This window comes from Streptomyces sp. NPDC056161 (assembly GCF_042268025.1).
Taxonomy (GTDB): Bacteria; Actinomycetota; Actinomycetes; order Streptomycetales; family Streptomycetaceae; genus Streptomyces.
This window is the reverse complement of the sequence record NZ_JBHJUV010000029.1, coordinates 1-57,671: the sequence shown is the minus strand read 5'-3', so window position 1 is coordinate 57,671 and position 57,671 is coordinate 1. Positions and strand designations below refer to the sequence as shown.

The following is a 57,671-nucleotide window of genomic DNA, read 5'->3' as shown; positions in this document are numbered from 1 at the left end:
GTTCAATCTCAGACTCTCGCTCCAGACTCAGCATTCGCCGCCGATCGCCGGATCGACCGGGCCCAGGCCCCAGCGCGTCGAAATGCTGGTTCAAGTCCAGCCCGCGTAGCTCGATACGCGGTGGTCCAAAGGCAGGACGCGACGACTTGACGACTGACCTGGGTCCTCAAGCGTGCCGGCGTGTGATCGTGGGCGGCATTCAAGGGCCCGGGGGCAGGCTACGCCCCCGGGCCCGCTCCCGTTCGGTTCCTCTTTCGCCCCTCGCCCGCATCCCTGACCGGTTCCTCGTCCAGTTCCTCTTTCGTCCCTCGCCCGTATCCCCGCCCGTATCCCCGCCCGGTTCCTCGTTTGGTACCTCGATTGGTTCCCCCTGCCCGTTCCCAGTACGGACCCTGGTCGCCGCCGACCGCCTCGACGCCCGCGGACAGCTCGCCATGCCCGGCCTGATCAACTGTCACACCCATACGCCGATGGTCGCCCTGCGCGGCATCGCCGAGGACCTGCCCACCGGCGAGTGGTTCAACGACGTCATCTGGCCGGTCGAGGCCAACCTCACCGAGAAGGACGTGCAACTGGGCGCGCTGCTCGCCTGCGCCGAGCTGATCCGCGGCGGCGTTCCCTGCTTCGCCGACCACTACTTCGCCATGGACACGGTCGCTTCTGTCGTCGCGCGGTGCGGGATCCGGGCCCATCTCGGCCAGGTGTACTTCTCCTCGCAGGGGACCTCAGGGACGTTCGGCGTCCCTGGAGTTCGCGCTGCGTCACCGGGGCGGGGCCGACGGCCGCATCACCACGGCTCTGGCCCCGCACGCGCCGTACACCGTCACGGAGGCGGACCTCGCCGCCACCGCCGACCTCGCCCGTGAACACGGCCTGCCCGTCCACATCCACGCGGCCGAGAACCGCGACCAGACCGATATCGGCCTGGCCCGGCACAGCGTGACCCCGATCGAGACGCTGCACCGGGCCGGACTCCTCGATACCGATCTGCTCATCGCTCACGGCACCGGCACCGGCATCGTCGACCGCGACCTGCCCCTGCTGGAACGGACCTCGGGCCGTACGGCGGTGGCGACCGCGCTCCGCGGCTACCTCAAGTTCGCCTGGCCCACCACCACTCCCGTCCGCGCCCTGCGCGACATCGGCGTCCCGGTCGGGCTCGCCACCGACGGCGCCGCCTCCAACAACTCCCTCGACGTCTGGGAGTCGATGGCCCTGACCTCGCTGATCCAGAAGTCCAGTACGGGCGATCCGCGGTGGCTGACGGCACGCCAGGCCCTGCATCACGCCACGCTGCAGAGCGCCCGGGCCGTCGGCCTGGGGGAGCGCGTCGGCAGCCTCGTGCCGGGCCGCCGGGCCGCCGGGCCGCCGGGCCGACCTCGTCGACCTCACCGGCCCGCACACCCAGCCCGTCCACGATCTCCCCGCCACGCTCGTGCACAGTGCACGCTCCTCCGACGTACGCACCACGATCGTCGACGGCCGGATCCTGATGCGCGACCGCGCGTTGTTGACCATCGACGTCGCCACGGTGGTGGAGGAGCTGACGGCTCGGCTGCCCGCGCTCATCGCCCGCAGCCACGGCCGCCGTGTCCAGAAGTACGACACCTGAGCACGCGGGGCACGCGCATCCGTAACCTCACGCACCCGCGCACCCGCGCACCCGCGCACCCGCGCACCCGCGCACCCGCGCACCCGCGCACCCGCGCACCCGCGCACCCGCGCACCCGCGCACCCACGCACCTGTGTACCCCTGTGCACCCACGCGTCCGCGCATCCGAGCGCTCGGGTGTCTGACCACCGGGTTCCACTGCCTAGGCTGGACCTCGTGGATCTCGCGGACGGCCTGCTCGACCATCCCTACGACGTGTACCGCCGGCTGCGCGACAGTGCGCCGGTCCACCGCATCACCGGCCCCGACGGCACCCCCGCCTGGCTCGTCACCCGCTATGACGACGTGCGGACCGCCCTCGCCGACCCCCGGCTCTCGCTCGACAAACAGCACGCCACAGCCGGCACCTACAAGGGTTTCTCCCTGCCGCCGGCGCTGGACGCCAATCTCCTCAACATGGATCCGCCCGACCACACACGCGTACGCCGACTGGTCGGCCGGGCCTTCACACCGCGCCGCGTCCAGCAGTTGCGCGCACCGATCCGGCGCACCGCCGACGCGTTGCTGGACGCGCTCGGCCCGCACGGCAGCACCGACCTCGTCGCCGCCTACGCGGCGCCCCTGCCGATCACCGTCATCTGCGATCTGCTCGGCATCCCCGACGAGCACCGGTTGGACTTCAGGGACTGGACCGACGTCCTCGTCGCGCCCGATCCGGCCCGGCCCCAGGCCGGCAAGGAGGCGGTGGTGGCGATGCTGGGGTACTTCACCCGGCTGCTCGGCGACAAACGCGCGGACCCGGGTGACGACCTGCTCTCCGACCTGATCGCCGTGCGTGAGGCGGGTGACCGGCTGAGCGAGGACGAGCTGATGTCCCTCGCCTTCCTCATCCTCTTCGCCGGATACGAGAACACGGTGCAGCTCATCGGCAACTCCGTGCTCGCCCTCCTCGCCCACCCCGCCCAACTCGCCGAACTGCGCCGGGATCCCGGCCGGCTGCCGAGCGCCGTCGAGGAGTTCGCCCGCTACGAGGGACCCGCCCTGTTCGCGATCCGCCGCTTCCCGGTCGAGGACGTGACGATCGCCGGAGTGACCGTGCCCGCGGGCGAGACGGTCTGGCTGTCGCTGGCCGCCGCCAACCGCGACCCCGCCCGTTTCCCGCACCCCGACCGCCTCGACCTCGGCCGTGACGCCACCGGTCACCTCGCCCTCGGTCAGGGCATCCACTACTGCATCGGCGCGCCGCTGGCTCGCGTGGAGACCGAGATCGCCCTGTCCGCGCTGCTGGAACGGTTCCCGGATCTCGCACTCGGCGACGGCGGGTTGCGCTGGCGCCGGTCGCTACGCGCGCGTGGCCTGGTCGCGCTCCCCGTGACCTACTGACCTCCCAGAAAACGGGCCGCGAATGACCTCCGGGAACGGGGGCCGCGAAAAAAATTTCCCACGCGGCGATGAGTTCCGCCCCGCCCGTCGGTCACCACTGGAAACGCAGCGTCGTGGCCGTCGTACAGGAGGGGTCCATGCGGTTACCGGAGGTCGTCTCGCGTGAGCAGTGGCGCGCGGCGCGGGCGGATCTGCTCGCCAAGGAGGAGGCGGTCACCCGCGCGCGTGACGTGCTCAACGCGGAGCGGCGCGCGCTGCCCGTGGTCGAGATCGACTCGGAGTACGTCTTCGAGGGCGGCGACGGCAAGGCGACGCTGCTCGACCTCTTCGAGGGACGGCTCCAGCTCATCGTGTACCACTTCATGTTCGCGCCCGAATGGGATGCGGGCTGCCCCAACTGCTCGGCGTTCCTCGACCAGGTCGGACACCTGGCGCACCTCCACGCGCGCAGGACGTCGTTCGCGGCCGTGTCCCGGGCACCGTTCACCCGGATCCTGCCGTTCAAGGCGCGGATGGGCTGGACGCTGCCCTGGCTCTCGTCGTACGACAACGACTTCAACCGTGATTTCGAGGTGACCCTGGAGCAGGAGGGCCGGCTCGTCGAACGGCCGGGGATCAGCTGCTTCCTGCGGGAGTACGACCGGGTCTTCCACACCTACTCGGCGTACGAGGACGGGCTGGACGGGCTGGGCTCCGTCCCCAGCCTGCTGGACCTGACGGCGCTCGGCCGCACGCCCGAGGGCAGTGACCGCGTCCGCTATCACGACGAGTACGACTACTGACCCGGGACGGCGGGCCACCGACCTGGGACGTGGGCTGCTGACCCGGGACAGGCGAGCGGGCTGCTGACCTCGGACAGGACCGTGGGTCACCGGCCCAGGTCACCGGCGCAGGTCACCGGGCCAGGTCACCGGGCCGCTGACTTGGGTCCGCGGACGGCGGGCTACTGACCCGGGACGGTGGGCGTGGGCAGCTTCGTGGTGAACTGCTCCGCCTGGAGTCCGTACAACTCGGCGTAGACCCCGCCGAGGGCGAGCAGTTCGTCCGGGGTGCCGGACTCCACGAGCCGGCCGTGTTCGAGGACGTGCACCAGGTCGGCGTGGCGCACCGACGCCAGCCGGTGGGTGATCAGGACGACGGTCTGGCCGCTGCCCGCCAGTGCCCGGATCTTCTCGAAGACCTCCAGTTCGGCGCGTGCGTCCAGGGCGGCCGTCGGTTCGTCCACGATCAGGATGCGTCCGCGCCGGTATGCCGCGCGGGCGATGCCGAGCCGCTGCCACTGACCGCCGGACAGTTCGTGCCCGCCGCTGAAGTTCCGGGCCAGCAGCGTGTCCAGGCCGTGCGGCAGATCCGCGACCACCTCCTCCGCGCCCGCCTCGGCGACCGAGGCGGCGAGCCGTTCCTCGGTCAGGGGCGCCGAGGAACGCCCGACGGCCACATTGACCCGGGCTGTGAACGGCCACCGCTTGAAGTCCTGCGCCACCATCGCGATCCGCTCGGCCAGGTCGTGCCGGTCGGCGGTCGCCGCGTCCACGCCGTCCCACAGGATCTGGCCCTTGTCCGGCTTGTACAGGCCCGCGAGCAGCTTGACCAGTGTCGTCTTGCCGGAGCCGTTCTCGCCGACCAGTGCCACGATCCTGCCGAGCGGCAGGGCGAGCGTGACGTCGTCGAGCGCGGGCCGGGCGGCGTCGCCGGGGTAGCTGAACGTGACGTTCTCGAACCGGACCTCCTTCGGGTCCTCGGGCAGCGGCCGGCCGCCGACCGGGATCGCCCGCTCGGCGGCCTCGACGTACAACCGTTGCAGATCGCCGACGAACAGGGCTTCCTCGTGCAGTTGGTTGATCTCCAGGACGAGGGTGTCGAGGCTCGCGGAGCCCGTGCGGATCGCGATCACCGCCGTGCCCGCCACGGACAGCGCCATCGCGCCGGTCAGCAGCAGCCCGCCCAGCGTCGCGTACGTCGCCACCGTCGCGAGGCCCGTCCAGGCCGCCGCGATCAGGCCGGTGCGGGCCGCCAGCCGGGCCAGCCGCTCCTGTTCCGCCTCCGCGGTCTCCGACATGTCCCTGAAGTGCCGCAGCAGGAACGGGCCGACGCCGTGCACACGGATCTCGGGGGCGGCCTCCGGCTCGGTGAGCAGATTGGCGATCAGATGTCCGGCACGGGCGTGCTGCACCCAGGTGTGGAAGGACTCGTAGCGGCGCCGGGCGTTGGTCAGCGCGCCCCACGCGCTGGGCAGGGTCATGGTGATCAGCAGCGGCAGCAGTGCCGGGTGCAGCACGGTCAGCACGCCGGCCGCGGCGACCAGCGAGATCGCCGCGTTCACCACCCGCGTCCCGTACATGATCATGCGGCGGGCGGACTGGGCGCCGTACTGCGCGGTGTCCAGCAGTTTGTGGAAGGCGTGGTCCTCGATGGCGGACAGTTCCACGGCCGCCGCCCGCTCCAGGTACAGCTCGGTCGCCACCCGTTCCACCTTGGGTTCCAGGCGGCCGGTCGCGTACGTCGACGCGGCCCGCAGCAGTGCGGCCACCAGCGTCACCGCCGCCATGGCGATCAGGGCCGGCAGGGCGCCGCGCAGCCGTTCCTCGATCGGGCCCGTGCCGATCAGCTGTCCCAGCACGCTGTTGACGGCCAGCAGGCTGACCGCCTGGGCCGCGCCCCGGCCCGTCTCGGCGGCGAGCACCGTCCGCGCGGCGCGCGGGTCGGCCCGCCTGGCCAGCCGGAAACTGGACGCCAGCATTCCGGGCAGCCGGGTCACCATCGCCCGGAAGTCCAGTTCCAGGAAGGCGTCCCGGTGCTGGTTCCATCCCATGTCGTAGCGCAGCGGCCCGCCGAACAGCAGCCGCTCCGAATCGGACACCTCCGGTGTGATCCGATCGCGCGTCTTTCCCACCACCGACCTCCCCCGGACATGGACGGACGGCCACTATCGCGGGACCGTCCGCCGCCGGGCAGAGCGCGAACAGGGAGACAGGGAGCACGCGGGCGTACGCTGCCGCGGGCACACCGTGGCCGCGGTCTCGGCGGGCCGGGGCGGGCGCGCGTCCGGCGGATCGTGGCGGCCTGCGTCCGGATCCGGGGCCCGACCGGCGGCCGCACGCCGAGCGGGCCGTGCCGCCGACGGCTACGCGCTGAGCCGGCGGGACCAGTCCGGGGTGGTTCCCGTGACCCGGCACAGGGCCAGGTAGAGCGGGATCGGCGGGGTGTACGGGACGGTGTCGTCCGGCCGGTGGATGAGGCGGGTGGTGGAGGGGAGGCGCGCGCCCGGCGCATAGTGCACGGGGGCCGGCCAGACCAGCGCGTAGTCGGAGTCCGACGGCACGATCCACCACCAGTGCGACCCGTCGGCGTACACGCAGCCCAGCCGCGGCAGCCGCGGGACGACGAGCGGCCCGAACCGGGCGGGCACCGCGACCGCGTCGCAGCCCAGGGGGGTCGTCATGCCCTCGGGCAGCACGAGCGGTCCGAGGGCACCGGCGGTACCCGGCGAACGCTGCTCACGTTGCAGGCGCACGAGGGTGTCGAGGCCGCGTACCGGACCGGGTTGGCCGCGCACCGGACCGGACTGGCCGCCTCCGTGACCGGATGAGCCGTTCACTTGACTGGACGAGCTGCTCACTTGACCGGACATGCCGTACGTCTGACCGGACAGACCGCGTACCTGACCGGGTTGGGGGACACCGCTCACCGCCATTCGCGCCTCACAGACTGCCGTGTCTCCGGCTCGGACGTCCTGTGGTACTGCTTGCGCACCCGCTCCTCCTCGCCGGGACCACGGGCGGTGCCCGGTTGCGGGCGGGCGCCCCAGCCCAGGTCGTTGCGCGGATCGTCCGCGTCGGGGGCGGTGTCGGCCTGGCGCGGCAGCTCGGCCCAGACCAGCAGGCCCGGCCCGTGCTCCTGGGCGCCCCAGGCCCGGCACATGGCGCCGACGAGAAGCAGTCCCCTCCCGTGCTCCTCCTCCGACCGCTGCGAGGACGGATGGGGCGTACCGGGCGCGCAGCCCTCGTCACGCACCGCTATGCGCAGCACGTCGTCGTGGTCGTGCAGCTCGCAGACCACCCGCCGGCTTGCCGTGTGCACGATCGCGTTGGTGACCAGCTCGGATATCACCAGGACTGCGGTGTCGCAGGTGTCCGCGCGCACCGACCAGCCGGACAGCCGGTCCCGTGTCAGGCGTCTCGCCTGGGCGGGGGAGCCCGGATGTGCGGCAAGCTCGAACCGGAACCGGCGCTCGGCAGCGGCCTGACCTGCGGCTGCTCCGGCGTCGGCGCTGAGACCCGGTCGGTCTGCGGCGGCCTCTGCTCCTAAGGGCACGGACGGAATCACGCTTGCCACTATCGCCCCGCTGTGAACACTTGGCAAGTGTCACTATGAAAATTGCAGAGTGCTGTATGACTCGGTCGAGGGCCGTGGCACACTGCTCGCAACAGCACGGCCGGCGGCGCCAGTTCGGATCATCGGCGATTCAGTGGAACACCGATCGCTTCTTCGAATGGCGCCGCAGGGCTGTCCGGATTCATGCGTGTGCAGACGTGGAGGTGGAACGTGAGCGAACCGCGGTCCGCGCCGACCGTGGGCCAGGTGGTTCTCGGCCGGCGCCTGCTGGACCTGCGGGAACGCGCTGGTCTCAAGCGCGAGGAGGCCGCTCACATTCTCCGGGTGGCCCCCGCCACCGTCCGTCGTATGGAGATGGCCGAAGTCGCCTTCAAGATCCCCTACCTCCAGTTCCTGCTGAAGGCGTACGGGGTCACCGACGGCGAGGCCGAGCAGTTCGTGCTGCTGGCCGAGGAGGCCAACAAGCCCGGCTGGTGGCAGCGGTTCCACGACATCCTGCCGGGCTGGTTCTCGATGCATGTCAGCCTCGAAGGCGCGGCCAGCCTGATCCGCTCGTACGAGCCGCACTTCGTGCCCGGCCTGCTGCAGACCGAGGACTACGCGCGCGGCGTCCTGGTGGCCGGAGCCATAGGGCAGGCCCAGCCCGAGGACATCGAAGGCCACGTCGCACTGCGGATGCGACGCCAGGACCTGCTCACCCGTACCGACGCGCCCCGTTTCTGGGCGGTGATGGACGAAACCGCGCTGGTCCGCCCGGTCGGTGGTCCCGAGGTGATGCGCGCGCAGATCGACAAGCTGCTTGAGGCCGCCGAACTGCCCAACGTGACTCTCCAGATCGCCCCGCATGCCAACGGCCCCCATCCGGGCACATTCGGGCCTTTCGTGCTGTTCCGATTCGCCGTGTCGGAATTGCCGGACATGGTTTACAGCGAGTACCTGACCGGCGCCGTCTACCTGGACGCGCGCTCGGAGGTGGCGACCCACCTTGAGGTCATGGACCGCATGGCGGCGCAGGCCGCCACGGCACATCGCACCAAGGAGATCCTCAGGGATCTTCGCAAGGAGTTGTAATGGAACGTATCAAGCCCCAGCCCAAGTCGTTGCTCTACGGGCAGCGGATCTACAACGGCATGCCCGCGCGCGAGCTGGGCAGCGAGGGCTGGCACAAGCCGTGGAGCGGCGGCAACGGAGGCAACTGTCTGGAAGCCATGAAGCTCGCCGACGGCCGGATCGCCGTCCGTCAGTCGACCGACCCGGACGGGCCGGCGCTGATCTACACCTCGGACGAGATGACCGCCTTCATCGAGGGTGCGAAGGCAGGTGAGGCGGACTTCCTGCTGTCCTGAACTCGGCTCGTTGATTTTTATCTGACTCGACTTCCCCCCTATTGGCACAGACTTGGTACGGACTTGATCATTCACCGCGTCAGACACTTATGGAGTGCCGTATGACCGGGCAGGACCGCACGGCCACCGAGATCGACACCAGCAGGCCACACCCCGCGCGCATGTACGACTGGTACCTCGGGGGTAAGGACAACTACCCCGTCGACGAGGAGATGGGCCGGCAGATGCTGGCACTCGAACCCCGGGTGCCGGTGATGGCCCGGGTCAACCGCGCGTTCATGCACCGGGCCACCCGCTGGCTGGCCCGGCAGGGTGTACGGCAGTTCCTGGACATCGGCACCGGCATACCCACCGAGCCGAACCTGCACCAGGTCGCCCAGGAGATCGCGCCCGACGCCCGCGTCGTCTACTGCGACAACGACCCGATCGTGCTGGCCCACGCGGCGGCCCTGCTGCGCAGCACGCCGGACGGCGTCACCGAGTACCTCCAGGCCGACGTGCGCGATCCGGCCGCCATCATCGAAGGGGCCAGGCGGATCCTGGACCTCGACCGTCCCGTCGCGCTGTCGCTCGTCGCGCTGCTGCACTTCGTCTCCGACGAGGACGGCGCGCACGAACTGGTCGGCCGGCTGCTGTCGGAACTCCCGTCCGGCAGCTACCTGATGATGACCCACGCCACCGCCGACTTCACCCCGGAGGAGTCGGCGGCCGCCACCGCGAAGCTCAAGGGGGCGGGCGTGACACTCGCGCTGCGCTCCCGCGAGGAGTTCAGCGCCTTCTTCGACGGCCTGGACCTGGTCGAACCCGGGGTCGAGATCGTCCACAAGTGGCACCCCGAACTGGGTGAACCGGTCGCCGGTCAGGACGACGGCGTCATCCCCGGGTACGGGGCGGTGGGGCGCAAGCCCTGACCACCACCGGCGACCACCGACAAGCTCCGGCACTTTTCGACGAGTTCTGAGGAAGCCTGCACGAACTCTGCCGAGCTCTGACTGAACGGCCGCATCGGCGGCGGTCCGGCAACCACCCTGGCTTGCCGGACCGCCGGGCCGCGCGTTCCGACCGGGACGCGGTGGTCGGCAGGGCCTCGGACCTGACCTCACACGGTCATCGGCCGGTCGTACGCCGATATCGGAGCCGGGAGTTGCGAACTCCCCGTCAGATACCGGTCGACGGCCGCCGCGACCGCCCGCCCCTCCGCGATGGCCCACACGATCAGCGACTGCCCGCGCGCGGCGTCCCCCGCGGCGAACACGCCAGGGACATTGGTGGCGAAACCGGCATCCCGTGCGATCGTCCCCCGCGGTGCCATCGCCACCCCCAGCTGATCGACGAGCCCGTCCGTCCGATCGGGCCCGGAGAAGCCGAGAGCGAGCAGCACGAGGTCGGCCGGCAACGTCCGCCCGGTACCCGGCCGCACCCGACGTGCCGTGTCCACCTCCATCAGATGCAGCGCCCGCACATGCCCGCTGTCGTCCCCGATGAAGTGCAACGTCGATGCGGCGAACAGCCGCGCGTCCGCGTCCGCCGCCGGTGCCGTCACCAGATCGCGCGCCTCCTCGTGCGCGGCCGACAGCCGGTAGATCTTCGGATACGTCGGCCAGGGCTCGGCGTCCTCGTCCCGCTCGGCGTCCGGCTGGGCATAGATGTCCAGCTGGGTCACGGACGCGGCGCCGTCCCGCACCGCGGTGCCCAGACAGTCCGCGCCGGTGTCGCCGCCGCCCACGATGACGACGTGCTTCCCCGCCCCGGACAGCGGCGAGACCGCCAGGTCACCCTCGCCCACCCGGTTGGACAACGGGAGGTACTCCATCGCCTGATGGATCCCCGCCAGCTCCCGCCCCGGCACCGACAGTTCCCGCCACGCCGTGGCCCCCGTGGCGACCACCACCGCGTCGTACCGCGCCCGCAACTCGTCCGCCCCGACGTCCCGCCCGACCGTCGTGGACGTACGGAACCTGGTCCCCTCGGCCCGCATCTGCTCCAGCCGCCGCTCCAGATGCCGCTTCTCCATCTTGAAGGAAGGGATGCCGTACCGCAGCAGCCCGCCGACCCGGTCGTCCCGTTCGTACACGGCGACCGTGTGCCCGGCCCGGGTCAGCTGCTGTGCCGCGGCGAGCCCCGTCGGCCCCGACCCGATCACCGCGACCGTCCGACCGGACAGCCGGTCCGGCGGCCGGGGCGGTGCGAAGCCCTCCTCCCAGGCCCGGTCGGCGATGGCGCACTCGACGTTCTTGATGGTCACCGCCGGCTGGTTGATCGCGAGCACACATCCCGCCTCGCACGGCGCCGGGCACAACCGCCCTGTGAACTCCGGGAAGTTGTTCGTGGCGTGCAGCCGGTCCCCGGCCGCCCGCCAGTCCTCGCGCGACACCAGGTCGTTCCACTCGGGTATGAGGTTCCCCAGTGGACAGGCGTCGTGGCAGAACGGTATGCCACAGTCCATGCACCGGTCGGCCTGCCTGCTGATGATGGGCAACAGCGCCCCCGGGACATACACCTCGGCCCAGTCCCGGACCCGCTCCTCGACGGGCCGACGTGGCCACTCCTCGCGCGGCGTGGTCATGAAACCCTTGGGATCGGCCATGGTCGTCTTCCTTGCCTGCGCGTACGACGGGCCATGCGTCGTAGGGTGGCGTTCCTCCGGCCACGATACGTCTCCCCGGCCCCCCGCGCAGAGCCGTCGACAGCGCCTTTCCCGGGACCGGGAGCCGCCCTCCGCCCCGACCGCCTCCGGCTCTCTGACCTGCTGGGAACCCACCACGCGACGCTCAGCTCAGCGCCAGCAGATACACCACCGCGGCGGCCGCCGAGGCGACCGTACGGACGTGGTTCCACATGGTCCATTCGCGTACGTACGTCGGCCAGTAGGCGGCGGCCTCCGGAGTGCCTGGCTCCACTCTGGCCAGGGCGTCGTTGCGGGGCACGTTGGCGACCAGGGTCAGCCCGAACGAACCGAACAGGAACAGCGCGCTGCCCAGCAGCAGCTCCACCTTGCCCTCGTCCGGCCACAGCACGAACGTCACCACGGCGATCATCGCGCACAGCACCGCGGTCCCCGCGAACACCAGCATGAAGGCAGGGGTCACCGCGGACACGTTGATCGCGTTCATCGCGGCGACCCCCTGCGCGGGCGGCAGCGCGGCCAACCCGCGCATGACGAACGTCGAGAACCCGCAGAACACCCCGGCCACCACCCCGGTGCCCAGCACCCCCGCCACGATCAGTACGAAGTACGGTCCATCGATCATGTACACAACGCTCCCCCCTTGAACCGGGCTCACCCGGTGCTCTCGTCACTCTGTGCCTTCCCCCGACAGAACCGCGATCATCGCCCGATGACCGAATCGCGATCACTACCGGACACGTGGGGCCTTGCCGGCACCCTCGCGAGCGTCAGGCTCCGTCCGCCGGTCCGTCGACGGGTCCCGTCCGCCCGTCGGTCTGTGGGTCCCGTCTGCGAGTCCGGTCTGTGGGTCCCGTCCGCCGGTCCGGTTCGTCGACGCGGTCTGCGGGCCTGGTCCGGGGTTGGCCTCACCCCACGTCCGCCGCTGCCTCCCGCCACCCGAACAGCACCGTCTCCACGGCGGGCGTGATCCGCCGTCGTGCCTCATACCGGGGCACGCCGCTCATCAGCAGCCGGTCGTACGGCGTGTCCAGATGCCGCACGGCCGCCACGACCGCCGACACCACGGCCCCCTCGGACAACGCCCGCCCCGCCGCGCTGCGCCCCACCCGGCCGCTGCCCCGCACCGACGCGTGCGCGGCGATCGCCTCCGCCCGGTCTGCCGGGCACCCGGGAAACAACCGCCGGATCTTTGCCGTGAACTCCTCGGCGAACCGTGCGTCCTGGTCCGCCCGACGCCGTGCGTCCCGTGCCCGGCGGCGCCGCCGCGCCTGAGCGTCGGCCAGGCACCGCTGCTCCGCCCGGGCGAGAGCCGCTTCCTCGACCAGAACGCCCTGCCGCTCGTACCGGCTCCTGCGCCGGTTGAACCGCACCACCACCGCCGACAGCCCGCTCTCCTCCCTCGATCTGCGCGTCAGTGCCGTGTCGCCGCGCGTCAGGAACATCAGATGGCCCAGGTCGGCACAGTCGAGGCAGTGCGGCACCCCGTCCTCGAACACGAGCAGTGACAACGGCCCCCGACGGCATGCGCCGCACTGCTTCCGCCGCAGCGGTTGGATCACGACAAGTCCGTTGTGCGACAGATCGGTTGCGAAGCGCGCCATACCTCGTTCCTTCCCCGCGGGACCCCCGTTCTCCCGTCTGCCGCTGCCGGCCCGCGGTCGGGCGGAGGTCGAACATCGACAGCTGTGTGCGGTGTCGCACGGGGGCCTCGATCCCGTCGGCGTACCGCCGCAGCGGGTGATGCCGCGACTCGATGGAAGCACCGGATACAGCGGGCGCCGACGCCGGACGACGGACGTGTTGCGGCGTCGGCCGCCCCGTTGGAGGCGGGCCGAAGCGGACCCCACTGGCGCGGGTGCACTGGCCTCGGTCGGCCCCGGTCTGCCTCGCCGTGCCCGGTCGGCGGATCGGCCCTGGAGCGCCGGGCCGCCGGTCCTGCTCTGGACGGCCCCGCGTCAGTGCGCACGCTGCCGCGCGGCATCATGGGGCCGTGCGACTCGAAGCGATCACTTGGGACCGGCTCGGCGAGCTGCTGGCGGAGCGGCTGCTCGACATGCGGCCCGCGGACGGCGGCTCCTGGCCCCGTGTCGCCTTCGACGGCGCCCCGGCCGCTCACCCGGGCGACCTCGCGGAGCGGGTCGCGCAGGCGCTGCGGGTGCGTGGGCGTCCCTCGCTCGTCGTGGGCACGGAAGGGTTTCTGCGTCCGGCCTCGCTCCGGCTGGAGCACGGCCGCCGGGACGTGGAGTCGTACTACAGCGGCTGGTTCGACACCGCGGCACTCTGGCGTGAGGTCTTCGGGCCGCTCGAACCCGGCGGCGACGGCCGTGTCCTGCCCGACCTGTGGGACCCCGCGACCGACCGGGCGACCCGTAGCCCCTACGTCCAACTCCAGCCCGGCGGAATACTGTTGCTCCACGGCCCCCTCCTCCTGCGGCACTGGTTTCCTTTCGACCTGACCGTTCACCTTCTCCTCTCTCCGGCCGCCCTGAGCCGCCGTACCTCCGAGACGGACCACTGGACGCTGCCCGCCTTCGACCGGTATGCGGACGAAACCGACCCCGCCGCGACGGCCGACGTCCTGGTACGCGCCGACGACCCCCGGCGCCCCGCCTGGAACGGCTGATCCCGCTTTCCTCCGCCGCGTCCACGGCATGCGCGGCGCCCGATGGTCCCCGCCGCCTGCGGGTGCGCACACCTGGCCGCGCGCGGGACAATGAGTGCGCCGGGACACAGCGGTGTTGCCCGCGCCGCGCCGGCCCATCCGGTACCGGGAGGTGCACCATGACCACTGCCGGAGACATCATGCACCGTGGCGCCCAGTGGATACCCGCCCACGAGACCCTCGACCGCGCCGCCCAGTTGATGCGCGAACTGAACGTAGGAGCGCTGCCCATCAGCGACGAGAACGATCGGCTCTGCGGCATCCTCACCGACCGTGACATCGTGGTCGGCTGCGTGGCCATGGGGCATGACCCCGCCAAGGTCACCGCAGGGCAGCTGGCCCACGGCACGCCCCGCTGGATCGAGGCGAGCGCCGACGTCACCGAGGTGCTCCAGGAGATGCGGCAGCACCAGATCCGTCGCCTGCCCGTCATCGAGAACAAGCGCCTCGTCGGCATGATCAGCGAGGCCGATCTCGCCGAGCACCTGGAGGACGACCAGATCGCCGCCTTCACCGAGAGCGTCTACGCCCGGACCTCGCCGTCCCTCCACTGACGCCCCCGATGCCCGTCGCTGTGCCCGTCGCCGGGCGGGTCACAGCCAGCCGTTGCGCCTGAACCCGCGGTACAACGCCAGACAGGCGATCGATATCACTCCGATGACCAGCGGATAGCCATATCGCCACTCCAGTTCCGGCATGTGCTTGAAGTTCATGCCGTAGACGCCGCACACCATCGTCGGTACGGCGATGATGGCCGCCCAGGCCGTGATCTTCCGCATGTCCGAGTTCTGCGCGACGGTCACCTGAGCCAGATGGGCCTGCAGGATCGAGTTGAGCAGTTCGTCGAAAGAGGCGATCTGTTCCTTGGCCCGTATCAAGTGGTCGAGGACATCCCTGAAGTACGCCTGTATCTCCGGGTCGACCACCCGGATCGGGCGGGTGGCGAGGTCCTCGACCGGGCGGGCCAGCGGTACCACCGCCCGCTTCAGTTCCAGGAGTTCACGCTTGAGCTGGTAGATCCGCCCGGGGTCGGCCCGCGCCCCGTTCTCCGTGAACACATCCGTCTCGACCTGGTCGATGTCGGACTGCACGGCGTCGGTGACGTTCAGATACTCGTCCACCACGTGGTCCGCGATCGCGTGGAGTACCGTCGCCGGGCCCTTGGCCAGCTGTCGCGGCTCCGACTCCAGTTCCTCACGCAGCGGCCCCAGCGAGCCGTGCCGGCCGTGCCGGACCGTGATCACGAAGTCCTGGCCGAGGAACACCATGATCTCGCCGGTGTCCACGACCTCGCTGGTCGCCGTCAGCTTCTCGTGCTCCACATAGCAGACCGTCTTGAACACCGCGAACAGCGTCTCGCCGTACCGCTCCAGCTTCGGGCGCTGATGGGCCTCCACCGCGTCCTCGACCGCCAGTGGGTGCAGGTCGAACAACTCGGCGATGCCCGCGAACTCGTCGTCCGTCGGCTCGTGCAGCCCGAGCCAGACGAACCCGTCCCCGTTCTTGCGCACCCGCTCCACGGTGTCCACCAGGTCGCCGCAGCCAGGGATCCGGATGCCGTCCCGGTACGTCACGCAGTTGACCACAGAGGAGCCCAGGGGCGAGCGGGCGGGATGGCTGAGGTCGACGCGTGGGCGGCGCCGGGCCAGCCGCGCCACCTTGCGCAGACCGCCGACCCTGCTCAGGTCCTTGACCTTGCGCAGATTCCCTGCCATGGACATGTGGATCCCCCCTGCGTGGAACTTCTCGTGCCGTGCTGCCGCGTCTTGGTCAGAGAGTCTGCCAGCCCGGCGCAATGCGCGGGCAAGCCTGTGGGAACGAACTGTTCCGTTTGGTTCCCGGCTGTGGACAAGTCGTCTCCCGGCTGTGAAACAGCCGTTCCGCTCGCCCCGCCCGTCACGGCCGCGTGTTCGCCACGGCCACCTGCCCGCCCGTCACGGCCGCCATGCCCGCCCCACCCGCCTCGGCCGACTCGCAGCGCCGGAGCGTCGGCCGTCCCCGGCAGGCGGCACAACTGGGATGATCGCGGCATGACGCGATCCGACGGGTATCTCCTCGACAACCAGCAGACCGAGGCGGAGCAGCGCTTCGACGCCTTCGCCACCCTCTTCGACCCCACCACCTTCCGGCACCTGTCCGGTTTCGGGCTGGGAGCCGGCTGGCGCTGCTGGGAGGTCGGCGCCGGCGGTACCTCCGTGGTGTCCTGGCTGGCCAAGAAAGTCGGCCCGACAGGCACGGTCCTCGCGACCGACATCGACACCTCGCTGCTCACCGAGGTCTCCCGCGCGCCGGTCGAGGTGCGCGTCCACGACGTCGGCGCGGAGGAGCCGCCCGGAGACGGCTTCGACCTGGTGCACGCCCGGCTGGTCCTCGTCCACGTCCCGGACCGGGAGCGGGCGCTGCGCTCGATGATCCAGGCACTGCGGCCCGGCGGCCGGCTTCTGATCGAGGACGCCGATCCGGCCCTCCAGCCACTCATCTGCCCCGACGAGTCCGGCCCCGAGCAGCAGCTGGCCAACCGGCTGCGGAAGGGTTTCCGCAGCCTGCTCGCCGAGCGCGGCGCCGATCTGGCCTACGGCCGCAGGCTGCCACGCCTGCTGCGCGAGGCCGGACTGCACGAGGTGCAGGCCGACGCGTACTTCCCGCTCACTTCGCCCGCCTGCGCGGCCCTGGAGTCCGCCACCGTGCGGCAGATCCGGGACCGGCTCGTCACCGCGGGACTCGCCACCGACGAGGACATCGATCAGCACCTCGCCAACGTCGCCGACGGCGGCATGGATCTGGCGACGGCGCCGATGATCTCGGCATGGGGCCGCAAGGCGTGAGCCGCGGTCCGTCGCCTGCGCGCGGTCATTTCCGTGCCGGTGGCCGGCCGCCCACCAGCTCCACCGCCCGGGCGCCGGCCCGGCATCCCTGCGCCGCAGCCTCCTCCACGCCCGCGCCCGCGGCGAGAGCGGCCAGGAAGGCGCCCGTGAACGCGTCGCCCGCGCCCGTCGTGTCCCGGGGCGTCGCGGGTACGGCGGGTACGCGGCCGAGGACACCGCCGGACCGGGCCAGCAGCGCCCCGTCGGCGCCCAGCTTGGCGACCACCAGCGGAACGAAGCGGCTCAGCGCGGCGGCGGCGTCCGCCGGATCAGACAGTCCGGTCAGCAGGCACGCCTCGTCCCGGCTGGGCAGCAGAACCTCCAGCCCTTCGGCGAACGCCAGGAAACGTTCCGTCCCCAGGGCCCGGAGGAATCCCGTCGACGCCGGGTCGAGGCTCACCGGTACGCTCCGCGCGCGTGCCGCCCGCAGCGCCGCCGCCGCCAGCGCCCGGCTCGGTTCCGAGAACAGCAGATAACCGGACAGATGAAGCCGGGCGACCCCGTCGAGCAGCGCGTCCGACCAGTCCGCGGGTTCGAGCCGCAGCGACGCACCGCTGTCCGTCAGGAAGGTGCGTTCGGCCGCGGCGTCCATGTCCACCAGGCAGATCACCGTCGCGGTCGCCGCCTCCGCGTCGAGCACGAGCCGCGGGCGCACTCCGGCAGCCAGCAGCTCCCGCGCATGCCACTCCGCGGTGTCCGCCCCCACCCGGCCCAGCAGCCGCACGTCGGGGCAGCCCGCGTCGGCGGCCCAGCAGGCCACGTTGGCGCCCGCGCCGCCGGGCATCGTACGAATCAGGGCCGCCGTGTCGGTGCCGGGTGCGAGCGGTCCCCGGTGCCGTGCGACGACGTCGGTGACGACGTCACCGACGACCAGCAGCGCTCCCGCCCGGCCGGCGCTCACCCCCGGGCCCAAGCCGCGGCGATCCGCGCGGCGAGCCGCACATTGCCACGGACGGCCGCCAGGTTGGCGCTCAACGACGCACCGTCGGTGTGCCGGACCAGGTAGTCCAGCAGGAACGGCGTGACCGCCTGGCCTGCGATCCCCTCCGCCTCGCACGCGCGCAGCGCCTCGGCGAGCACCCGCGCGTGCAGGGCGGGATCCAGCTGCTCCTCCTCGGGCACGGGGTTCGCGACGATCAACGCCGACTCCGGCCCGTCCAACGAGTCCTGGGCCCGCATGACCCGAGCCACCTCTTGCGGGCTGTGCAGCGTCCAGTCGACGGGATGTCCGGAATCGGACAGGTAGAAACCGGGGAAACGGTCCGTGCCGTACCCGGCGACCGCGACCCCCAGCGTCTCCAGACGCTGCAAGGTGGCCGGAACGTCCAGGATCGACTTCACCCCTGCGCACACCACGGTGATCCGCGTCCGCGCCAGCAGACCCAGGTCCGCGGACTCGTCCTGCGTCACCGTCCACTGCCGGTGCACGCCGCCGAGCCCGCCCGTCGCGAACACCCGGACGCCGGCCAGGGCCGCCAGCAGCGCGGTCGCCGACACCGTGGTCGCCCCGCTCGCCCCGGCCGCCACGGCGAGCGGCAGGTCGCGATGGCCCAGCTTGCGGATGCCCTCCTCGTTCGCGACGCGCTCCAACTGCTCCTTGTCCAGGCCCACATACGGCCGCCCGTCCAGCACGGCGATGGTCGCGGGCACCGCTCCCTCCCGCCGGACCGCCTCCTCCAGCTCCTGGGCCACCCGCAGATTGCGCGGACGCGGCAACCCGTGCGCGATGATCGTGGACTCCAGGGCCACCACGGCGCGACGCGCGTCGATCGCCTCCTGCACTTCCCGTGACACCACCAACACCACGCGTCCGCCTCCTGCCGCTCGGTCCTCCCTCATACCTGGCGATCCGCGTCCCGGGACAAACGCATGCCGGCCCAGGAACCACGAACCACGGCCGGGAACCGCCCCGGAACCTTCAGAACAGGGGTTCGGGCAGCACACCCTCCAGCGCGAGCAGCTTCCGCTTCGCCTCCAGCCCGCCCCCGAAGCCGCCGATGCCACCGTCGCTCTCCACGACACGGTGACAGGGCACGACGACGGGCAGCGGATTCGAGCCCATGGCCACGCCCACCGCCTGCGCCGCGCCCGGCTGACCGACCCGCCCGGCCAGGTCGCCGTACCCGACGACCGTGCCGTAGGGGACGCCGGATGTCAGCTCGCGCAGCACCTGCCGGTTGAACCCGGAGATCAGCGACCAGTCCAGCGGCAACCGGAAATCGTGCCGCTTCCCGGCGAAGTAGTCATCGACCTGGCGTATCGCCTCGGCCAGCAGCGGCGAGCCGGGATCCTCGACGGGCTCGCCGCCCAACCGGGTCGCGAGCCGCTCCAGGGCCCGGTCACGCACGGTGTCAGTGGCGTGGAAGACGACGTTGACCAGGCCGTCGGGGGTCGCCGCCAGCAGCAACGGACCGATGTCGGTGGCCACGACGGCCCACACGACCCGCTGCTCGTACTGCCCATGGCTGTCCATGCGCCAACCGTAGGGCCCGCCACTGACAACGCCATGTCGCCGGCCCGCCGGGCCGCTCCGTGGCGAGGGGCTCAGAACCCGGGCTCAGAGCGCGCTCAGCGCCTCCCGCACCAGGTCGGGTTCGTTGGTGATGATGCCGTCGACGCCGTAGGAGGCGGCCTTCCGCGCGGTCGGAGCGTCGTTCACGGTCCAGGTGAACACCCCCAGCGGCCTGCCGTGCGGCCCGTCGCAGGCGTGCACAGCGGCGACGTAGTCGCTGGAAACCGATCCGTAGGCGGGGTTGATCAGGTCCGTGAAGCCCGCGTACGCGGGCAACTCGGCCACCGGTGGCGCACCCAGGTAACCCGTCGTGAGACCCGGCCTCAGGTCGTGGACGATCCGCAGGCTGCCGGCGCTGAAGCTCTGCACGACGAGCCGGCCGGCGTGCCATGGGTCGAGCCAGCCCTCGTTGCCGAGGAGTTTGACGGTCTCCCGTTCGATCCCCGGGTACAGCTCGGGGCTCTTGATCTCCAGGAGCAGCTTCTCGTGGTCGTGCTCGACCCGGCGCATGTACTCCTTGAGCGTCGGCACGCGCGTGCCCGCGTACGCGGGTTTGAACCAGCTGCCCGCGTCCAGGCGGGCGATCTCGGCCGCGGTGAAGTCCTTCACCTTCCAGGGGGCCCGGCCGGGGAACACCTCCTCGGCGTTCGTGGTCCGCGTCAGGCTGTCGTCGTGGAGGACGACCAGTTCGCCGTCCTTGGTCCGCTGCACGTCGTTCTCGACCCAGGTGAAGCCCCTTCGGGCCGCCTCGTCGACGGCGGGCAGGGTGTTCTCCGGCGCGTAGGCGGAGGCTCCTCGGTGGGCGACGACCGTGACCTGCCCGCCGACGCCGCCGGCCCGTGCGCCGAGGGCGAGGGTGACCAGGGCGGCGGCCGCCAGAAGCGCGGTGGTCGTGGCGGCAATCGCGCGCACGCGCATGCGTACTCCTCACGTCCTGCGAAGTCGGGTGAATACGGATGACCACGAACGGTTCCGAGTACGGAAAGCATCGGACAGACAGCACAGAGTAGGCGGTGGCGGGGTACGGGATGAGCACAGTTTGAACGGAGTTGCCCGCGGGCGCTCACTGATGCCGCACAAGTGGGGCAAGGGCGTGTTTCTTTGCCGGAAAATCGTTCGACCGTTCCGATGGGGGTCATACTCTCTGCGAAACCCTGACCGCCCGCGCGGTCCTGGGACGGGGGCACGGTTCGGGTATTCCGGGACTCAAGAGGGCGGGAGGGCAGCCGGGCATGCAGGGCACGGTCGAGGAATTCAGTTACGGGGCCGTCACCCCGTTGGTGGGCTTCGTGATGGCCTGCCTCGGTGCCGCCCTCGGACTGCGCTGCACCGCCAGGTCCCTGCTGGTGTCGCACTCCAGGCGGCCCGCCTGGCTCGCCCTGGGCTCGGCCGCCATCGGCTCCGGCATCTGGACCATGCACTTCGTCGCCATGATGGGGTTCACCGTGGCGGAGGCGCCGGTCGGCTTCGACATCCCGATCACCTTCGCGAGCCTCGGCATCGCCATCGTCATGGTGGGCGTCGGCATCTTCATCGTCGGCTACCGCGGGGCCACCGGAACGGCACTGTTCACCGGCGGAACGATCACCGGTTTGGGCGTCGCCTCGATGCACTACCTCGGCATGGCGGGCATACGCCTGGACGGAAGACTGACGTACAACACCTTCACCGTCGTCGCCTCCGTGGTGATAGCGGTCGTGGCCGCCACGGCCGCGCTGTGGGCGGCGGGACAGATCCGCGGTTTCCTGTGGAGCGTGGGCGCGAGCCTCGTCATGGGGCTCGCGGTCAGCGGCATGCACTACACCGGAATGGCCGCCCTCACGGTCCATCTGCACGGCACCGCGGCCGCCACCGGCGACTCCTCGCCCGCCGCCACGCTCGCGCCCATGCTGATCGGCCCCCTCGTCTTCCTCGTCCTCGCCGGCGCCGTCGTGATCTTCGACCCGCTGATGATCGCGGGCAGGCCCGTCCAGGCCCCGCAGGAGCGCAAACCCGGCATCCCGGCCGCCGCCGTCGCCCCGCACCCGCGCCGCCGCCCGGAGGTCACGGCCCCTCCGCCGCGGATCGGCCAGGGGGCCCACTCAGCGCACCACCACGGCTCACGCACCCCGCAGAACCGGTGAGCGGAGCCCGTTGTCAGTGCGGGGTCGTACGGTGGATGACATGCGGCCCGTTTCCCACATCGAACGCACGGTGGCGCCCTTCGAGGTCGTCAGCCCCTACCGGCCCAGCGGCGACCAGCCGACGGCCATCGCCGAGCTGGCCAAGCGCATCGAGGCAGGTGAGAAGGACGTCGTCCTGCTGGGTGCGACCGGCACCGGCAAGTCGGCCACCACGGCGTGGATGATCGAGCAGCTCCAGCGCCCCACGCTGGTGATGGCGCCGAACAAGACGCTGGCCGCGCAGTTGGCCAACGAGTTCCGCGAGCTGCTCCCGAACAACGCGGTCGAGTACTTCGTCTCGTACTACGACTACTACCAGCCCGAGGCATATGTCCCGCAGTCGGACACCTACATCGAGAAGGACTCCTCGATCAACGAGGAGGTGGAGCGCCTGCGGCACTCCGCCACCAACTCGCTGCTCACCCGCCGCGACGTCGTCGTGGTCGCCTCGGTCTCCTGCATCTACGGCCTCGGTACGCCCCAGGAGTACGTGGACCGGATGGTCCCCCTCAAGGTGGGCGACGAGATCGACCGCGACGAGCTGCTGCGCCGCTTCGTGGACATCCAGTACACGCGCAACGACCTGGCGTTCACCCGCGGTACCTTCCGCGTCCGCGGCGACACCATCGAGATCTTCCCGGTGTACGAGGAGCTCGCCGTCCGCATCGAGATGTTCGGCGACGAGATCGAGGCACTGTCCACGCTCCACCCCCTCACCGGCGAGATCATCAGCGACGACGAGCAGCTGTACGTCTTCCCGGCGTCCCACTACATCGCGGGGCCCGAGCGCATGGAGCGGGCCATCAACGGCATCGAGAAGGAACTGGCCGAGCGCCTCGCCGAGCTGGAGAAGCAGGGCAAGCTCCTGGAAGCCCAGCGCCTGCGGATGCGCACCGGGTACGACATCGAGATGCTCCGCCAGATCGGCAGCTGCTCCGGTGTGGAGAACTACTCGATGCACTTCGACGGCCGCCTGCCCGGCTCGCCGCCCAACACCCTGCTCGACTACTTCCCGGACGACTTCCTCCTCGTCATCGACGAGTCGCACAACACCGTCCCGCAGATCGGTGCCATGTACGAGGGCGACGCGTCCCGCAAGCGCACCCTCGTCGACCACGGCTTCCGGCTGCCGTCCGCCCTTGACAACCGGCCCCTGAAGTGGGAGGAGTTCCAGGAGCGGATCGACCAGACCGTCTACCTGTCCGCCACCCCGGGCAAGTACGAGCTGTCGCGAGCCGACGGCGTCGTCGAGCAGATCATCCGCCCCACCGGCCTCATCGACCCGGAGGTCGTCGTCAAGCCCACCGAGGGCCAGATCGACGACCTGGTGCACGAGATCCGCCGGCGCACCGAGAAGGACGAACGCGTCCTGGTCACCACGCTCACCAAGAAGATGGCCGAGGACCTCACGGACTACTTCCTGGAACTCGGCATCCAGGTCCGCTACCTGCACAGTGACGTCGACACCCTGCGCCGCGTCGAACTGCTGCGTGAGCTGCGCTCCGGCGAGTTCGACGTCCTGGTCGGCATCAACCTGCTGCGTGAAGGGCTCGACCTGCCCGAGGTGTCCCTCGTGGCGATCCTCGACGCCGACAAGGAGGGCTTCCTTCGCTCCGGAACGTCGCTGATCCAGACCATCGGCCGCGCGGCACGCAATGTCTCCGGCCAGGTCCATATGTACGCGGACAAGGTCACCCCGGCGATGGAGCGGGCCATCGACGAGACCAACAGGCGCCGGGAGAAGCAGGTCGCCTACAACACGGCCAACGGCATCGACCCGCAGCCGCTGCGCAAGAAGATCAACGACATCGTCGCGCAGATCGCCCGGGAAGAGGTCGACACCGAGCAGCTGCTCGGCACCGGCTACCGCAAGACGAAGGACGGCAGAGGTGCCAAGGCCCCGGTCCCCTCGCTCGGCGACAAGGCGGCCAAGGGTGCCAAGTCCGCCAAGTCCGCCAAGGGCAAGGCCAAGGAGACGGTGCCGACGGACCGTCCCGCCGCCGAACTCGCCGAGCAGATCGAGGAGATGACGGAGCGTATGCGGGCCGCCGCCGCGGACCTGCAGTTCGAGATCGCGGCGCGGCTGCGTGACGAGGTCTCCGAGATGAAGAAGGAACTGCGCCAGATGCGGGAGGCGGGGCTGGCCTGAGCGTCGAGACGGGTCCCGAACCCCGGTATGGGCGCAGAGTGTTGCAACACCGACACAAAGCGCGGACCGGGGTTCGGCACTGTCAGTGGCGCTGCATAGGGTTCTGGTCAACCGCGGATACCGCGGCAGCAGGGGAACGCCGAGAGGGGAAACAGCCGTGACCGTCAACTTGAGCAAGGGACAGGCCATCAGCCTGGAGAAGAAGGACGGGGGCACCCTCGCGGCGGTGCGGATGGGACTCGGCTGGCAGGCGGCCCCGCGGCGTGGCCTGTTCGGTTCGCGCACCCGGGAGATCGACCTGGACGCCTCCGCCGTGCTGTTCGCCGGCCAGGAGCCCGTCGACGTCGTCTTCTTCCGCCACCTGGTCAGCGACGACGGTTCGGTGCGGCACACCGGAGACAACCTCGTCGGCGGTGCCGGCCAGGGTGGCGACGACGAGTCGATCCTCGTCGACCTGCAGCGGGTGCCCGTCCACATCGATCAGATCGTCTTCACGGTGAACTCCTTCACGGGGCAGACCTTCCAAGAAGTGCAGAACGCGTTCTGCCGCCTGGTCGACGAGACCAACGGCCAGGAACTCGCCCGCTACACGCTGGCCGGCGGCGGCGCCTACACCGCGCAGATCATGGCCAAGGTGCACCGTTCCGGCGGGGGCTGGACGATGACCGCCCTCGGCACCCCGGCCAACGGCCGTACCTTCCAGGACCTGATGCCGACGATCCAGACGCATCTGTAGGACGGCCGCGGCAGCGGAGAGCGGCGTACGACACCAGGACACAGGGGGAAGGCGATGATGGCCGAACTGGTGCGGGGGCAGAATCACCCGCTGTCCCGGGCCCGGCTGGAGATCCGGGTCTCGGCCGGGGTACCGGTCATGGTGGGCGCCGTGCTCGGTGACGTGGACGGCCGGGCACACGGCGACGGGGGCGTCGCCCACCCCGGCGCACCCACGCTGCCGGGTATCGAGGTGTCCCGTCAGGCTGCCGCCGACCACCGGCTCGCCGTGGACCTGGCGGCCCTCCCCGAGGCCGTGCACCGGGTCAGTTTGCTGCTCGCCCTGCCGTCCGGCGCGGGCGGGCCGCTGCGCTTCGGCGGTGTGGCCGCCCCGAGAGCGGCGGTCACCGGTCTCGACGGCACGGAGATCGCCCGTTACACCCTGACCGGCTTGGGTGCCGAGTCCGCCGTCGTCGCGCTGGAGCTGTACCGCAGACAGGGCGCCTGGAAGGTGCGCGCCGTCGGACAGGGGTACGCGGGCGGCCTCGCCGCACTCTTCACCGATCTGGGCGTGCCCCGGGCCGACGAACTGGCGGGCGGCATCCTGGAGGCGGTGGCCCGGGGTTCGGCCCGGTCGGTCGCGGCACCGCCGCCGCGCCCGGCGGCCGGCGACCGCGCCCGCCGGGCATCGGCGCCCGCGGCCGGCACCGACCAGCCGGGCTCCGCGTCCAGGGCCGCCACCGGACCGGCCGCGCCGCGACCCGCCCATCCGTACGAGGCACCGAGCGCCCGCCCGGCGCCGGGCGGCCCGGGGGAGTACCCGCGCGAGGGCGGCACGACGGGCGCGGCGCAGCCACCTGCGGACGGCGGCGGTCCGATCGACTACACCCACCCGAACCGCAGACACGCGACGCCACCCCCGCCTCCACCGCTGGCGCCGCCCGTTCCGCCGGGCTCGCCCGCACCAGCGATCGCCGGCGACGCGGCCGGCTGGTCCCTGGAGGAACGGCTGTACAACCAGGTCTGGGGCATGTTCGAGGACCTGGCCCGGACGACGGCCGCCTATCGCAGCGCGGTCGACTTCGCGGACTCCCGCATGGAGAAGGAGCTGGACCAGATCCTCTCCGACCCGCGCAGCAGACTCGGCTCGGCCGGTGATGCCGCGCGGGAGGCGGCCCGTGCCAAGCGTGCTCAGCTCGTCGACCAGGCCGCGGCGGCCCTCGACCGTGACCTGGTCCAGCTCACCGCCGAGGCCGAGGTCGTCGAACCCGCGCTTCCGCCGGCGTACGCCCGTTGGGACAACCCCGTCTGGCACGGCTACCGGGTACCCACGGAGTCCCCGATGGCCCTGCGGCTGGGCGACCTCCATCTGCCGGAGAGCCCGGCGCTGCGCATACCGTTGCTGGTTCGCCTGCCCCTGGAGCGGGGCGTGTGGATCGACAGCGGGGCCGCGTCGGGGGAGGGCTTGTTCCTGGACGCCACCGAGCTGCGGCAGCGGGCGATGGAGACGGCGGTGGCGGTCGCGGCCCGGATGCTCGCCGCGCATCCCGCGGGCGAGGTCGCCGTCCACGTGATCGATCCGGCGGGTTCGGCGGCCCGGACTCTCGCACCGCTGGTTCGGGCCGGTGTGCCGGCCGATCCGCCCGCCGCCGGTGCGGCGGGCGTGACCAAGGTCCTGGGTCAACTCGCCCAGCGCGTCGATCTGGTGCAGATGGCGCTGCGCGGGGGCGCTGCCGATGCGCTGCCGCCGGGCCTCGACGCCGCCCAGCACCTGCTGATCGTCAACGACTTCCCGCACGGATTCGACGACCGGGCCGTCACCGCGTTGCGCTACCTCGCCGATGAGGGTCCGTCGGTCGGCGTCCACCTGCTGATGGTCGCGGACCGTCAGGACGCCACCGCCTACGGTCCTTTGCTGGATCCGCTGTGGCGTTCGCTGATGCGACTCACGCCGGTGCCCGACGACCACCTCGCCGACCCGTGGGTCGGTCATGCCTGGACGTATGAGCCGTCGCTCGTCCCGCCCGGCAGTCAAGTGCTCGACCATGTGCTCACCCAGGTGGCCATCGCCCGAACCAAGATCAAGTAAAGCCCTCTGACCAGGCGATTTGATCAATCTTTTGCCAATCGCTTTACCTTTACTTGGTGATTGGGGTACTGTTTTCCGTACGGAGGGGAGTACTCCCTGTCTGCTGCGGCGTACCCGTCAATACGGATCGGACCAGATCCCGGGGCGTCGGCCCAACCCGGGTGGAAGAGACCTCCGACAGCGACCACGCTGACTCTTTGCCGTTCACGTATCGGAGGCGCAGTGGATGTATCCGTGGCCCTGTGGGTCCTGACCATCGCGGGGCTCGCCGCCCTGATCTCGGTCGACTTCTTCATCGGCCGCAAACCCCACGACGTGTCGATCAAGGAAGCGGGCATCTGGACGGTGGTCTGGATCGCCCTGGCCGGACTCTTCGGGCTCGGCCTGCTCGTCTTCGCCGGCGGACAGCCGGCCGGCGAGTTCTTCGCGGGCTTCATCACCGAGAAGTCGCTGAGCGTCGACAACCTCTTCGTCTTCGTCCTGATCATGGCGAAGTTCGCGGTGCCCTCGCAGTACCAGCAGCGGGTACTGCTCGTCGGTGTCCTCATAGCCCTGGTCCTGCGGGCCGTCTTCATCGCGGCCGGGGCCGCGATCATCGCGAGCTTCTCCTGGGTCTTCTTCCTCTTCGGTGCCTTCCTGATCTGGACCGCCTGGAAACTGATCCAGGAGGCCATGTCGGGGGAGGAAGAGGAGGAGTACGAGGAGAACAAGCTGCTCAAAGCAGTCGAGCGCAGGTTCGGCGTGGCCGACCGTTACCACGGCACCAAGCTGTGGATCCAGCAGAACGGCAAGCGTGTCATGACGCCGATGCTCGTCGTGATGCTCGCGATCGGTACGACCGACGTGCTGTTCGCGCTGGACTCCATCCCCGCGATCTTCGGTCTGACGCAGGATCCGTACATCGTCTTCGCCGCCAACGCCTTCGCCCTGATGGGGCTCCGTCAGCTGTACTTCCTCATCGGCGGGCTGCTGAAGAAGCTGGTCCACCTCTCCTACGGCCTGTCCGCCATCCTTGGTTTCATCGGCGTCAAGCTGGTGCTGCACGCCCTGCACGAGTCCGGGGTGCACGTCCCGGAGATCAGCATTCCGGTCTCGCTCGCCGTGATCTGCGGTGTCCTGATCGTCACCACGATCACCAGCCTGATGGCAACCAGGAGGCAGTCGGCGCCCGCGGCGGCGAAATCGCCCGGCGAAGGATCGAAGAACAGCATCGACGCATGACCGGTGTGAAGGCCGACGTCCGACCGCGATGAAGGCGGAAAGAACCGGAGGCGGTGGGCGGCGCGTCACGCCCACCGCCCGCCTCCGGAGCCGCGCCCGCTGGTGAGGCTCCCTGCCCGCCCACGGGAGACCGGACAGGTTCAGGCCGACGCGCCGGACACCCCGAACCTGCGAGGCCGAGCCGCGCTCCCGCACCCCACCCTTGCCGACTCGGCTTTGCGCCGGAAAGGACCGGAATGCGAACCCTGTACGCCTCTGCAACCATCACCGCATGATCTCTCGGCTCAGGTCGCTCACTCAGTGGACGTTCCTCGTGCCGGTGCTCGCGGTGGTCCTGCTCGTCTTCACCTGGGGCCGCAGCCTGCCCGGCGCGCTCGTCGCGCTGATGACCGTGGTCCTCGCCGGGTCCGTCCTGGCGGCCGTGCACCACGCCGAGGTGGTCGCCCACCGGGTGGGCGAGCCCTTCGGCTCCCTGGTCCTCGCCGTCGCCGTCACGATCATCGAGGTCGCCCTGATCGTCACCCTCATGGTCGACGGCGGTGACAAGAGTTCAACGCTGGCCCGGGACACCGTCTTCGCCGCGGTGATGATCACCTGCAACGGAGTGGTGGGCCTCTCCCTCCTCGTCGGTTCACTGCGCCACGGCACCGCGGTCTTCAACCCGGAAGGCACCGGTGCCGCCCTTGCCACGGTCGCGACCCTGGCGACCCTCAGCCTGGTGCTGCCGACCTTCACCACCAGCAGACCGGGCCCCGAGTTCTCCGGTGTGCAACTGACCTTCGCGGCACTTTCCTCGCTGATTCTCTACGGACTGTTCGTGGCCACGCAGACCGTCCGGCACCGTGACTACTTCCTGCCGATCACCCGCCACGGCGAGGTGATCTCCGCGGAAGACCATGCGGAGGCGCCCTCGGCGCGCACGGCCCGGACCAGTCTCGGCTTCCTGGGCCTGGCCCTGGTCGGCGTGGTCGGTCTCGCCAAGGGCGTGTCACCGACCATCGAGTCCGGTGTGGCGGCAGCCGGCCTGCACCACGCCGTCGTCGGCGTGATCATCGCACTGCTCGTACTGCTTCCCGAGACCATCGCCGCACTCCGCTCCGCACGTCGCGACCGGGTGCAGACCAGCCTCAACCTCGCCCTCGGCTCGGCGATGGCCAGCATAGGGCTGACCATCCCGGCCGTCGCCCTCGCCTCCATCTGGCTCTCCGGACCGCTGGTCCTCGGCCTCGGCGCCACGCACATGCTGTTGCTCGCCCTGACCGTGGTCGTCAGCTCCCTGACCGTCGTGCCGGGCCGGGCCACGCTTCTGCAGGGCGGGGTGCACCTGGTGCTGTTCGCGGCGTATCTGGAACTGGCGATCAACCCGTGACCGGCTCGGCCGCCGCCGCGGGCACCGGGCGGGTCTCCGGCAGCAGGGCGAAGCACCCGAGGCTGAGCAGCGCCACCCCGGTCAGATAGGCGCCCACGCCCCAGGGCACGCGTCCGGAGTTCTCGGCGAGCGCAGTCGCCACGATCGGCGTGAGCGCACCCCCGATGACACCGCCGAGGTTGTAGCCCACCGCGGCTCCGGTGCAGCGCAGCCGGGCCTCGTACAACTCCGGCAGGTAGGCGGCGATCACCGCGAACATGGTGATGAACGCGACCAGCGCGCCGAGGAAGGCGAGGAAGATGAGCAGCGGCTCGCCGGTGGCCAGGAGCGCGACCATGGGGAACATCCACAGGGCGGCGGCGGCACACCCGGTCAGGCACATGGACCGCCGCCCGTAGCGGTCGCCGAGCAGGGCCATCAGTGGGGTCAGCGCCCCCTTGACCACCACGGCGGCCATGACACAGGTCAGCATGACGGTACTGCTCACCCCGAGCCGCTCCGTCCCGTAGGCGAGGGACCAGGTGGTCACGGCGTAGAACACGGCGTACCCCACAGCGAGCGCCCCCGCCGTCAGCAGGACCAGCCGCCAGTGGTGCCGGAAGACGTCGAGGAGCGGCACGCGCGCGTGCTCCTCGATGTCCAGGAACCGGGGGCTCTCGGCGAGCGACGACCGCAGCCACAGTCCCCCCAGGGCGAGCAGCCCGGCACCCCAGAACGGCACGCGCCAGCCCCACTGCGCGAACTGGGCGTCGGACAGCGACGTCGACAGCGCGAGCATCACGCCGTTGGCGAGCGTGAAGCCCAGCGAGGGTCCCACCTGGGGAAAACTCGACCACAGGACGCGCCGCTCGGGCGGTGCGTGCTCCGCGGTCAGCAGTACCGCCCCGCCCCACTCCCCGCCGAGCCCCAACCCCTGCAGGAAGCGCAGCAGGAGCAGTAGCACCGGAGCGGCCACCCCGATCGTCGAGTAGGTCGGCAGGCATCCCACCGCGACCGTCGTCACGCCGGTGAGCAGCAGCGAGAGGATGAGGACCGGCCGCCGGCCCCGACGGTCTCCCATGTGCCCGAACAGCACGGATCCCAACGGCCGGGCCACGAACCCGACGCCGAACGTCGCGAAGGCCGCCAGCGTGCCCGCCAGCGGCGAGAACGTCGGGAAGAACAGCGGGCCGAGGACGAGGGCCGCCGCCGTCCCGTAGACGAAGAAGTCGTAGAACTCGATCGCGCTCCCGACGAGTGAGGCGGCAGCGAGCCGCAGCATGGAAGGTGCCCTGACGGTGCGTACATCGTGCATGCCGCGTCAACTACCCACAGTGACAGGCGGTTACGGGGGCGCGCGGAGGTGAGGCGTGCGTCAGTAGGTGACTGTGATGCGCCGGGCCGGGCCGTCGACGCGAATCGTTCCGCCATAGGGGAGCACGAGCTGAGGGTCGGTGTGGCCGAAGTCGACGTCGAAGACGACCGGCATGTCCGGGGCGTACGCCCGCAGCGCACGGCACACGGCCTCGCGCTGCTCCATGACATGACGTGCCGCCTCCTGCGGGCTGTTGGGCCGCTGGAGCGACCAGGCCCTGGCACGGCCCATCAGCAGGGCGGAGAACCGTTGCAGCAGACCGCGCTCGCCGAAGTTCCGCAGGGTGCGGAACACCTCCGTGCCGCTGGGCAGGTCCTCGGAGGTCTCCAGGAGCAGCACCCCGCCGTCGTACTCCGAGAGGTCGTGCGCGATCTCCCGGTCGGCCATCAGCAGCCAGCCCAGGATCTCCAGGTTCCCGCCCCAGCCGCGGCCCTCGACCACCTGACCGGCGTTCAGCCACGTCCATCCGGTGCCGGGACGGGTGGCCGGTTCCGCGTCGAAGGTGGCCGGGTCGGCCCAGTCGCCGTTGACGTCCGTCCAGCGCTCGGCGGGCCGCAGCTCGTACGCCCCGGACGTGAACAGCGCGGCTCTCAGGGACTCCGCGGTCTGCGGGTGCATGGCGCCGGGCCGGCCCAGCTCGCACATCACCGTCGCCCCGTGGTAGCCGACGATCCCGGTGTTGTACAGGAACGCGAGCAGGTTCGTGTTGTCGCTCATCCCGAAGAACGGCTTCGGGTGAGCCCGGATCAGTTCCCGGTCCAGCAGCGGCAGCACGGTGATCTGGTCGTCGCCGCCGATCGAGGCGATGACCGCCCTGACGTCCGGGTCGGCGAAGGCGGCGTGGATGTCGTCGGCCCGCTCCTGGGGCGTCGCGCCCATCTTCCGGGTCGTCGGATACTCGACCGGCTCAAGTCCGTAGTCCTCACGCAGCCGTTCCAGCCCCAGCTCGTACGGGCGCGGGAACAGCCCTGGGAGGCCGGCCGAGGGCGAGACCACCGCGATGCGGTCGCCGGGCGAGGGCTTCGGGGGATACGCGATGGTGGGCATGGCGCGAGAGTAGGGCCGGCAGCGGCGCAGGCGCACCGTGATAAACCGGTCCGAGCGGCGGTCGCCGTCGCACCGCCCACCCCGACGGACCGGAGGACCCGTGCCCCGCACCCTGGCCAATGCCCCGATCATGATCCTCAACGGGCCCAATCTGAACCTTCTTGGCCGGCGCCAGCCCGAGATCTACGGCTCCGACACGCTCGCCGACATCGAGGCCCTGTGTGCCAAGGCCGCGGGGGCGCACGGCGGCACGGTGGACTTCCGGCAGTCCAACCACGAGGGCGAGCTGGTCGACTGGATCCACGAGGCCCGGCTCGGACACTGCGGGATCGTCATCAACCCGGCCGCCTACTCGCACACGTCCGTCGCGATCCTGGACGCGCTCAACGCCTGCGACGGCCTGCCCGTGGTGGAGGTCCACATCTCCAACATCCACAAGCGTGAATCGTTCCGTCACCACTCGTACGTCTCCCTGCGTGCGGACGGCGTCATCGCCGGGTGCGGCGTGCAGGGGTACGTGTTCGGCGTGGAGCGGGTGGTCGCGCTGGCGGGCGCGGCACAGGCCGACGCATAGGTTTGAAAGCCGGCCGACGTCTTAATACGGTCGAAAACTCGGACCGTCTCCTTCTCGGAGGACACCGATCTTGGAGGACACCGATTCCTTGAGTACACCGACCGGCGCTCCGAAGCCGTCTCTCAAGGCGACCGGTCTCCTGAGGAAGGCCGGAGGATCAAAGGCGGCCCGCCTCCACGATCCGCCGCAGGAAACGCCGGGTGCGCTCCTGCCGCGGGTCCTCGAAGACCTGCTCGGCGGTGCCACGCTCCAGCACGACACCTCCGTCCAGGAAACAGACCTGGTCGGCCACGTCCCGGGCGAAGCCCATCTCGTGCGTCGCGAGCACCATCGTCATCCCGTCGTCCTTCAGGCCCCGGACCATGGTGAGCACCTCGCCCACCAGTTCGGGATCGAGGGCCGCGGTGATCTCGTCGAGCAGTAGCAGCCGTGGACGCACCGCCAGGGCGCGAACGATCGCCACGCGCTGCTGCTGGCCGCCGCTCAGCCGGTCCGGGTACGCCCGCGCCTTGTCGCCCAGACCGAGCCGCTCCAGCAGCTCTCCGGCGCGTTTCTCCGCTTCCGCGCGCGCCACCCCGTGCACCCGGCGTGGCGCCAGCGTGATGTTGTCCAGCACCGTCATGTGCGGAAAGAGGTTGTACGACTGGAAAACCACGCCGATCCGGCGCCGTACCGCGTCCTGGTCGACCCGGGGGTCGGTGATCTCCTCCCCGTCCAGCCAGATCGCCCCGTCGTCGATCTCCTCCAGGAGGTTGGCGCAGCGCAGCAGCGTGGACTTGCCGGAGCCGGAGGCGCCGATCAGCGCCGTCACGGTGTGCGGGGCGACCTCCAGGTCGACGTCCCGCAGGACGACCGAGCCGCCGAAGGTCTTGCGGACGGACTCCATCCGCAGCACGGGGGAGCCGTCCGTCGGTGTTGTGCTCATATCGTGCCTCCCTGGGTCCGCTGCCGGTCCATGCGGGCCGTCACCCAGTCCGTGAAGCGGGTCATCGGAATGGTCAACGCGACGAAGAGCAGCCCCGCGACGATGTACGGCGTGTAGTTCAGGCTGCGGCCCACGATGATGTCCGCGGCCCGCACGGCGTCCACCGCGCCGCCGATGGAGACGAGACCGGTGTCCTTCTGGAGCGACACGAGATCGTTGAGCAGCGGCGGTACCTGGCGGCGCACGGCCTGCGGCAGCACCACGTGGCGCAGCGCCTGCCGGTTGGTGAGACCGAGCGAACGGGCTGCGGCCCGTTGCGAGGGGTGCACGGACTCGATGCCGGCGCGGAACACCTCGGCGACGTACGCCGAATACGTCAGTGTCAGCGCCGTACCGCCCAGCAGCACCGGGTCGACCGTCACGCCCTGGAGGCGCAGCGCCGGAACGCCGAGCACCACGATCATCAGATTGATGATCAGCGGCAGCCCGCGGAAGAAGTCGGTGTACGCCGCGGCCAGTATCCGCAACGGGAAGAACACCGGGCCGCGCAGCGTACGCGCGACGGCTATCAGCATGCCGAGGACCAGGACGGCGACGCCGCAGACGAGCAGCAGCCGGACGTTCAGCCACAGCCCTTCGAGTACCTTGGGGAACGCCTCGCGCGCGTACCGCCCGTCGAAGAACGTCTCCCTGGTGCGCGGCCAGCCGGGCGCGTTGACGACGATCAGATACAGGACGGCACCTGTGGCCAGCGTCGACAATGCAGCGACAGCCGTGGCGCGCCGCGCCCGGACCCGCTTGTGGCGCTCACGGTCGAGCCGCCGCCACGACGGGACGTAGGCGTCGGTGGCGGCATCCGTGCCGCCACCGGAGCGGTCGTCGTCGTCCGAGTCCTCCTGGCCGGACCGGTCGTTCGGGACGGTCACTTGAGCACCGGTGCGTCGACCGCGTCGGACAGCCACTGCGTCTCGATCCCGGCGAGCGTGCCGTTCTCGCGCAGCGCGTCGACGGCCTGGGTCACGCACGGGGTCAGCGCGCTGCCCTTGTCGAGGACAAGGCCGAACTGCTCGGGCGTACCGCCCTGGTTCTCGAACTGGCCGACGATCTCGGCATTCGTGATCTCGGCGGCCGTGATGTAGAAGGCGGTCGGCAGGTCGGTGACGACGGCGTCGACCTGACCGTTCTTCAGCGCGGACTTGGCCTGGTCGTTCTTGGCGTACACGGCCGGTTCCTGCGTCGGCCGCACCACGTCGGTGATGTAGTCGAGGCTGGTGGATCCCACCTGGGCGCCCAGCTTCAGGCCCTTCAGACCGGCGATGCCGGTGGCCTTCGCGGCCGTCGAGCCCTTGAGCGCCACGACGGCCTGGCGCACGTCGTAGTAGCCGGAGGAGAAGTCCACCGCCTTGGTGCGCTCGGCGCTGATGGACACCTGGTTGATGTCGAAGTCGAAGGTCTTCGCCCCGGGTGCGAACGCCTTGTTGAAGGGAACCCTCTGCCAGACGACGGCATTGCGGTCGTAGCCGAGTTGCCGCGCCACCGCGTAGGCGACCGCCGACTCGAAGCCCTTCCCGTTGGCGGGCTCGTCGTCCTTGAACCACGGCTCGTAGGCGGGTTCGTCCGTCGCGACGGTCAGTTTGCCGGGTTTCTCGGTGTCCAACTCGCCCTTGGCGCAGGCGGCTCCGGAAGAACCGGGCGGCGTGGTGGCCGCCTCGCCCTCCGGCTGCGGGGCGCAGCCGACGGCGGTGACCAGCAGGGCTAGAGCGGCGGCGACGGCGCCGTACAGTGCACGAGGGGCAAGGTACATGGCGGGAGAGTGGCAGCGAACGGCACGTTTGTCGAGGTCATGACGGTCATTGTCCGCATGCTGGGAACGCGTGTTGCCGGCGCGTGAACGCCGCCCGCGACCGTCGGCCGTCTCCTGGACATCCGTCTCTTGGGCGGCCGCCGCCTGGATGCCCGCGGCGCGGATGCCCGCCGACTGGACGGCCGTCTCCTGGACGCCCGCGGCCTGGGCCGCCGGCCGAGGGCGGGATGGAAGTGGCCGACGGCCCGTACCGCCCAGGAGCCGTCATCCTGCGCGGGGCTGTTTCCAGTTGACCGCGCATCGGCGCGCTTCGGGAGCGCGCAAAGGGAGTCGGTGTGTGCGAAGGGTTCACACGGGGCGCGCACCGCGAACTCGCGCGGGGCGTGCGTGCCGGGTGCGCGCCGGATGCAGAGCCGGGGATCGCACGCTGTGTGCTTGCGGCAGGCGCGTGCGCGGGGCATGCACAGTGTCGAGTTCGCGCCGGTCGCACACCTCCGCGCTTCCCACTACCTTCGCCGCGCCCGCGCCTCCGCCGGTCCTGGCCCCGCCGATCCCGGGTCGGTTCCGGTCGTTCCTGGGGCTGGATTTCCGTCATCCCGCCGGGCGGGTCACCACCCGCGCGCGTGCCACTCCGGAAGATGCGGCCGTTCCGCACCCAGCGTGGTGTCGTTGCCGTGGCCCGGGTAGACCCAGGTCTCGTCCGGCAGCACGTCGAAGATCTTCGTCTCGACGTCGTGGATCAGACGGGCGAACGCCGCGGGGTCCTTGCGCGTGTTGCCCACACCGCCCGGGAAGAGGCAGTCCCCGGTGAAGACGTGCGGGTGACCATGCGGGTCGTCGTAGACCAGCGCGATCGAACCCGGCGTGTGCCCCACCAGATGGCGCGCGGTCAACTCGACCTGCCCCACCCGGACGACATCGCCGTCGTCGACCAGGACGTCGGTCGGTACCGGGATGCCGGAGGCGTCCTCGCGACCCGCGAACGTACGCGCGCCCGTGGCCGTCACGACCCGGCCGAGGGCCTGCCAGTGGTCGCCGTGCTGGTGCGTGGTGACGACGGAGGCGATGCCGTCGTCACCGATCATGCCGAGCAGCGTCTCCGCGTCGTTGGCGGCGTCGATCAGCAACTGCTCGTCCGTGGCCCGGCAGCGCAGCAGATAGGCGTTGTTGTCCATCGGCCCGACCGCGATCTTGGTGATCATCAGGTCCTTGAGCTCGTGCACGTCCGCCGGTCCGCCGACCGTCACCTCTCCCCTGTACGTCATGGCCGTCACCCTATAGCGGGGAGGCGGCCCGAGAACCCCGCCCGGCCTACAGCGGAGGCAGCGCGGGCAGCGAGCCGCCCTCGGCCCTCAGCGCGGCGCCGTCGCGCCGTCCGGCGAGCCAGCCGAGCAGGTCGGCGGCCGGACCTTCGACGGCGACCGGACCGCCCTCGGCGCCGCCGCCGGTGGTCCAGGCCCGGCCCTCGCCGTCGCCGATGCGCGTGGTGGGCACGCCCGGGTGACCGCGGAAGCGTTCCGTCAGGAAGTCGATCTCGCGGGCCGTGAACTCCATCGGAACGTCTTCCAGCTCGTACCCGATCCCGAGGTCCACGTGGTGGAGTTCGACCTCGGCCCAGCGCCGGAACGGCACCTGGGACGCCGAGTCGACGACCCCGTTGCGCAGCTCCACCGTCCGCGACCAGTCCGCGGGCACGGCAGCCGCGTCCTGGAAGCGGGCCGCGCTCTTGCCGAAATCGGCGAGCTGGGCGTCGAGGGGACGCGGGGCGTCGCGCTCGATGTCGGCGTCACGGGCCTCGGCGGAGGCATACATGGGCCGCCCGTCCAGGACGTTCACGAGCGCGTCCGCGTTGCGGGCGAGGTGGGCCAGGATGTGGCCACGGGTCCAGCCGGGCAGCCGTGACGGCTCGGCCACGGCCGCGTTGTCAAGAGCGGCGACTGCGGTGAGGAGCCGCTCGGACGCGGTACGTACAGACGCCAGGTCGTGGACGTGATCAGTCATGACGCCGACCCTAGCCCGACCACTCCTTCGGGTGAAGGTTGTGAGCTGGTACCGCAAATCGAATGTGCGTGCTATATCGTCGAGGGTGGCGTCGGGCATGCTGGATGGCCGGGGATTGTTATGCAACCTGGGATCCGACCGGCGTTGTCAGTGGCTCCCCCTAGTCTGAAGAAGCACGGGGGCTCCGGCCCCTGTCACTTCTCTGAAGAAAGGTGCGGACCGGCGTGGCCGACCGTCTCATCGTCCGTGGCGCGCGCGAGCACAATCTGAAGAATGTCTCGCTCGACCTGCCGCGCGACTCGCTCATCGTCTTCACGGGCCTGTCGGGGTCGGGCAAGTCCTCGCTGGCCTTCGACACCATCTTCGCCGAGGGGCAGCGGCGCTACGTGGAGTCGCTGTCTTCCTACGCCCGGCAGTTCCTCGGGCAGATGGACAAGCCGGACGTCGACTTCATCGAGGGCCTCTCCCCGGCGGTCTCGATCGACCAGAAGTCGACCTCGCGCAACCCCCGCTCCACGGTCGGCACCATCACCGAGGTCTACGACTACCTGCGGCTGCTCTTCGCGCGCATCGGCAAGCCGCACTGCCCCGAGTGCGGCCGCCCCATCTCGCGCCAGTCGCCCCAGGCCATCGTCGACAAGGTCCTGGAACTGCCGGAGGGGAGCCGCTTCCAGGTGCTCTCCCCCCTGGTGCGCGACCGCAAGGGGGAGTTCGTCGACCTCTTCGCCGATCTCCAGACCAAGGGCTACAGCCGCGCCCGCGTGGACGGCGAGACCATCCAGCTCTCCGACCCGCCGGTGCTGAAGAAGCAGGAGAAGCACACCATCGAGGTGGTCGTCGACCGCCTGACGGTGAAGGACTCCGCCAAGCGCCGCCTCACCGACTCCGTGGAGACCGCCCTCGGCCTGGCCGGCGGCATGGTCGTGCTCGACTTCGTCGACCTCCCCGAGGACGACCCGGAGCGCGAGCGCATGTACTCGGAGCACCTGTACTGCCCCTACGACGACCTGTCCTTCGAGGAACTGGAACCCCGCTCCTTCTCCTTCAACTCGCCCTTCGGTGCCTGCCCCGAATGCACCGGCATCGGCACGCGCATGGAGGTCGATCCGGAGCTGATCGTCCCGGACGAGGACAAGTCCCTCGACGAGGGTGCCATCCACCCCTGGTCGCACGGGCACACCAAGGACTACTTCGGCCGCCTGGTGGGTGCTCTGGCGGACGCACTGGGGTTCCGCACGGACATCCCCTTCGCCGGCCTCCCGCAGCGCGCGCGCAAGGCCCTGCTGTACGGCCACAAGACGCAGATCGAGGTGCGCTACCGCAACCGCTACGGGCGCGAGCGCGTGTACACCACGCCCTTCGAAGGGGCCGTCCCCTTCGTCAAGCGCCGGCACAGCGAGGCCGAGAGCGACGCGAGCCGGGAGCGCTTCGAGGGCTACATGCGTGAGGTGCCCTGCCCCACCTGTGAGGGCACACGCCTCAAGCCGATCGTCCTCGCGGTCACGATCATGGGGAAGTCGATCGCCGAGGTCTCCGCGATGTCGATCAGCGACTGCGCGGACTTCCTGGGCGAGCTGACGCTGAACGCCCGCGACAAGAAGATCGCCGAGCGGGTGCTGAAGGAGGTCAACGAACGGCTGCGGTTCCTGGTCGACGTCGGCCTGGACTACCTTTCGCTGAACCGTGCCGCGGGCACGCTCTCCGGCGGCGAGGCCCAGCGCATCCGCCTGGCCACCCAGATCGGCTCCGGACTGGTCGGCGTCCTGTACGTCCTCGACGAACCGTCGATCGGCCTGCACCAGCGTGACAACCACCGGCTGATCGAGACCCTGGTCCGGCTGCGCGACATGGGCAACACGCTCATCGTCGTCGAGCACGACGAGGACACCATCAAGGTCGCCGACTGGGTCGTCGACATCGGTCCCGGCGCGGGCGAGCACGGCGGCAAGGTCGTGCACAGCGGCTCCCTGAAGGAACTGCTCGCCAACGACGAGTCGCAGACCGGTCAGTACCTGGCGGGCAGGAAGTCCATCCCGCTGCCCGACGTCCGGCGTCCGCAGGACCCGTCCCGCCGGCTCACGGTGCACGGCGCCCGGGAGAACAACCTCCAGGACATCGACGTGTCCTTCCCGCTGGGTGTGTTCACGGCCGTCACGGGCGTGTCCGGCTCCGGCAAGTCGACCCTGGTCAACGACATCCTCTACACCCACCTGGCCCGCGAGCTGAACGGTGCGCGCAACGTGCCGGGCCGGCACACGCGCGTGGACGGCGACGACCTCGTCGACAAGGTCGTACACGTCGACCAGTCGCCCATCGGCCGGACCCCGCGGTCCAACCCGGCGACCTACACCGGCGTCTTCGACCACGTCCGCAAGCTGTTCGCCGAGACGACCGAGGCGAAGGTCCGCGGCTACCAGCCCGGCCGCTTCTCCTTCAACGTCAAGGGCGGCCGTTGCGAGAACTGCGCGGGCGACGGCACGATCAAGATCGAGATGAACTTCCTCCCGGACGTGTACGTGCCGTGCGAGGTCTGCCACGGTGCCCGGTACAACCGGGAGACCCTGGAGGTCCACTACAAGGGCAGGTCCATCGCCGAGGTCCTGAACATGCCGATCGAGGAGGCCCTCGACTTCTTCGAGGCCGTCCCCGCGATCGCCCGCCACCTAAGGACCCTGCACGACGTCGGTCTCGGCTACGTCCGGCTGGGCCAGTCCGCGACCACCCTGTCCGGCGGTGAGGCGCAGCGCGTCAAGCTCGCCAGCGAACTCCAGCGCCGCTCCACCGGACGCACGGTCTATGTCCTGGACGAACCGACCACCGGTCTGCACTTCGAGGACATCAGCAAGCTGCTGAAGGTCCTCTCCGGCCTGGTCGAGAAGGGCAACACGGTCATCGTCATCGAGCACAACCTCGACGTGATCAAGACCGCTGACTGGGTCGTCGACATGGGCCCGGAGGGCGGTGCCGGCGGCGGACTCGTCGTCGCCGAAGGCACACCGGAAGCGGTCGCCGGGGTGCCCACGAGTCACACCGGCAAGTTCCTGCGCGAGATCCTCGGCGCGGACCGCATCAGCGACGCGGCCCCGCTTCCGGCTCCGCGGCGGGCCGCGGCCAAGAAGACCGTGGCGGCCAAATCGACCGCGAAGAAGACGGCCACGGCCAGGACGGCGAAGACCGCCAACAACACGGCGACGAAGAAGGCGGCCGGAGTCACCAAGAAAGCGGCTCCCGCGAAGAAGACGAGCCGGACGCACAAGGAATGAGCATGCGTCCGGCCGCCGTCGTCCAGGTGACGGTCCGGTCCTGACAAGTCCTCAAAAAGCGGTGCCCCGCGGGAACTTCCCGCGGGGCACCGCTCGTTCCATCAACAACCAGCCTGGCCCTGCGGCTTCACCGGTGCCATGAACCTCGGGCCCAGCCGATCCTTGACAACAACACCGAGAAAACAGCCCTCAACGACAGGCGCAGCCGCTGCCCCTGCCTCCGCCGTGCCCTACAGCTCCCCCAGTTCGGCGGCGTACGGCGGCTCCGCCCCCGCACGCGAGCACGTGATCGCCGCCGCACGCGCCGCCAACCGCAGCAGCCGCGTCCAGCCGTCCGCCCCCAGACCGGCAAGCCCCTCGGGAGAGAGGGCGTCCCAGGTGGACAGGCCGTGCAGCAGGGCGGCGTTCACCGTGTCGCCGGCACCGATCGTGTCGACGACGTCGACCTTCTCACCCGGCACGGAGTACTCCGAGCCGTCCCGGGTGAAGGCGGTCAGCCCGTCACCGCCCCGGGTGATCACCACGGCCGAAGGCCCTGCGGCCAGCCACTCCTGCGGGCCGCCGCCCAGCCACCCGGCGTCCTCCTCCGAGAGCTTCAACAGCGTCACGTAGGGCAGCCAGCTCCGGAAGCGGACCCGGTAGGCGTCCGGGTCCGGGATCAAGCCGGTGCGGATGTTCGGGTCGAGCGTGGTGAACAGTCCCTGTCCGGAGGCGGACCGCATCAGCTCCTCATAGGCGCTCGCCCCCGGTTCCAGGACGAGCGAGCAGGTACCGAAGGACACGGCGCGTGCCCCGGCCGGGAGGGCGGTCGGGGCCGCGAAGAAGCGGTCGGCGGTGCCCTCGACATAGAAGGAATAGGAGGCCGATCCGCTTCCGTCGACGGTGGCGACCGCGAGCGTCGTCGGCTCCGTGCCGCGCTGTACGCCCGAGACGTCCACACCGGCCCCGCGCAACCTGTCGAGCAGAGACTCGCCGAACGCGTCGTACGAGGCGCGGGAGCAGAAGGCGGCCGGGGAGCCGAGGCGGCCGAGGGCCACGGCCGTGTTGTAGGGGCCGCCGCCGAGCGCCGGCTTCAGGTCCGCCAGGGCACCCGAGCCCTGCGGTACCAGGTCGATCAGGGCCTCACCGGCGACGACGATCACGAGACGCTTCCTTTCCGAGGGTGTTCGGGGTAATCCGGTTGTTGGGATTGCTGGGATTGCTGGGATGGCTGTGGTTGCTGAGGGGGCTCCAGCGGCCACGGCCACGTGGAGGGCTCGGGGCAGCCGCACGACGTACGGTGCACGACGGCGCAGGGGAGCCGGATCGTCCGCGCGGGACGGTCCGGTGTGGCCAGACGGTCCAGCAGCACCCGGACGGCCTGTGCACCGATCTCCCTGCTGGGCTGGGCGACCGCGGTGAGCCGGGGCGAGAACAGGTCGGCCCAGACAAAGTCGTCGAAGCAGCACAGGGCGATGTCGTCCGGCACCCGCAGGCCGCGGTCGCGCAGGGTCTGCAGGGCGCCGATGGTCATCGTGTTGTTGGCGGTGACCAGCGCCGTGGGCGGAGCGGCGAGGGCCAGGAGCGCCGCCGTCGCGCGCTCGGCGCCGGCCGACTCGGAGTTGCCGTGCGCCACGAGGCGTGCGTCATGGGGCAGACCGGCCGTGGCGAGGCCGTGCCGGTAGCCGGTGATCCGGTCGCCGGTGGTGCTGAGTCCGGGGAGCCCGGCGATCAGGCCGATCCGGCGATGGCCGAGTCCGGCCAGGTGGGCGACGACCTGGGCCATGGGCTCGGCGCCTTCGGCACAGACCTGGTCGAAGGGCGGCGGGTCGACGGAGGACCCGTCGAGATGTCCGTCCACCAGCCGGTCCAGGAAGACGGTGGGTACGGCGTGACGGCTCAGGTAGGCGACGAGGTCGCGCGGCTCGGCCGACGGGGCGACGATCACGCCGTCCACACGGCGCTCATGCAGCAACCGGACGGCCTTGAGTTCGTGCCGTGGGTCGTCGTGGGGGTCGGCGATCAGCAGGCCGTAGCCCTCCGCCAGGGCACCGGCTTCGACACCCCGCAGGATCTCCGTGAAATAGGGGTTGCTGATCGCCGAAACCGCGATCCCGATGGAGCGGGTCCGGGAGGTCACCAGTGAGCGGGCGAGCGTGTTGGGCGTGTAGCCGAGCAGGTCGATCGCGTCCAGCACCGCCTGACGCGTGTGCGGCAGCACCGGGCGCGTGTCGTTCAGGACGTGGGAGACAGTCGCCACGGAGACTCCGGCGCTCCGTGCCACGTCGGCCATTGTGGGCATCGCACTTCCTCCCCGGCACCGCGGCGGACCCTCTGGCGGAAGGTATCCCAATTGGGTGGTGCGCGTAAACGCTTGCGTAAGCGTTTACGTGGATGCATCGTCGGCTGTCGGCTGTCGGCTGTCGGCTGTCGGCCCGGCCCCGGGTCCCGGGGTCTCGTCACCCGGAGTGCGGCCCCGGGGATCTCGCCGGATAGGGTCGGCTCCCGCACCACCCTCTGATCCAGTGGAGATCTCCATGCCCGACCGACCCTCCGCGAGCCGACGTACCGTCCTTCGAGGAGCAGCCGCCCTCCCGGTCGCCGGGTTCGGGCTCGCCGCCTGTTCGGTCTCCGGCACCGGGACGACGGACGCGGCGCCCACCGCGCCGGTCGAGCTCGGTGCCGAAAGCGAGGTCGCCGAGGGCGGTGCTCGGCTGTACCAGGATCACAACGTCGTGGTCAGCAAGGACGCACAGGGGACGTTCAAGGCCCACAGCACGATCTGTACGCATGCGCAGTGCCCCATCAACAAGCTGGAGGGGACGAAGTTGATCTGCCCCTGCCACGGGAGCGAGTTCGACGCCCTGACGGGCAAGGTGCTGCATTCTCCGGCCACCGAGCCGCTTCCTGAACTGCCGGTGAAGGTGTCTGGCGGCAGGCTCATCGCAGGGCCCGGCGCCTGACCGGGCGGCCAGGTCGGGACGGCTGGCTCATTCCCAGTCCCAGCTGATCCCGACGATGCCGGGCCGTGTCCGGGGCTCGACCAGGTGCACTGAGTGGTGCACCCCGCTGAGCGACAAGTCCTGCCGTCCGCTGCGCGGCGCCGCGGCGGAGTGCTGGGTGAAGCGGTGGCACTGGGCCGGGAGCGCGCCCGCGTCGAACCGCACCTGGAGGGCGTACTGGCCGCCGGGAAAGGCGAAATCGCCCGTGTACTCGTGCGAGGTCCCGGCGGTGCCGTCCTCGACGCCGTACCGGAAAAGGAACGTGTCACCGGAACGCAACCGGGTGCCGAAGAGTAGTTCGGCGACCAGGACACCGGTCTCCTGGTCCCAACGGACGCGTCCCGTCCGGCAGTTCTCCAGGGCGTGCACCGTCATCCGGTCAGGTACGCAGCCCGGGTCGCCGTGGTGTACGGCCACGAACCGGTCGACCCCGTCCTTGTGCGCCCGCACGATGTGGTGCGACTCGCGGGCCGCCAGTTCTCGGCGCGCGCCGACCCGGACCCGGTCGTGGTGGCCCAGGGCGTGCAGCCCGCCGTCGAGGGTCCAGCCCAGCTCGCCCCGAAGGCGGTCAAGGACGCCGGATGCCTCGATCTGGGAGCGGTACGAGCGGGCTGAGGGGCGCCCCGTGGCCGAACCGTCGTCGGTATCGGCGAGCAGCCGGATCAAAGACTCCTCCGGCAGTTTGAGTATCTCCTCCAGCGCGCGCACGGCCCGTAGCGACTCCGGGCGCTGGGGGCGTCGGGCGCCCTGTTGCCAGTAACTCAGGCTCGTCACACCGACCTTGACCCCGTGCCGCGACAGGTGGTGCTGGACGCGCTGGAGCGGCAGGCCGCGGGCGGCGATCGCGGCGCGCAGCGCGACATGGAAGGGGCCGCCCCGCAAGGCCGTGTCCAGTTCCTCGCTGGCGAGGTCCGCGTGCTGTGTGCCGTGCAGCATGCACAGGGGCCTTTCTGTGAAGGTTCGCTACGGCTGGTCAGACCGTTCACGTGGGTCTTCAGGGTCTTCGGAGAGTGGTCACCGGGGCGGGCGCCAGGGCGCCCGTGTATCCGTACGCCGATCCGTACGCCGTCGTTCGCGCCCCCGAGTTCCACCGCATTGAAGCGTGTTGACCAATCCCCGACAACCACTTGGCGACACCTCGGCGTCGGCGTGGGGACAATCGCGGCCCTCTGACGGTGGCCCGGGCTGCGGGCACGTCTCGTGTGGACGGCGGCCCTGACGGCGCGTCGTCCCGTTCGATCCGCGGTGCCCGGTCAGGGCTCCGTGGTGGTGGATCGCCGCGATCGACCTCCGTACGTGACTGACGAGTCGCGAGGGCGTTCGCCAGCCTCGGCCCCTCGGCCCCTCGGCCCCTCGGCCCCTCGGCCCCTCGGCCCCTCGGTCGGCGCCGCCGAGTGGGCGGATGGCGGGGCTGCCCGACGCGGAGGGGTGCCCGGAAGGCGTCCGGGCCCCGCGGCAGAGCATGCTCGTCGATCAGAGACGGACCCCGGCAGTGGAACGAGCGCGGGCCCGGACGTCGGGAGGTCCGGCAGCACGGCTTTACGCCGGCGGGCGGGACGCGGCGGTGCGACACGTACCCCCGCCGGGCCACCGTGCCGGGCGCCGGAGTCCTCCGGATCACCCGTGGGCCTGCCGCCAGGTGCCGCAGACGGGTTTCCGGGCGGGCCAGGGGCGGCCCGACCGGGGGCGGAGCGGCGTTGTCCACAGCCTCGCCGGGCTGTCACCGCTCGACAGTAGGGTGTGAGACATGGCCGACCCCTCCAGCTACCGTCCCAAGCCGGGAGAGATTCCGGACTCTCCCGGGGTGTACAGGTTCCGAGACGAGCGCCGCCGGGTGATCTACGTCGGAAAGGCCAAGAGCCTGCGCCAGCGCCTGGCGAACTACTTCCAGGACCTGGCGAACCTCCACCCGCGCACCCGGACGATGGTGACCACAGCCGCCTCCGTGGAGTGGACCGTCGTGTCCACGGAGGTCGAGGCGCTGCAGCTGGAGTACTCCTGGATCAAGGAATACGACCCCCGGTTCAACGTCAAGTACCGCGACGACAAGAGCTACCCCTACCTCGCCGTGACGATGAACGAGGAATTCCCGCGGGTCCAGGTGATGCGCGGTCACAAGAAGAAGGGCGTACGGTACTTCGGGCCGTACGGGCACGCCTGGGCCATCCGTGACACGGTCGACCTGCTGCTGCGGGTCTTCCCGGTGCGTACCTGCTCGGCCGGCGTCTTCAAGAACGCCACCCGCACCGGGCGCCCCTGCCTGCTCGGCTACATCGGCAAGTGCTCCGCCCCCTGCGTCGGCCGGATCGACGCCGAGGACCACCGGGAACTGGCGGAGGAGTTCTGCGACTTCATGGCCGGCCGTACGGGCACGTACCTGCGCCGTCTGGAGAAGCAGATGATGGAGGCGGCCGAGGAGATGGAGTACGAGCGGGCCGCCCGGCTGCGTGACGACATAGAGGCCCTGAAGAAGGCCATGGAGAAGAACGCGGTCGTGCTCGCCGACGCGACCGACGCCGATCTGATCGCCGTCGCCGAGGACGAGTTGGAGGCGGCTCTGCAGATCTTCCACGTCCGTGGCGGACGGGTGCGCGGCCAGCGCGGCTGGGTGACCGACAAGGTCGAGGAGGTCACCACGGCGGCCCTCGTCGAACACGCCCTCCAGCAGCTCTACGGCGAGGAACGGGGGGACGCCGTACCCAAGGAGGTACTGGTCCCGGCGCTGCCGGAGCCGGTCGAACCGGTGCAGCAGTGGCTGGCCGAGCGCCGCGGGTCCAACGTCTCCTTGCGCATCCCGCAGCGCGGCGACAAGAAGGCCCTGATGGAGACGGTGCAGCGCAACGCCCAGCAGGCGCTAGCCCTGCACAAGACCAAGCGCGCCTCCGACCTCACCACGCGCTCGCGCGCTCTGGAGGAGATCGCCGACGCCCTCGACCTGGACAGCGCCCCCCTCAGGATCGAGTGCTACGACATCTCGCACCTCCAGGGTGACGACGTGGTGGCATCCATGGTCGTCTTCGAGGACGGACTCCAGCGCAAGAGCGAGTACCGGCGCTTCCAGATCAAGGGCTTCGAGGGCCAGGACGACGTCCGCTCCATGCACGAGGTGATCACCCGGCGCTTCAGGCGCTACCTCTCCGACAAGGAGAAGACCGGCGAATGGGTGGACGAGGACGGGGAGGGCGGCCTCAAGGACGAGGACGGACGTCCCAGGAAGTTCGCCTATCCGCCGCAGCTCGTCGTCGTCGACGGTGGCCCCCCGCAGGTCGCGGCTGCCAAGCGGGCCCTGGACGAGCTGGGTATCGACGACATTGTCGTCGCCGGCCTCGCCAAACGCCTGGAGGAGGTCTGGCTCCCGGACGACCAGGACCCGGTGGTCCTGCCCCGGACCAGTGAGGGCCTCTATCTGCTCCAGCGTGTCCGTGACGAGGCCCACCGCTTCGCCATCACCTACCAGCGCACCAAGCGCGCCAAGCGGTTCCGCGCGAGCCCCCTGGACGACGTGCCGGGCCTCGGCGAGACCCGCAAACAGGCATTGATCAAGCATTTCGGCTCGGTGAAGAAGCTGCGGTCCGCCACAATCGACCAGATCCAGGAGGTGCCGGGGATCGGCCGGAAGACCGCCGAGACCGTTGCCGCGGCATTCGCCCGAGCGGCCCCGCCCGTACCCGCCGTGAACACGGCGACAGGAGAGATCATTGATGACGAGGAACCCGATGCGACGGGGGGTTCCTCAGGGGAGCCCGTGACCGCGGGCGCCCCGGACGAACGACGGGGGCAGGAGAGATGACCGAGCACGACGCACAGCACACAGGCGAACGAGATCAGACGCACAACCAAGAGGGCGAGCATCAGCCGCGGCACGCGGTCCAGGAAAGCGAAGCTGCAGTGAGTACGGACATCACGTCGGCCGGGGTCCCCGAGTCGGCCATCCCCGAGCTGGTGATCATCTCCGGCATGTCCGGAGCGGGCCGGTCGACGGCCGCGAAATGCCTGGAGGACCTCGGCTGGTTCGTCGTCGACAACCTCCCACCCGCCCTGATCCCCACCATGGTGGAGCTCGGCGCCCGCTCCCAGGGCAACGTGGCCCGGATCGCGGTCGTCGTCGACGTACGCGGCCGTCGCTTCTTCGACAACCTGCGTGAATCCCTCGCCGACCTCGACACCCGGGGCGTCACCCGGCGCATCGTCTTCCTGGAGTCCTCCGACGAGGCCCTGGTGCGCCGCTTCGAGTCGGTGCGCCGCCCGCATCCCCTCCAGGGCGACGGCCGCATCGTCGACGGCATCGCCGCCGAGCGCGAACTGCTGCGCGAGCTGCGCGGCGACGCCGACCTGGTGATCGACACCTCCAGTCTCAACGTGCACGAACTGCGCGCCAAGATGGACGCCCAGTTCGCCGGTGAGGAGGAGCCCGAGCTGCGGGCCACCGTGATGTCCTTCGGGTTCAAGTACGGCCTTCCGGTCGACGCCGACCTGGTCGCGGACATGCGCTTCCTGCCCAACCCGCACTGGGTACCGGAGCTGCGTCCGTACAGCGGGCTCAACGAGGAGGTCGCCGCGTATGTCTTCAACCAGCCCGGCGCCAAGGAGTTCCTCGACCGGTACGCCGAACTGCTCCGCCTCATCGCGGCCGGCTACCGCCGCGAGGGCAAGCGCTACGTGACCATCGCCATCGGCTGCACGGGCGGCAAGCACCGCTCGGTGGCCACGTCGGAGAAGCTCGCCGCACGGCTCGCGGCCGAGGGTGTGGAGACGGTCGTCGTGCACCGGGACATGGGCAGGGAATGACACCACGGACTCCGCGGCTGAGCAGGCTGCGTCTGGCGGTCCCCGAGACACGCGCGGGCCGCCCCGCCGAGGCCCGTGGCGCCCGCCCGCGGCGCCGGGGCGCCCAGCCCAAGGTGGTCGCCCTCGGCGGCGGCATGGGCCTGTCCGCCTCGCTCGCCGCACTGCGCCGGATCACCGGCGACCTCACGGCCGTCGTGACGGTGGCCGACGACGGCGGCTCCAGCGGGCGGCTGCGCGACGAGTTGGGGGTGCTGCCGCCCGGCGACCTGCGCAAGGCGCTGGCCGCGCTGTGCGGGGACGACGACTGGGGCCAGACCTGGGCCCGGGTCATCCAGCACCGCTTCCACTCCCAGGGCGACCTGCACGACCACGCGGTCGGCAACCTGCTGATCGTCGCCCTGTGGGAGCAGCTCGGTGACCATGTCCAGGCGCTGGACCTGGTCGGCAAGCTGCTCGGCGCGCACGGCCGGGTGCTGCCCATGTCCGCGGTGCCGCTGGAACTCCAGGCCCTGGTCAAGGGCCATGACCCGGACCGGCCGGAGGACGTCGACACGGTGCGCGGGCAGGCGACGGTGGCGCTCACCCCCGGTGAGGTGCAGTCGGTGCACGTCGTGCCGAACGACCCGCCCGCCGTGCCCGAGGCCGTCGCGGCGGTCCTGGACGCGGACTGGGTGGTGCTGGGTCCCGGCTCCTGGTTCTCCTCGGTCATCCCGCACCTGCTCGTGCCCGAACTGCTGGACGCCCTGACGAAGACCAAGGCGCGCCGGGTCCTGTCCCTGAACCTCGCCCCGCAGCCGGGAGAAACAGAGGGCTTCTCCCCGCAGCGTCATTTGGAGGTTTTGGGGCGACACGCCCCTAAACTCGCCCTGGACGTGGTGCTGGCCGACGAGGCCGCCGTGCCCGACCGGGACTCGCTCACCGAGGCCGCGAAGCGGCTCGGAGCCGCGGTCGAGCTGGCGCCGGTGGCCCGGACCGACGGCTCTCCCCGGCATGACCCGGAGCTGTTGGCCGCCGCGTACGACCGTATTTTTCGGATGCATGGAAGGATCGGCCCATGGCGATGACGGCAGCGGTGAAGGACGAGATCTCCCGGCTTCCCGTCACCCGGACCTGCTGCAGAAAGGCGGAGGTCTCCGCGATTCTGCGGTTCGCCGGCGGCCTTCACCTGGTGAGCGGGCGCATCGTGATCGAGGCGGAGCTGGACACCGCGATGGCGGCCCGGCGGCTGAAGCGGGACATCCTGGAGATCTTCGGCCACAGCTCCGAGCTGATCGTGATGGCGCCCGGCGGGCTGCGTCGCGGGTCGCGTTACGTCGTACGGGTGGTCGCCGGCGGTGACCAGCTGGCACGGCAGACGGGCCTCGTCGACGGCCGGGGCCGTCCGATCCGGGGCCTGCCCCCGCAGGTGGTCTCGGGGGCCACCTGCGATGCGGAGGCGGCCTGGCGCGGTGCCTTCCTGGCGCACGGCTCGCTGACCGAGCCCGGCCGGTCCTCCTCCCTGGAGGTGACCTGCCCCGGCCCGGAGGCGGCGCTCGCCCTGGTCGGTGCCGCCCGACGGCTCTCGATCGCGGCGAAGGCCCGCGAGGTGCGCGGAGTGGACCGCGTGGTGGTGCGCGACGGCGATGCCATCGGCGCCCTGCTCACCCGCCTCGGCGCCCATGAGTCCGTGCTGGCCTGGGAGGAACGGCGGATGCGCCGCGAGGTCCGTGCCACGGCCAATCGGCTTGCCAACTTCGACGACGCCAATCTGCGGCGTTCGGCGCGGGCTGCCGTCGCCGCGGGTGCCCGGGTCCAACGAGCCCTGGAGATCCTCGGCGACGAGGTTCCGGAGCATCTCGCCGCCGCCGGCCGCCTGCGCATGGAGCACAAGCAGGCGTCACTGGAGGAACTGGGCGCGCTTGCCGACCCGCCGCTGACCAAGGACGCCGTGGCCGGCCGGATCCGCCGCCTGCTCGCCATGGCCGACAAGCGCGCCGCCGACCTGGGCATCCCGGGCACCGAGGCAAATCTGACCGAGGAGATGGCGGACAACCTGGTGGGGTGACCGGTCCGGTTCGGCGCCACCTCCACCGCCACCGCCACCTCCACCGCCATCTCCACCGGCGCCGGCTCCGCCTCTGCTTCCGGCTTCGGCTTCGCGGGTGGCACAGGCACGCGCGCCGATCTCGCCGAGGGGAAGGCGGACAACCCGTGGCGTCGACCGGCCGGCTCTCCCGTAGCCGAAGTCCACGCGAGGCGCGGTCACCGGTCACCGGCGACCGGCGACTTGCGGCCGCTCTGCGTGGGACGCGGACGCAGCGGCCGCCCGTACCGGACTCCGTACCGCGCCCTGTACCGGACTCCGTACCGCGCCCTGTACCGGACGCGGTTACCGCGACCGGTCCGTACCGGACGCCGTACTGACGACGTGTCGGACGCCGTGATCGGCAGCCGACCTGCCCGGGAGTTCGGCAGGCCGATCAGGAGCAGAGACACCGGGCGGTCGACGCGACAGCGGGCACGCCTGCCTGACGGGTGGTCGCGTCGAGGAGCCGTGCGGCGGGCAGGGACAGGCCGGGTGCCGATCCAGGCGCCGAGCCGGGAGAGCGACTGTCAGCACCGGACGCGTCACGGGCCGGTGCAACGCGTGACCTCGCGCCGAACACCACACCGCAGCCGATGACTCACGCCCGGCGCCGAGCGCCGGTCACCCACGTTTCCGGCAGTTGTTTGCTCGTCACCCATGCGCCCGGCATCCGCGCTCCCGGCACCCACGGACCTGTCGCCCATGCGCCCGGCATCCGCCCGTCTGCCGTCCGCCTGCTGGAGACCACGTACCCGCGGCGCTCCCCCGTACCTTGCACGCCCAGCCGTCTGGCGACCCCATGCCCGGGTCGCCCACCCGTCCGGCGACCGCCTGCCCGCGGCGCCCGCCCATCTGGTCACCACGTGCCCGCCGCGTACCCCCGCCACCCGCACCCGCCACCCGCGCCCCTCACCACCACCCGTACTCCCCGCCACCACCCGCCCCCTCACCGCCACCCGCCCCAACTACCGGTCACCGGCCACACTTTCGAACGCCCTGCCCGGCGGCCCGCAACCCGGGCTTGCATAACTCGTATCGGTGAAATCGCTGAAATCGGCGAAAGGGATGAAATCGGTGGCCTGGTGTCCCGTCCCGTCAGTGAGCGCGTCCGGTCGGTCGCGAAATGGGCGAGGCAGGGAGCGGGCGCGGGCGAGGCCGGGGTGGGCGGCGGTGTGGCGCAGGCACGGTGCGGGTGGTCCGTACCTCTACTGGCGGGTACGGACCACCGTGTCGTGTATGGGGCGTCTCGATGCCACGGCTGGGGCCTCGGGGGGGTAGGGTCGGGGGTGGTCGGGGACATCCCATACAGCTCGCCGGCAAACGAAGGCCGGCGTACCAACGAGGAGATCGGTTCGTGACGATCCGCGTAGGCATCAACGGCTTTGGCCGCATCGGTCGTAACTACTTCCGCGCGCTGCTGGAGCAGGGTGCAGACATCGAGATCGTGGCTGTCAACGACCTGGGTGACACCGCGACCACCGCTCACCTGCTGAAGTACGACACCATCCTGGGCCGCCTCAAGCAGGAGGTCACCCACACCGCCGACACGATCACCGTCGACGGTCACACCATCAAGGTGCTTTCCGAGCGCGACCCCGCGAACATCCCGTGGGGCGAGCTGGGCGTCGACGTCGTCATCGAGTCGACCGGCATCTTCACCAAGCGCGAGGACGCGGCCAAGCACCTCGCGGGCGGCGCCAAGAAGGTCATCATCTCGGCCCCGGCCAAGGATGAGGACATCACCATCGTCATGGGCGTCAACCAGGAGAAGTACGACGCCGCCAACCACCACGTCATCTCCAACGCCTCCTGCACCACCAACTGTGTGGCGCCGATGGCGAAGGTCCTGGACGAGAACTTCGGCATCGTCAAGGGCCTGATGACGACGGTGCACGCGTACACGAACGACCAGCGCATCCTGGACTTCCCCCACAAGGACCTGCGCCGCGCCCGTGCCGCCGCGGAGAACATCATCCCGACCACCACCGGTGCCGCCAAGGCCACCGCCCTGGTGCTGCCGCAGCTCAAGGGCAAGCTGGACGGCATCGCGATGCGCGTTCCGGTCCCGACCGGCTCCGTCACCGACCTGGTCGTCGAGCTGGGCCGCGAGGTCACCAAGGAAGAGGTCAACGCCGCCTTCCAGAAGGCCGCCGAGGGCGAGCTGAAGGGTCTCCTCGACTACACCGAGGACCAGATCGTCTCTTCCGACATCGTCAACGCCCCGGCGTCCTGCACCTTCGACTCCTCCCTGACCATGGTCCAGGAGGGCAAGAACGTGAAGATCATCGGCTGGTACGACAACGAGTGGGGCTACTCCAACCGCCTCGTGGACCTGACGGTCTTCGTCGGCGGCCAGCTCTGATCGGCCACCGCAGGCACCTGATGCGATGAAACAGGGCTCGGGCAGCGCGCCGCCGCACTGCCCGAGCCCTGACGCGCGTCCAGGCCGAACCCGGCCGACCTGCGAAGCAACAGCCCTCGTAGGATCAAGAGCCTCCTCAGGAGCCCCACTCATGAAGACCATCGACGAACTTCTCAGCGCGGGCGTGGACGGCAAGCGGGTTTTCGTCCGCGCCGACCTCAACGTCCCGCTCGCGGACGGCGTCATCACCGACGACGGCCGCATCCGTGCCGTCCTGCCCACGATCCAGGCCCTCGCCGAGGCGGGTGCCAAGGTGGTCGTCGCCTCCCACCTGGGCCGTCCCAAGGGCGCCCCGGACCCCGCCTTCTCGCTGCTGCCCGCCGCCGAGCGGCTCGGTGAACTCCTCGGCGCGCCCGTCGCGTTCGCCCAGGACACCACCGGTCCCGCCGCCCACGGCGCCGTCGACGGGTTGCAGCCCGGCCAGGTCGCGGTGATCGAGAACCTGCGTTTCAACCCCGGCGAGACGTCCAAGGACGACACCGAGCGCGGCGAGTTCGCCGACCGGCTGGCCGCCCTCGCGGACGTCTACGTCGGCGACGGCTTCGGCGCCGTGCACCGCAAGCACGCGTCCGTCTTCGATCTGCCCGCCCGGCTGCCGCACTACGCCGGATACCTCATCGCCACCGAGGTCGGCGTCCTGAAGAAGCTCACCGAGGACGTCAAGCGCCCCTACGCCGTCGCGCTGGGCGGCGCCAAGGTCTCCGACAAGCTCGCCGTCATCGACGAACTGCTCGGCAAGGCCGACCGCCTCCTCATCGGCGGCGGCATGGCCTACACCTTCCTCAAGGCGAAGGGCTACGAAATCGGCAGCTCCCTCCTCCAGGAGGACCAGATCCCGGCGGTCACCGAGTACCTGGAGCGCGCCGAGAAGCTGGGCGTCGAGCTGGTGCTCCCGGTCGACGTCGTGGTCGGCCCCGCGTTCCCGGACCTGAAGGCCAAGGCTGCCACCGAGCACTCCGTGGTCGACGCGGACAAGATGCCCGCCGGGCAGATGGGCCTGGACATCGGCCCGCGGTCCGGCGACCTGTACGCCGCGAAGCTCGCCGACGCCGCGACCGTCTTCTGGAACGGTCCCATGGGTGTCTTCGAGCACCCCGACTACGCCGAGGGCACCAGGGCGGTCGCCCAGGCCCTCGTCGACTCGGACGGCTTCACCGTCGTCGGCGGCGGAGACTCCGCCGCAGCCGTGCGTACGCTCGGCTTCGACGAGACCGCATTCGGCCACATCTCGACCGGTGGCGGCGCCTCCCTCGAATACCTTGAGGGCAAGACGCTCCCCGGCCTCGCCGCACTGGAGGACTGACCAAGCATGAGCACGCGCACGCCGCTGATGGCGGGTAACTGGAAGATGAACCTCAACCACCTTGAGGCCATCGCGCACGTCCAGAAACTCGCCTTCGCCCTGGCCGACAAGGACTACGAGGCCGTCGAGGTCGCCGTCCTGCCGCCCTTCACCGACCTGCGCTCCGTGCAGACTCTGGTCGACGGCGACAAGCTCAAGATCAAGTACGGTGCCCAGGACGTCTCGGCGCACGACTCGGGCGCCTACACCGGTGAGATCTCCGGACCGATGCTGGCCAAGCTGAAGTGCACGTATGTGGTCATTGGCCACTCCGAGCGCCGCCAGTACCACCGGGAGACCGACGAGCAGGTCAACGCCAAGGCCAAGGCCGCGTTCAAGCACGGCCTGACCCCGATCCTGTGCGTCGGCGAGGAACTGGACGTCCGCGAGGCGGGCAACCACGTCGCGCACACCCTCACCCAGGTCGAGGGCGGTCTGAAGGACCTCACGGCCGAGCAGGTCGAGACCATCGTGATCGCCTACGAGCCGGTGTGGGCCATCGGCACGGGCAAGGTCTGCGGTGCCGCGGACGCCCAGGAGGTCTGCGCCGCCGTCCGCGCCAAGATCGCCGAGCTGTACTCACAGGACGTGGCCGACAAGGTACGCGTCCAGTACGGCGGCTCCGTGAAGTCGGGCAATGTCGCCGAGATCATGGCGCAGGCCGACATCGACGGTGCCCTGGTGGGCGGCGCTTCGCTGGACGCCGACGAATTCGTCAAGATCATCCGATTCCGCGACCAGTGAGCCACGGGGGCGCCGCGCCGGTGCGGGGCGCCCCCATGGCGACCTGGCAGAACCGTGAGTAGGCGGCAGCCGGGATCCGTCGTACCCTTGCGGGGGCCGGCGGGTGTCTGCCGGCCCCCGTCGTCCATCCGAATCCGAGGAAGTTGGTCCAGCCGTGGTTTTGGGGTTCTCGATCGCCCTGATCGTCTTCAGCCTGCTGCTGATGCTGCTGGTGCTGATGCACAAGGGGAAGGGCGGCGGCCTCTCCGACATGTTCGGTGGCGGCATGCAGTCGTCCGTCGGCGGTTCGTCGGTCGCCGAACGCAACCTTGACCGGATCACCCTGGTGATCGGTCTGCTGTGGTTCGCGTGCATCGTCGTCCTCGGCATCGTCATGAAGACGAGCTGAGTGACCCGATACGTGGCAAACGTGAAGCCCCATGGTCGGTACGCGCCCCGGAGCGCGGCCTATCATGGGGCTTGCGTCTGGTTGAGGGGGACGGTAACTCCAATCACCGGACGCGCGTTGGGCCTTACGTAGACTGTGGCGCTCGCAGCGAAGCGGAACGCCGACTCGCTTCGCGGCACCATCACGCAGGGAGTTACGACCGTGGCAAGTGGCAACGCGATCCGAGGAAGCCGGGTCGGGGCGGGGCCGATGGGCGAGGCCGAGCGGGGCGAATCCGCCCCGCGTCTGCGCATCTCCTTCTGGTGCTCCAACGGGCACGAGACGCAGCCCAGCTTCGCCAGCGACGCGCAGGTACCCGAAACCTGGGACTGCCCGCGTTGCGGATTCCCGGCCGGACAGGACCGGGACAACCCGCCGGACCCGCCGCGCACCGAACCGTACAAGACGCACCTCGCGTACGTGCGGGAGCGGCGCAGCGACGCGGACGGTGAGGCGATCCTCGCCGAGGCGCTCGCCAAACTGCGCGGCGAAATCTAGGAGTTGCGGACCGGCCGGACGCCCTCGGGCGTCCGGCCGGAGTTGTTTCGCACCTCCACCGCCCGGCGACCGCGGGCCGATTGTCAGTGGTGCCCTCTACGGTGTTCTCATCGGCGCATCGTGAGGGGGGAACTGTGGCGACGGTCGAGGCGGCGGGCAGGATCACGCCCGCGTGGCGCGGAGGGTTCGGACGGCTGTGGACGGCCGCGGTGGTCTCCCGGTTCGGGGACGCCCTGCGGACCTCCGCGCTGCCGTTGCTCGCCGTGCGCCTCACCGACGACCCCCTCGTCATCGCCTCCGTGACCGCCTGCGGCTACGTTCCGTGGCTGTTGTTCGGACTGCTCGGCGGCGCCGTGGCGGACCGGGTGGACCAGCGGCGGGCGATGTGGGTCGTGGACACGGTACGGGGTCTGCTCGTCGCGGCCTTCGCGCTCGCCGTGGGGCTCGGCCACGCCTCGATCCCGCTGCTGCTCACGCTCGCCTTCTCGCTCACCGCGCTCCAGACACTGTTCGACAACGCCGCCACGGCCCTGCTGCCGTCCCTGGTGGAGCGCGGGGCGCTGGGCGGTGCCAATGCCCGGCTGATGACCGGACAGCGGGTCGCGGGCGGGCTGCTGGCGGGCCCGTTCGTGCCGCTGCTGCTGGTGGCCGGGGCGTTCGTGCCGTTCACAGCCGACGCGGGCACGTTCCTGGTGGCCGCGGCCCTTGTGGCGTCGCTGCGGATCCGGCCGCTCCGGCGGGAGCCGCGCCCGGCCGGGAGCACGCTGCGCGCGGAGATCGGCGAGGGGCTGCGCGTGCTGTGGCGGGACCCGGCCCTGCGGGCGACCTGTGTGGCCACGCTGCTGTGCAACATCGGCATGGGCGCCCTGATCGGCACTCTGGTGCTGCACGTGACCCGCTGGCTGCACGCGGGCAGCGGGGGATACGCGGCCGCCATGACGGCGTACTCGGTCGGCAGCATCACCGGCGGCTTCCTCACCCAGCGCGTCGCGCGGCGCATCGGACGAGCGGGCGCCCTGCTCGTCGCGGGCGGCATCCAGACGGCGTCCCTCCTGCTCATCGGGTCCGTGCGGCAGCTGACCGCGCTCCTCGTCGGCATGGCTCTGCTCGGCGCCATGACCATGGTGTGGAACGTCAACCAGGTCACGCTGATGCAGCAACGCAGCCCCGAGTCGATGACCGGCCGCATCGCCTCCGCGTTCCGTACCGCCTCGACCTCCGGAGCACCGCTCGGTGCCCTCCTCGGGGGCATCGCGGCCAAGGCGTTCGGCCTCAACGGCCCCGCCCTGTGCGCCGCCCTCCTCTTCGCCTTCGCCGTCATCTCGCTGATACCGGTGCGCACGGCGGACCTGCCCGTTGCCGTACCGGACGACGGCGCCGCGGCAGGTCCTGCCAGGCCCTGATCAATTAGGTTGGGACCGGCAGCGGGGCAAGCCGCAGGCAGCAGGGACAGGCAGGAAAGAAGGCTGAAGTCGGATATGAACGCAGACGGCCGTACCAGGCTCAACCAGACGCCCGAGTGGACCGCCCTGGCCGAGCATCGTGAGCAGCTCGGCGGCACCCACCTGCGGGACCTGTTCGCCGCCGACCCGGGGCGCGGCGCCGGGTACACGCTCCAGGTCGGTGATCTGTACATCGACTATTCGAAGCATCTGGTGACGGATGAGACGCTGGCGTTGCTGCGGGAGCTGGCGGTGGCGACGGATGTGTTCGGGCTGCGGGACGCCATGTTCCGTGGTGAGAAGATCAACGTGACCGAGGACCGGGCCGTGCTGCACACCGCGCTGCGGGCTCCGCGGGACGCGGTGATCGAGGTCGACGGTGAGAACGTGGTGCCGGGTGTGCACGCGGTGCTCGACCGGATGGCCGACTTCGCCGGGCGGGTGCGGTCCGGGGAGTGGACCGGGCACACCGGCAGGCGCATCAGGAACGTGGTCAACATCGGGATCGGCGGCTCCGACCTGGGTCCGGCGATGGCCTACGAGGTCCTGCGCAGCTTCACCGACCGTGATCTCACCGTCCGGTTCGTGTCGAACGTGGACGGTGCGGACCTGCACGAGGCCGTCCGTGACCTGGACCCGGCGCAGACCCTGTTCATCGTCGCGTCGAAGACGTTCACCACGATCGAGACGATCACCAACGCGACCTCGGCCCGCAACTGGCTGCTGGCGGGCCTCGGGGGCGACGGGAAAGCGGTCGCGCGGCATTTCGTGGCGCTCTCCACGAACACGCGGAAGGTCGCGGAGTTCGGTATCGACCCGGAGAACATGTTCGAGTTCTGGGACTGGGTGGGTGGCCGGTACTCCTTCGACTCGGCGATCGGCCTGTCCCTGATGATCGCCGTCGGCCCGGACCGGTTCCGGGAGATGCTGGCGGGTTTCCGGCTGGT

48 protein-coding genes and 2 pseudogenes are annotated in these 57,671 nt (G+C 70.6%); 29 read left to right on the top strand and 21 right to left on the bottom strand.

All coding sequences use genetic code 11. From position 1 onward, the window contains the following. Positions 1-392: 392 nt before the first annotated feature. The 3 genes and pseudogenes from ACFC09_RS25790 to ACFC09_RS25780 all read left to right on the top strand — a co-directional run. Positions 393-1,612: pseudogene (locus ACFC09_RS25790) on the top strand (amidohydrolase); the annotation flags it as partial. 216 nt (positions 1,613-1,828) lie between these two features. Then, the gene (locus tag ACFC09_RS25785) at positions 1,829-2,995 is read left to right on the top strand and encodes a cytochrome P450 (protein ID WP_376532454.1); all 1,167 of its coding nucleotides are present in this window, start codon (positions 1,829-1,831) and stop codon (positions 2,993-2,995) included. A 137-nt stretch (positions 2,996-3,132) separates the two neighbouring features. Beyond that, on the top strand, positions 3,133-3,777 hold the full coding sequence (locus ACFC09_RS25780) for a DUF899 domain-containing protein (protein ID WP_376532452.1): 645 nt from the start codon (positions 3,133-3,135) through the stop codon (positions 3,775-3,777). A 161-nt stretch (positions 3,778-3,938) separates the two neighbouring features. On the opposite strand, the gene ACFC09_RS25775 is transcribed toward ACFC09_RS25780, so the two are convergent. The 3 genes from ACFC09_RS25775 to ACFC09_RS25765 all read right to left on the bottom strand — a co-directional run bounded on the left by ACFC09_RS25775 (position 3,939) and on the right by ACFC09_RS25765 (position 7,330). Then, positions 3,939-5,807, bottom strand: coding sequence for an ABC transporter ATP-binding protein (locus ACFC09_RS25775; protein WP_376532537.1), 1,869 nt, complete (start codon positions 5,805-5,807; stop codon positions 3,939-3,941). A gap of 312 nt (positions 5,808-6,119) precedes the next feature. Continuing rightward, entirely contained in the window at positions 6,120-6,551 is a 432-nt protein-coding gene (locus ACFC09_RS25770; protein ID WP_376532451.1) for a hypothetical protein, read from the bottom strand. A 128-nt stretch (positions 6,552-6,679) separates the two neighbouring features. After that, a complete protein-coding gene (locus ACFC09_RS25765) occupies positions 6,680-7,330 on the bottom strand; it encodes an ATP-binding protein (protein ID WP_376532449.1) in 651 nt (216 codons plus the stop codon). A 210-nt stretch (positions 7,331-7,540) separates the two neighbouring features. On the opposite strand from ACFC09_RS25765, the gene ACFC09_RS25760 reads away from it, so the two are divergent. The 3 genes from ACFC09_RS25760 (at position 7,541) to ACFC09_RS25750 (ending at position 9,587) form a co-directional block, all read left to right on the top strand. Further along, positions 7,541-8,401 carry a helix-turn-helix domain-containing protein gene (locus ACFC09_RS25760; RefSeq protein ID WP_376532447.1) on the top strand — a complete coding sequence of 287 codons (861 nt, stop codon included), beginning with the start codon at positions 7,541-7,543 and terminating at the stop codon, positions 8,399-8,401. Continuing rightward, on the top strand, positions 8,401-8,676 hold the full coding sequence (locus tag ACFC09_RS25755; protein WP_376532445.1) for a DUF397 domain-containing protein: 276 nt from the start codon (positions 8,401-8,403) through the stop codon (positions 8,674-8,676). Before ACFC09_RS25760 ends, ACFC09_RS25755 begins: the two co-directional genes overlap by 1 nt. 101 nt (positions 8,677-8,777) lie before the next feature. Beyond that, on the top strand, positions 8,778-9,587 hold the full coding sequence (locus ACFC09_RS25750; protein WP_376532443.1) for an SAM-dependent methyltransferase: 810 nt from the start codon (positions 8,778-8,780) through the stop codon (positions 9,585-9,587). Positions 9,588-9,775: 188 nt separating this feature from the next. On the opposite strand, the gene ACFC09_RS25745 is transcribed toward ACFC09_RS25750, so the two are convergent. The 3 genes from ACFC09_RS25745 to ACFC09_RS25735 all read right to left on the bottom strand — a co-directional run bounded on the left by ACFC09_RS25745 (position 9,776) and on the right by ACFC09_RS25735 (position 12,906). Then, the gene (locus ACFC09_RS25745) at positions 9,776-11,263 is read right to left on the bottom strand and encodes a glutamate synthase subunit beta (RefSeq protein ID WP_376532440.1); all 1,488 of its coding nucleotides are present in this window, start codon (positions 11,261-11,263) and stop codon (positions 9,776-9,778) included. 184 nt (positions 11,264-11,447) lie between these two features. Next, positions 11,448-11,927, bottom strand: a complete 480-nt coding sequence (locus ACFC09_RS25740; RefSeq protein ID WP_376532438.1) for a DUF1772 domain-containing protein — start codon at positions 11,925-11,927, stop codon at positions 11,448-11,450. A 283-nt stretch (positions 11,928-12,210) separates the two neighbouring features. Further along, positions 12,211-12,906 (bottom strand): DUF2293 domain-containing protein, encoded by a 696-nt coding sequence (locus ACFC09_RS25735; RefSeq protein WP_376532436.1) that lies wholly within the window; start codon positions 12,904-12,906, stop codon positions 12,211-12,213. A 389-nt stretch (positions 12,907-13,295) separates the two neighbouring features. On the opposite strand from ACFC09_RS25735, the gene ACFC09_RS25730 reads away from it, so the two are divergent. Together ACFC09_RS25730 and ACFC09_RS25725 are read left to right on the top strand one after the other, a co-directional pair. Next, positions 13,296-13,928: a uridine kinase gene (locus tag ACFC09_RS25730; RefSeq protein ID WP_376532434.1), complete on the top strand. Its 633-nt coding sequence runs from the start codon at positions 13,296-13,298 to the stop codon at positions 13,926-13,928. Positions 13,929-14,086: 158 nt separating this feature from the next. Next, positions 14,087-14,521 (top strand): CBS domain-containing protein, encoded by a 435-nt coding sequence (locus ACFC09_RS25725; RefSeq protein ID WP_376532432.1) that lies wholly within the window; start codon positions 14,087-14,089, stop codon positions 14,519-14,521. 39 nt (positions 14,522-14,560) lie between these two features. Here the strand turns inward: ACFC09_RS25725 and corA are convergent, their stop codons facing one another. Beyond that, the gene (gene corA / locus ACFC09_RS25720; protein WP_376532430.1) at positions 14,561-15,688 is read right to left on the bottom strand and encodes a magnesium/cobalt transporter CorA; all 1,128 of its coding nucleotides are present in this window, start codon (positions 15,686-15,688) and stop codon (positions 14,561-14,563) included. 309 nt (positions 15,689-15,997) lie between these two features. Between corA and ACFC09_RS25715 the strand changes: the two genes are divergently transcribed. After that, positions 15,998-16,792, top strand: a complete 795-nt coding sequence (locus ACFC09_RS25715; RefSeq protein ID WP_376532428.1) for a methyltransferase — start codon at positions 15,998-16,000, stop codon at positions 16,790-16,792. A 25-nt stretch (positions 16,793-16,817) separates the two neighbouring features. Here ACFC09_RS25715 and ACFC09_RS25710 read toward each other — a convergent pair whose 3' ends face one another. From ACFC09_RS25710 to ACFC09_RS25695, 4 genes are all read right to left on the bottom strand, one after another. Continuing rightward, positions 16,818-17,732 (bottom strand): carbohydrate kinase family protein, encoded by a 915-nt coding sequence (locus tag ACFC09_RS25710; RefSeq protein WP_376532425.1) that lies wholly within the window; start codon positions 17,730-17,732, stop codon positions 16,818-16,820. Then, complete coding sequence (locus tag ACFC09_RS25705) at positions 17,729-18,637, bottom strand: pseudouridine-5'-phosphate glycosidase (protein WP_376532423.1); 909 nt, start codon at positions 18,635-18,637, stop codon at positions 17,729-17,731. Before ACFC09_RS25705 ends, ACFC09_RS25710 begins: the two co-directional genes overlap by 4 nt. 112 nt (positions 18,638-18,749) lie before the next feature. Continuing rightward, the gene (locus ACFC09_RS25700) at positions 18,750-19,304 is read right to left on the bottom strand and encodes a methylated-DNA--[protein]-cysteine S-methyltransferase (RefSeq protein ID WP_376532421.1); all 555 of its coding nucleotides are present in this window, start codon (positions 19,302-19,304) and stop codon (positions 18,750-18,752) included. Positions 19,305-19,388: 84 nt separating this feature from the next. Beyond that, a complete protein-coding gene (locus ACFC09_RS25695) occupies positions 19,389-20,261 on the bottom strand; it encodes a glycerophosphodiester phosphodiesterase (RefSeq protein ID WP_376532419.1) in 873 nt (290 codons plus the stop codon). Between the two features lie 314 nt (positions 20,262-20,575). Here ACFC09_RS25695 and ACFC09_RS25690 point away from each other — a divergent pair, with 314 nt between their 5' ends. The 6 genes from ACFC09_RS25690 to ACFC09_RS25665 all read left to right on the top strand — a co-directional run bounded on the left by ACFC09_RS25690 (position 20,576) and on the right by ACFC09_RS25665 (position 29,047). Continuing rightward, entirely contained in the window at positions 20,576-21,466 is an 891-nt protein-coding gene (locus ACFC09_RS25690; RefSeq protein WP_376532417.1) for an MHYT domain-containing protein, read from the top strand. A gap of 40 nt (positions 21,467-21,506) precedes the next feature. Next, positions 21,507-23,654, top strand: a complete 2,148-nt coding sequence (gene uvrB, locus ACFC09_RS25685; RefSeq protein ID WP_376532415.1) for an excinuclease ABC subunit UvrB — start codon at positions 21,507-21,509, stop codon at positions 23,652-23,654. A 157-nt stretch (positions 23,655-23,811) separates the two neighbouring features. After that, the gene (locus tag ACFC09_RS25680; RefSeq protein ID WP_376532413.1) at positions 23,812-24,390 is read left to right on the top strand and encodes a TerD family protein; all 579 of its coding nucleotides are present in this window, start codon (positions 23,812-23,814) and stop codon (positions 24,388-24,390) included. A 54-nt stretch (positions 24,391-24,444) separates the two neighbouring features. Then, a complete protein-coding gene (locus tag ACFC09_RS25675) occupies positions 24,445-26,457 on the top strand; it encodes a TerD family protein (protein ID WP_376532411.1) in 2,013 nt (670 codons plus the stop codon). Between the two features lie 222 nt (positions 26,458-26,679). Continuing rightward, positions 26,680-27,678: a TerC family protein gene (locus ACFC09_RS25670; RefSeq protein WP_376532409.1), complete on the top strand. Its 999-nt coding sequence runs from the start codon at positions 26,680-26,682 to the stop codon at positions 27,676-27,678. 271 nt (positions 27,679-27,949) lie between these two features. Beyond that, on the top strand, positions 27,950-29,047 hold the full coding sequence (locus ACFC09_RS25665) for a calcium:proton antiporter (protein WP_376532407.1): 1,098 nt from the start codon (positions 27,950-27,952) through the stop codon (positions 29,045-29,047). Here the strand turns inward: ACFC09_RS25665 and ACFC09_RS25660 are convergent. Together ACFC09_RS25660 and ACFC09_RS25655 are read right to left on the bottom strand one after the other, a co-directional pair. Further along, positions 29,037-30,308, bottom strand: a complete 1,272-nt coding sequence (locus ACFC09_RS25660; protein WP_376532405.1) for an MFS transporter — start codon at positions 30,306-30,308, stop codon at positions 29,037-29,039. The two genes, ACFC09_RS25665 and ACFC09_RS25660, sit on opposite strands and share 11 nt — an antisense overlap. 93 nt (positions 30,309-30,401) lie before the next feature. Further along, positions 30,402-31,448, bottom strand: a complete 1,047-nt coding sequence (locus ACFC09_RS25655) for a S66 peptidase family protein (RefSeq protein ID WP_376532403.1) — start codon at positions 31,446-31,448, stop codon at positions 30,402-30,404. Between the two features lie 100 nt (positions 31,449-31,548). Between ACFC09_RS25655 and aroQ the strand changes: the two genes are divergently transcribed. Further along, the gene (gene aroQ / locus ACFC09_RS25650; RefSeq protein WP_376532401.1) at positions 31,549-32,022 is read left to right on the top strand and encodes a type II 3-dehydroquinate dehydratase; all 474 of its coding nucleotides are present in this window, start codon (positions 31,549-31,551) and stop codon (positions 32,020-32,022) included. A gap of 157 nt (positions 32,023-32,179) precedes the next feature. Here the strand turns inward: aroQ and ACFC09_RS25645 are convergent, their stop codons facing one another. From ACFC09_RS25645 to ACFC09_RS25625, 5 genes are all read right to left on the bottom strand, one after another. After that, complete coding sequence (locus ACFC09_RS25645; RefSeq protein ID WP_376532399.1) at positions 32,180-32,947, bottom strand: amino acid ABC transporter ATP-binding protein; 768 nt, start codon at positions 32,945-32,947, stop codon at positions 32,180-32,182. After that, complete coding sequence (locus ACFC09_RS25640) at positions 32,944-33,873, bottom strand: amino acid ABC transporter permease (protein ID WP_376532397.1); 930 nt, start codon at positions 33,871-33,873, stop codon at positions 32,944-32,946. Before ACFC09_RS25640 ends, ACFC09_RS25645 begins: the two co-directional genes overlap by 4 nt. After that, complete coding sequence (locus ACFC09_RS25635) at positions 33,870-34,751, bottom strand: ABC transporter substrate-binding protein (RefSeq protein ID WP_376532395.1); 882 nt, start codon at positions 34,749-34,751, stop codon at positions 33,870-33,872. Before ACFC09_RS25635 ends, ACFC09_RS25640 begins: the two co-directional genes overlap by 4 nt. 608 nt (positions 34,752-35,359) lie before the next feature. Beyond that, positions 35,360-36,016, bottom strand: coding sequence for an MBL fold metallo-hydrolase (locus ACFC09_RS25630; protein ID WP_376532392.1), 657 nt, complete (start codon positions 36,014-36,016; stop codon positions 35,360-35,362). Between the two features lie 46 nt (positions 36,017-36,062). Next, positions 36,063-36,752 carry a maleylpyruvate isomerase family mycothiol-dependent enzyme gene (locus ACFC09_RS25625; protein WP_376532390.1) on the bottom strand — a complete coding sequence of 230 codons (690 nt, stop codon included), beginning with the start codon at positions 36,750-36,752 and terminating at the stop codon, positions 36,063-36,065. Positions 36,753-36,976: 224 nt separating this feature from the next. Here ACFC09_RS25625 and uvrA point away from each other — a divergent pair, with 224 nt between their 5' ends. After that, entirely contained in the window at positions 36,977-40,015 is a 3,039-nt protein-coding gene (gene uvrA, locus ACFC09_RS25620) for an excinuclease ABC subunit UvrA (RefSeq protein WP_376532388.1), read from the top strand. Between the two features lie 230 nt (positions 40,016-40,245). On the opposite strand, the gene ACFC09_RS25615 is transcribed toward uvrA, so the two are convergent. Both ACFC09_RS25615 and ACFC09_RS25610 read right to left on the bottom strand, forming a co-directional pair. Continuing rightward, on the bottom strand, positions 40,246-41,157 hold the full coding sequence (locus tag ACFC09_RS25615) for a carbohydrate kinase (RefSeq protein ID WP_376532385.1): 912 nt from the start codon (positions 41,155-41,157) through the stop codon (positions 40,246-40,248). Continuing rightward, complete coding sequence (locus ACFC09_RS25610) at positions 41,154-42,296, bottom strand: LacI family DNA-binding transcriptional regulator (RefSeq protein WP_376532383.1); 1,143 nt, start codon at positions 42,294-42,296, stop codon at positions 41,154-41,156. The genes ACFC09_RS25615 and ACFC09_RS25610 overlap by 4 nt, the downstream gene beginning before the upstream one ends. Before the next feature lie 235 nt (positions 42,297-42,531). Here ACFC09_RS25610 and ACFC09_RS25605 point away from each other — a divergent pair, with 235 nt between their 5' ends. Further along, on the top strand, positions 42,532-42,957 hold the full coding sequence (locus ACFC09_RS25605; protein WP_376532381.1) for a Rieske (2Fe-2S) protein: 426 nt from the start codon (positions 42,532-42,534) through the stop codon (positions 42,955-42,957). A 27-nt stretch (positions 42,958-42,984) separates the two neighbouring features. Here ACFC09_RS25605 and ACFC09_RS25600 read toward each other — a convergent pair whose 3' ends face one another. Further along, positions 42,985-43,932 (bottom strand): hypothetical protein, encoded by a 948-nt coding sequence (locus tag ACFC09_RS25600; RefSeq protein WP_376532379.1) that lies wholly within the window; start codon positions 43,930-43,932, stop codon positions 42,985-42,987. 811 nt (positions 43,933-44,743) lie between these two features. On the opposite strand from ACFC09_RS25600, the gene uvrC reads away from it, so the two are divergent. The 11 genes and pseudogenes from uvrC to ACFC09_RS25545 form a co-directional block, all read left to right on the top strand. Then, on the top strand, positions 44,744-46,786 hold the full coding sequence (gene uvrC / locus ACFC09_RS25595; protein ID WP_376532377.1) for an excinuclease ABC subunit UvrC: 2,043 nt from the start codon (positions 44,744-44,746) through the stop codon (positions 46,784-46,786). Next, positions 46,783-47,784, top strand: coding sequence for an RNase adapter RapZ (gene rapZ / locus ACFC09_RS25590; protein ID WP_376532374.1), 1,002 nt, complete (start codon positions 46,783-46,785; stop codon positions 47,782-47,784). The genes uvrC and rapZ overlap by 4 nt, the downstream gene beginning before the upstream one ends. After that, positions 47,781-48,848, top strand: a complete 1,068-nt coding sequence (gene yvcK / locus ACFC09_RS25585; protein WP_376532372.1) for a uridine diphosphate-N-acetylglucosamine-binding protein YvcK — start codon at positions 47,781-47,783, stop codon at positions 48,846-48,848. The genes rapZ and yvcK overlap by 4 nt, the downstream gene beginning before the upstream one ends. Next, positions 48,839-49,828, top strand: coding sequence for a DNA-binding protein WhiA (gene whiA, locus ACFC09_RS25580; protein WP_376532369.1), 990 nt, complete (start codon positions 48,839-48,841; stop codon positions 49,826-49,828). The genes yvcK and whiA overlap by 10 nt, the downstream gene beginning before the upstream one ends. A 1,375-nt stretch (positions 49,829-51,203) precedes the next feature. Then, complete coding sequence (gap, locus tag ACFC09_RS25575) at positions 51,204-52,211, top strand: type I glyceraldehyde-3-phosphate dehydrogenase (RefSeq protein ID WP_376532367.1); 1,008 nt, start codon at positions 51,204-51,206, stop codon at positions 52,209-52,211. A gap of 151 nt (positions 52,212-52,362) precedes the next feature. Continuing rightward, on the top strand, positions 52,363-53,574 hold the full coding sequence (locus ACFC09_RS25570; protein ID WP_376532365.1) for a phosphoglycerate kinase: 1,212 nt from the start codon (positions 52,363-52,365) through the stop codon (positions 53,572-53,574). 6 nt (positions 53,575-53,580) lie between these two features. Further along, positions 53,581-54,357: a triose-phosphate isomerase gene (tpiA, locus tag ACFC09_RS25565; RefSeq protein ID WP_376532363.1), complete on the top strand. Its 777-nt coding sequence runs from the start codon at positions 53,581-53,583 to the stop codon at positions 54,355-54,357. A 154-nt stretch (positions 54,358-54,511) separates the two neighbouring features. Next, on the top strand, positions 54,512-54,745 hold the full coding sequence (gene secG / locus ACFC09_RS25560) for a preprotein translocase subunit SecG (RefSeq protein WP_376532361.1): 234 nt from the start codon (positions 54,512-54,514) through the stop codon (positions 54,743-54,745). A 201-nt stretch (positions 54,746-54,946) separates the two neighbouring features. Next, on the top strand, positions 54,947-55,282 hold the full coding sequence (locus ACFC09_RS25555) for an RNA polymerase-binding protein RbpA (protein ID WP_003976875.1): 336 nt from the start codon (positions 54,947-54,949) through the stop codon (positions 55,280-55,282). 134 nt (positions 55,283-55,416) lie between these two features. Further along, a complete protein-coding gene (locus ACFC09_RS25550; protein ID WP_376532359.1) occupies positions 55,417-56,685 on the top strand; it encodes an MFS transporter in 1,269 nt (422 codons plus the stop codon). A gap of 75 nt (positions 56,686-56,760) precedes the next feature. Then, a pseudogene (locus ACFC09_RS25545) lies at positions 56,761-57,671 on the top strand (glucose-6-phosphate isomerase); the annotation flags it as partial.

What these genes read in the sequence shown, in the direction of transcription:
- ACFC09_RS25625 (WP_376532390.1), bottom strand. Translation starts at nt 36,752, where the DNA reads ATGACTGATCACGTCCACGACCTGGCGTCTGTACGTACCGCGTCCGAG.
- rapZ (WP_376532374.1), top strand. Translation starts at nt 46,783, where the DNA reads ATGACCGAGCACGACGCACAGCACACAGGCGAACGAGATCAGACGCAC.
- uvrB (WP_376532415.1), top strand. Translation starts at nt 21,507, where the DNA reads ATGCGGCCCGTTTCCCACATCGAACGCACGGTGGCGCCCTTCGAGGTC.
- tpiA (WP_376532363.1), top strand. Translation starts at nt 53,581, where the DNA reads ATGAGCACGCGCACGCCGCTGATGGCGGGTAACTGGAAGATGAACCTC.
- ACFC09_RS25570 (WP_376532365.1), top strand. Translation starts at nt 52,363, where the DNA reads ATGAAGACCATCGACGAACTTCTCAGCGCGGGCGTGGACGGCAAGCGG.
- ACFC09_RS25725 (WP_376532432.1), top strand. Translation starts at nt 14,087, where the DNA reads ATGACCACTGCCGGAGACATCATGCACCGTGGCGCCCAGTGGATACCC.
- ACFC09_RS25755 (WP_376532445.1), top strand. Translation starts at nt 8,401, where the DNA reads ATGGAACGTATCAAGCCCCAGCCCAAGTCGTTGCTCTACGGGCAGCGG.
- ACFC09_RS25605 (WP_376532381.1), top strand. Translation starts at nt 42,532, where the DNA reads ATGCCCGACCGACCCTCCGCGAGCCGACGTACCGTCCTTCGAGGAGCA.
- ACFC09_RS25655 (WP_376532403.1), bottom strand. Translation starts at nt 31,448, where the DNA reads ATGCCCACCATCGCGTATCCCCCGAAGCCCTCGCCCGGCGACCGCATC.
- ACFC09_RS25630 (WP_376532392.1), bottom strand. Translation starts at nt 36,016, where the DNA reads ATGACGTACAGGGGAGAGGTGACGGTCGGCGGACCGGCGGACGTGCAC.
- ACFC09_RS25610 (WP_376532383.1), bottom strand. Translation starts at nt 42,296, where the DNA reads ATGCCCACAATGGCCGACGTGGCACGGAGCGCCGGAGTCTCCGTGGCG.
- yvcK (WP_376532372.1), top strand. Translation starts at nt 47,781, where the DNA reads ATGACACCACGGACTCCGCGGCTGAGCAGGCTGCGTCTGGCGGTCCCC.
- ACFC09_RS25675 (WP_376532411.1), top strand. Translation starts at nt 24,445, where the DNA reads ATGATGGCCGAACTGGTGCGGGGGCAGAATCACCCGCTGTCCCGGGCC.
- ACFC09_RS25600 (WP_376532379.1), bottom strand. Translation starts at nt 43,932, where the DNA reads ATGCTGCACGGCACACAGCACGCGGACCTCGCCAGCGAGGAACTGGAC.
- ACFC09_RS25715 (WP_376532428.1), top strand. Translation starts at nt 15,998, where the DNA reads ATGACGCGATCCGACGGGTATCTCCTCGACAACCAGCAGACCGAGGCG.
- ACFC09_RS25780 (WP_376532452.1), top strand. Translation starts at nt 3,133, where the DNA reads ATGCGGTTACCGGAGGTCGTCTCGCGTGAGCAGTGGCGCGCGGCGCGG.
- ACFC09_RS25665 (WP_376532407.1), top strand. Translation starts at nt 27,950, where the DNA reads ATGATCTCTCGGCTCAGGTCGCTCACTCAGTGGACGTTCCTCGTGCCG.
- ACFC09_RS25750 (WP_376532443.1), top strand. Translation starts at nt 8,778, where the DNA reads ATGACCGGGCAGGACCGCACGGCCACCGAGATCGACACCAGCAGGCCA.
- ACFC09_RS25740 (WP_376532438.1), bottom strand. Translation starts at nt 11,927, where the DNA reads ATGATCGATGGACCGTACTTCGTACTGATCGTGGCGGGGGTGCTGGGC.
- corA (WP_376532430.1), bottom strand. Translation starts at nt 15,688, where the DNA reads ATGTCCATGGCAGGGAATCTGCGCAAGGTCAAGGACCTGAGCAGGGTC.
- ACFC09_RS25660 (WP_376532405.1), bottom strand. Translation starts at nt 30,308, where the DNA reads ATGCTGCGGCTCGCTGCCGCCTCACTCGTCGGGAGCGCGATCGAGTTC.
- ACFC09_RS25635 (WP_376532395.1), bottom strand. Translation starts at nt 34,751, where the DNA reads ATGTACCTTGCCCCTCGTGCACTGTACGGCGCCGTCGCCGCCGCTCTA.
- ACFC09_RS25645 (WP_376532399.1), bottom strand. Translation starts at nt 32,947, where the DNA reads ATGAGCACAACACCGACGGACGGCTCCCCCGTGCTGCGGATGGAGTCC.
- ACFC09_RS25735 (WP_376532436.1), bottom strand. Translation starts at nt 12,906, where the DNA reads ATGGCGCGCTTCGCAACCGATCTGTCGCACAACGGACTTGTCGTGATC.
- uvrC (WP_376532377.1), top strand. Translation starts at nt 44,744, where the DNA reads ATGGCCGACCCCTCCAGCTACCGTCCCAAGCCGGGAGAGATTCCGGAC.
- whiA (WP_376532369.1), top strand. Translation starts at nt 48,839, where the DNA reads ATGGCGATGACGGCAGCGGTGAAGGACGAGATCTCCCGGCTTCCCGTC.
- ACFC09_RS25745 (WP_376532440.1), bottom strand. Translation starts at nt 11,263, where the DNA reads ATGGCCGATCCCAAGGGTTTCATGACCACGCCGCGCGAGGAGTGGCCA.
- ACFC09_RS25700 (WP_376532421.1), bottom strand. Translation starts at nt 19,304, where the DNA reads ATGGACAGCCATGGGCAGTACGAGCAGCGGGTCGTGTGGGCCGTCGTG.
- ACFC09_RS25695 (WP_376532419.1), bottom strand. Translation starts at nt 20,261, where the DNA reads ATGCGCGTGCGCGCGATTGCCGCCACGACCACCGCGCTTCTGGCGGCC.
- ACFC09_RS25775 (WP_376532537.1), bottom strand. Translation starts at nt 5,807, where the DNA reads ATGGGATGGAACCAGCACCGGGACGCCTTCCTGGAACTGGACTTCCGG.
- ACFC09_RS25690 (WP_376532417.1), top strand. Translation starts at nt 20,576, where the DNA reads ATGCAGGGCACGGTCGAGGAATTCAGTTACGGGGCCGTCACCCCGTTG.